This is a genomic window from Tellurirhabdus rosea (assembly GCF_026278345.1).
Classification (GTDB): domain Bacteria; phylum Bacteroidota; class Bacteroidia; order Cytophagales; family Spirosomataceae; genus Tellurirhabdus; species Tellurirhabdus rosea.
This window is the reverse complement of sequence record NZ_CP111085.1, coordinates 721,370-779,040: the sequence shown is the minus strand read 5'-3', so window position 1 is coordinate 779,040 and position 57,671 is coordinate 721,370. Positions and strand designations below refer to the sequence as shown.

Annotated in this window: 45 protein-coding genes (2 of these 45 running past the window's edge); 25 read left to right on the top strand and 20 right to left on the bottom strand. The window is 58.0% G+C overall.

The window, feature by feature from the left end; translation table 11 throughout:
• The 4 genes from ORG26_RS03090 to ORG26_RS03075 form a co-directional block, all read right to left on the bottom strand.
• Positions 1–641: the 5' portion of an alpha/beta fold hydrolase gene (locus ORG26_RS03090; RefSeq protein ID WP_266367058.1), read on the bottom strand. It extends 364 nt beyond the left edge of the window; 641 of the gene's 1,005 nt are visible here — the first part of the coding sequence; it begins with the start codon at positions 639–641; the stop codon falls past the left edge of the window.
• The gene (locus tag ORG26_RS03085; protein ID WP_266367057.1) at positions 638–1,201 is read right to left on the bottom strand and encodes a hypothetical protein; all 564 of its coding nucleotides are present in this window, start codon (positions 1,199–1,201) and stop codon (positions 638–640) included. The genes ORG26_RS03090 and ORG26_RS03085 overlap by 4 nt, the downstream gene beginning before the upstream one ends.
• 123 nt (positions 1,202–1,324) lie before the next feature.
• Positions 1,325–2,149, bottom strand: coding sequence for a LytR/AlgR family response regulator transcription factor (locus tag ORG26_RS03080; RefSeq protein ID WP_266367056.1), 825 nt, complete (start codon positions 2,147–2,149; stop codon positions 1,325–1,327).
• A gap of 75 nt (positions 2,150–2,224) precedes the next feature.
• The gene (locus tag ORG26_RS03075; RefSeq protein WP_266367055.1) at positions 2,225–2,800 is read right to left on the bottom strand and encodes a Riean_0653 family protein; all 576 of its coding nucleotides are present in this window, start codon (positions 2,798–2,800) and stop codon (positions 2,225–2,227) included.
• A gap of 111 nt (positions 2,801–2,911) precedes the next feature.
• Between ORG26_RS03075 and ORG26_RS03070 the strand changes: the two genes are divergently transcribed.
• Positions 2,912–3,148 carry a Kazal-type serine protease inhibitor domain-containing protein gene (locus ORG26_RS03070; RefSeq protein WP_266367054.1) on the top strand — a complete coding sequence of 79 codons (237 nt, stop codon included), beginning with the start codon at positions 2,912–2,914 and terminating at the stop codon, positions 3,146–3,148.
• A gap of 47 nt (positions 3,149–3,195) precedes the next feature.
• On the opposite strand, the gene ORG26_RS03065 is transcribed toward ORG26_RS03070, so the two are convergent.
• Positions 3,196–4,194 carry a 2-hydroxyacid dehydrogenase gene (locus ORG26_RS03065; protein WP_266367053.1) on the bottom strand — a complete coding sequence of 333 codons (999 nt, stop codon included), beginning with the start codon at positions 4,192–4,194 and terminating at the stop codon, positions 3,196–3,198.
• Between the two features lie 139 nt (positions 4,195–4,333).
• On the opposite strand from ORG26_RS03065, the gene treA reads away from it, so the two are divergent.
• Positions 4,334–5,980: an alpha,alpha-trehalase TreA gene (treA, locus tag ORG26_RS03060; protein ID WP_266367052.1), complete on the top strand. Its 1,647-nt coding sequence runs from the start codon at positions 4,334–4,336 to the stop codon at positions 5,978–5,980.
• Between the two features lie 99 nt (positions 5,981–6,079).
• On the opposite strand, the gene ORG26_RS03055 is transcribed toward treA, so the two are convergent.
• The gene (locus tag ORG26_RS03055; RefSeq protein ID WP_266367051.1) at positions 6,080–6,550 is read right to left on the bottom strand and encodes an FKBP-type peptidyl-prolyl cis-trans isomerase; all 471 of its coding nucleotides are present in this window, start codon (positions 6,548–6,550) and stop codon (positions 6,080–6,082) included.
• Between the two features lie 191 nt (positions 6,551–6,741).
• Between ORG26_RS03055 and ORG26_RS03050 the strand changes: the two genes are divergently transcribed.
• From ORG26_RS03050 to ORG26_RS03035, 4 genes are all read left to right on the top strand, one after another.
• Complete coding sequence (locus ORG26_RS03050) at positions 6,742–7,521, top strand: fasciclin domain-containing protein (RefSeq protein ID WP_266367050.1); 780 nt, start codon at positions 6,742–6,744, stop codon at positions 7,519–7,521.
• A gap of 236 nt (positions 7,522–7,757) precedes the next feature.
• Positions 7,758–10,904 (top strand): SusC/RagA family TonB-linked outer membrane protein, encoded by a 3,147-nt coding sequence (locus ORG26_RS03045; RefSeq protein WP_266367049.1) that lies wholly within the window; start codon positions 7,758–7,760, stop codon positions 10,902–10,904.
• Positions 10,905–11,020: 116 nt separating this feature from the next.
• Entirely contained in the window at positions 11,021–12,559 is a 1,539-nt protein-coding gene (locus tag ORG26_RS03040) for a RagB/SusD family nutrient uptake outer membrane protein (RefSeq protein WP_266367048.1), read from the top strand.
• Between the two features lie 114 nt (positions 12,560–12,673).
• Positions 12,674–16,012 (top strand): VCBS repeat-containing protein, encoded by a 3,339-nt coding sequence (locus ORG26_RS03035; RefSeq protein WP_266367047.1) that lies wholly within the window; start codon positions 12,674–12,676, stop codon positions 16,010–16,012.
• 18 nt (positions 16,013–16,030) lie between these two features.
• Here ORG26_RS03035 and ORG26_RS03030 read toward each other — a convergent pair whose 3' ends face one another.
• On the bottom strand, positions 16,031–16,858 hold the full coding sequence (locus tag ORG26_RS03030) for a lytic transglycosylase domain-containing protein (protein WP_266367046.1): 828 nt from the start codon (positions 16,856–16,858) through the stop codon (positions 16,031–16,033).
• A gap of 310 nt (positions 16,859–17,168) precedes the next feature.
• On the opposite strand from ORG26_RS03030, the gene dinB reads away from it, so the two are divergent.
• The 4 genes from dinB (at position 17,169) to ORG26_RS03010 (ending at position 21,968) form a co-directional block, all read left to right on the top strand.
• Positions 17,169–18,278, top strand: a complete 1,110-nt coding sequence (dinB, locus tag ORG26_RS03025) for a DNA polymerase IV (protein ID WP_266367045.1) — start codon at positions 17,169–17,171, stop codon at positions 18,276–18,278.
• Between the two features lie 206 nt (positions 18,279–18,484).
• On the top strand, positions 18,485–19,456 hold the full coding sequence (locus ORG26_RS03020; RefSeq protein WP_266367044.1) for a fasciclin domain-containing protein: 972 nt from the start codon (positions 18,485–18,487) through the stop codon (positions 19,454–19,456).
• 160 nt (positions 19,457–19,616) lie between these two features.
• Complete coding sequence (locus tag ORG26_RS03015) at positions 19,617–20,909, top strand: OmpA family protein (RefSeq protein ID WP_266367043.1); 1,293 nt, start codon at positions 19,617–19,619, stop codon at positions 20,907–20,909.
• Between the two features lie 153 nt (positions 20,910–21,062).
• Entirely contained in the window at positions 21,063–21,968 is a 906-nt protein-coding gene (locus tag ORG26_RS03010; protein ID WP_266367042.1) for an EamA/RhaT family transporter, read from the top strand.
• Here the strand turns inward: ORG26_RS03010 and ORG26_RS03005 are convergent.
• The 4 genes from ORG26_RS03005 to ORG26_RS02990 form a co-directional block, all read right to left on the bottom strand.
• Positions 21,913–22,506, bottom strand: a complete 594-nt coding sequence (locus ORG26_RS03005; RefSeq protein WP_266367041.1) for an HXXEE domain-containing protein — start codon at positions 22,504–22,506, stop codon at positions 21,913–21,915. The two genes, ORG26_RS03010 and ORG26_RS03005, sit on opposite strands and share 56 nt — an antisense overlap.
• Complete coding sequence (locus ORG26_RS03000) at positions 22,503–23,660, bottom strand: acyltransferase family protein (RefSeq protein ID WP_266367040.1); 1,158 nt, start codon at positions 23,658–23,660, stop codon at positions 22,503–22,505. Before ORG26_RS03000 ends, ORG26_RS03005 begins: the two co-directional genes overlap by 4 nt.
• Before the next feature lie 155 nt (positions 23,661–23,815).
• Positions 23,816–24,511 (bottom strand): DUF421 domain-containing protein, encoded by a 696-nt coding sequence (locus tag ORG26_RS02995; RefSeq protein WP_266367039.1) that lies wholly within the window; start codon positions 24,509–24,511, stop codon positions 23,816–23,818.
• A 9-nt stretch (positions 24,512–24,520) separates the two neighbouring features.
• Entirely contained in the window at positions 24,521–25,207 is a 687-nt protein-coding gene (locus tag ORG26_RS02990; protein ID WP_266367038.1) for a DUF421 domain-containing protein, read from the bottom strand.
• Positions 25,208–25,555: 348 nt separating this feature from the next.
• Between ORG26_RS02990 and ORG26_RS02985 the strand changes: the two genes are divergently transcribed.
• The 4 genes from ORG26_RS02985 to ORG26_RS02970 all read left to right on the top strand — a co-directional run bounded on the left by ORG26_RS02985 (position 25,556) and on the right by ORG26_RS02970 (position 29,974).
• The gene (locus ORG26_RS02985; RefSeq protein WP_266367037.1) at positions 25,556–26,413 is read left to right on the top strand and encodes a dienelactone hydrolase family protein; all 858 of its coding nucleotides are present in this window, start codon (positions 25,556–25,558) and stop codon (positions 26,411–26,413) included.
• Positions 26,414–26,609: 196 nt separating this feature from the next.
• A complete protein-coding gene (locus tag ORG26_RS02980) occupies positions 26,610–27,179 on the top strand; it encodes a hypothetical protein (RefSeq protein WP_266367036.1) in 570 nt (189 codons plus the stop codon).
• Positions 27,176–28,306 carry an aminoglycoside phosphotransferase family protein gene (locus ORG26_RS02975; protein ID WP_266367035.1) on the top strand — a complete coding sequence of 377 codons (1,131 nt, stop codon included), beginning with the start codon at positions 27,176–27,178 and terminating at the stop codon, positions 28,304–28,306. The genes ORG26_RS02980 and ORG26_RS02975 overlap by 4 nt, the downstream gene beginning before the upstream one ends.
• A 42-nt stretch (positions 28,307–28,348) precedes the next feature.
• Complete coding sequence (locus ORG26_RS02970) at positions 28,349–29,974, top strand: T3SS effector HopA1 family protein (protein ID WP_266367034.1); 1,626 nt, start codon at positions 28,349–28,351, stop codon at positions 29,972–29,974.
• Here the strand turns inward: ORG26_RS02970 and ORG26_RS02965 are convergent.
• The gene (locus ORG26_RS02965) at positions 29,963–31,933 is read right to left on the bottom strand and encodes a tetratricopeptide repeat-containing sensor histidine kinase (protein ID WP_266367033.1); all 1,971 of its coding nucleotides are present in this window, start codon (positions 31,931–31,933) and stop codon (positions 29,963–29,965) included. The genes ORG26_RS02970 and ORG26_RS02965 overlap by 12 nt on opposite strands.
• Before the next feature lie 402 nt (positions 31,934–32,335).
• On the opposite strand from ORG26_RS02965, the gene ORG26_RS02960 reads away from it, so the two are divergent.
• Both ORG26_RS02960 and ORG26_RS02955 read left to right on the top strand, forming a co-directional pair.
• Positions 32,336–32,764 (top strand): SRPBCC family protein, encoded by a 429-nt coding sequence (locus ORG26_RS02960; RefSeq protein ID WP_266367032.1) that lies wholly within the window; start codon positions 32,336–32,338, stop codon positions 32,762–32,764.
• Between the two features lie 212 nt (positions 32,765–32,976).
• On the top strand, positions 32,977–33,438 hold the full coding sequence (locus ORG26_RS02955; protein WP_266367031.1) for a DUF1569 domain-containing protein: 462 nt from the start codon (positions 32,977–32,979) through the stop codon (positions 33,436–33,438).
• On the opposite strand, the gene ORG26_RS02950 is transcribed toward ORG26_RS02955, so the two are convergent.
• Positions 33,435–34,463: an SDR family NAD(P)-dependent oxidoreductase gene (locus ORG26_RS02950; protein WP_266367030.1), complete on the bottom strand. Its 1,029-nt coding sequence runs from the start codon at positions 34,461–34,463 to the stop codon at positions 33,435–33,437. The genes ORG26_RS02955 and ORG26_RS02950 overlap by 4 nt on opposite strands.
• A 151-nt stretch (positions 34,464–34,614) precedes the next feature.
• Between ORG26_RS02950 and ORG26_RS02945 the strand changes: the two genes are divergently transcribed.
• The 3 genes from ORG26_RS02945 to ORG26_RS02935 all read left to right on the top strand — a co-directional run bounded on the left by ORG26_RS02945 (position 34,615) and on the right by ORG26_RS02935 (position 38,744).
• Positions 34,615–35,229, top strand: coding sequence for a PH domain-containing protein (locus ORG26_RS02945; protein ID WP_266367029.1), 615 nt, complete (start codon positions 34,615–34,617; stop codon positions 35,227–35,229).
• 248 nt (positions 35,230–35,477) lie between these two features.
• A complete protein-coding gene (locus ORG26_RS02940) occupies positions 35,478–37,178 on the top strand; it encodes a tetratricopeptide repeat protein (RefSeq protein ID WP_266367028.1) in 1,701 nt (566 codons plus the stop codon).
• An 81-nt stretch (positions 37,179–37,259) separates the two neighbouring features.
• On the top strand, positions 37,260–38,744 hold the full coding sequence (locus ORG26_RS02935) for a flavin-containing monooxygenase (protein WP_266367027.1): 1,485 nt from the start codon (positions 37,260–37,262) through the stop codon (positions 38,742–38,744).
• A gap of 14 nt (positions 38,745–38,758) precedes the next feature.
• Here the strand turns inward: ORG26_RS02935 and ORG26_RS02930 are convergent, their stop codons facing one another.
• The 4 genes from ORG26_RS02930 to ORG26_RS02915 all read right to left on the bottom strand — a co-directional run bounded on the left by ORG26_RS02930 (position 38,759) and on the right by ORG26_RS02915 (position 46,100).
• Positions 38,759–41,209, bottom strand: a complete 2,451-nt coding sequence (locus ORG26_RS02930; protein WP_266367026.1) for a TonB-dependent receptor — start codon at positions 41,207–41,209, stop codon at positions 38,759–38,761.
• Between the two features lie 317 nt (positions 41,210–41,526).
• The gene (gene arr, locus ORG26_RS02925; protein WP_266367025.1) at positions 41,527–41,967 is read right to left on the bottom strand and encodes an NAD(+)--rifampin ADP-ribosyltransferase; all 441 of its coding nucleotides are present in this window, start codon (positions 41,965–41,967) and stop codon (positions 41,527–41,529) included.
• A 311-nt stretch (positions 41,968–42,278) separates the two neighbouring features.
• Positions 42,279–44,585 (bottom strand): catalase/peroxidase HPI, encoded by a 2,307-nt coding sequence (gene katG / locus ORG26_RS02920; protein ID WP_266367024.1) that lies wholly within the window; start codon positions 44,583–44,585, stop codon positions 42,279–42,281.
• A 495-nt stretch (positions 44,586–45,080) separates the two neighbouring features.
• The gene (locus tag ORG26_RS02915; RefSeq protein WP_266367023.1) at positions 45,081–46,100 is read right to left on the bottom strand and encodes a sterol desaturase family protein; all 1,020 of its coding nucleotides are present in this window, start codon (positions 46,098–46,100) and stop codon (positions 45,081–45,083) included.
• Between the two features lie 326 nt (positions 46,101–46,426).
• Between ORG26_RS02915 and ORG26_RS02910 the strand changes: the two genes are divergently transcribed.
• From ORG26_RS02910 to ORG26_RS02900, 3 genes are all read left to right on the top strand, one after another.
• Complete coding sequence (locus ORG26_RS02910) at positions 46,427–48,136, top strand: IlvD/Edd family dehydratase (protein WP_266367022.1); 1,710 nt, start codon at positions 46,427–46,429, stop codon at positions 48,134–48,136.
• Between the two features lie 133 nt (positions 48,137–48,269).
• Positions 48,270–49,484, top strand: coding sequence for an ROK family transcriptional regulator (locus ORG26_RS02905; RefSeq protein ID WP_266367021.1), 1,215 nt, complete (start codon positions 48,270–48,272; stop codon positions 49,482–49,484).
• Positions 49,485–49,634: 150 nt separating this feature from the next.
• The gene (locus ORG26_RS02900; protein WP_266367020.1) at positions 49,635–50,705 is read left to right on the top strand and encodes a M42 family metallopeptidase; all 1,071 of its coding nucleotides are present in this window, start codon (positions 49,635–49,637) and stop codon (positions 50,703–50,705) included.
• Positions 50,706–50,800: 95 nt separating this feature from the next.
• Here the strand turns inward: ORG26_RS02900 and ORG26_RS02895 are convergent, their stop codons facing one another.
• The 3 genes from ORG26_RS02895 to ORG26_RS02885 all read right to left on the bottom strand — a co-directional run bounded on the left by ORG26_RS02895 (position 50,801) and on the right by ORG26_RS02885 (position 53,801).
• A complete protein-coding gene (locus ORG26_RS02895) occupies positions 50,801–51,253 on the bottom strand; it encodes a hypothetical protein (protein ID WP_266367019.1) in 453 nt (150 codons plus the stop codon).
• Between the two features lie 107 nt (positions 51,254–51,360).
• The gene (locus tag ORG26_RS02890; protein ID WP_266367018.1) at positions 51,361–51,756 is read right to left on the bottom strand and encodes a hypothetical protein; all 396 of its coding nucleotides are present in this window, start codon (positions 51,754–51,756) and stop codon (positions 51,361–51,363) included.
• 140 nt (positions 51,757–51,896) lie between these two features.
• On the bottom strand, positions 51,897–53,801 hold the full coding sequence (locus tag ORG26_RS02885) for a glycoside hydrolase family 2 protein (RefSeq protein WP_266367017.1): 1,905 nt from the start codon (positions 53,799–53,801) through the stop codon (positions 51,897–51,899).
• A gap of 247 nt (positions 53,802–54,048) precedes the next feature.
• On the opposite strand from ORG26_RS02885, the gene ORG26_RS02880 reads away from it, so the two are divergent.
• The 3 genes from ORG26_RS02880 to ORG26_RS02870 all read left to right on the top strand — a co-directional run.
• Complete coding sequence (locus tag ORG26_RS02880) at positions 54,049–54,420, top strand: hypothetical protein (protein WP_266367016.1); 372 nt, start codon at positions 54,049–54,051, stop codon at positions 54,418–54,420.
• A gap of 237 nt (positions 54,421–54,657) precedes the next feature.
• Positions 54,658–57,180 carry a YbcC family protein gene (locus ORG26_RS02875; RefSeq protein ID WP_266367015.1) on the top strand — a complete coding sequence of 841 codons (2,523 nt, stop codon included), beginning with the start codon at positions 54,658–54,660 and terminating at the stop codon, positions 57,178–57,180.
• A gap of 9 nt (positions 57,181–57,189) precedes the next feature.
• Positions 57,190–57,671, top strand: the 5' end (the start) of a protein-coding gene (locus ORG26_RS02870; protein ID WP_266367014.1) for a proton-conducting transporter transmembrane domain-containing protein. Its footprint extends 1,396 nt past the window's final position; the window shows 482 of its 1,878 coding nt (coding positions 1–482); the start codon lies at positions 57,190–57,192; its stop codon lies beyond the right edge, outside the window.

Sequence of the window (57,671 nt, the reverse complement as noted above, 5' to 3'; positions counted from 1 at the left end):
TACATCCAGCGGTAAATGCCCTCCCAGTCGATGGTGGCCGTGTTCTCGGGCGTGACGGGATGCGCCAGCAGGTACGTCTCCGCTTCGGTATGATTCTGCCGCCGGGCTTCGCGCAGGGCCCACTCCCGGACGTGGTACAGCCAGCGGTAGTACGAGTGCATGCCGTTGACCATCATCGCCCCGGCAACCTGCTGCTGGTTGGTGCCCGTGGTCAGAAACTGCCAGGCCAGCTCGACGCCGAAACTGTGGCCCAGCAGGTAAATCCGGGCGTTTGGGTACTGCCTGCGGAGCAGTTTGACAACCAGTTCAAGGTCTTCGCCAAACTGGGCGTACCGCAGCGTCGCCGGGTCCACCTTGCCCGACGACGACCCGGCCACCCGCTGGTCCCAGTAGGCCATCATGACGTCTTTTTCGAGGTCCTGGAGGTAGTAGCGGTAACACATCGAGCAGTCGCCGGGGCCGCCGTGCAGAAAAAGCACGATTTTGTCCGAAGCCCGGTTGCCTTTGACCCAGATAGGCATGTTGGCGCCTTTGTGGCGCAGAAAAAGCGTCGTGTCTTCGCCGGGCCGGATGTCCTTTTCGCCGCAGGAAAAAAGCAGGGCGAGGAGGCCGCAGAGTAAAAATTGGAATAGCTTTTTCATGATTTCTTCAGCGGGATCAGGGTTCCGAACTCGATTCCAAAACGCATCAGGGCGGAGGTGTTGTAGGGCCGCTGCTGCATGAGGTTCAGGCGGGTGTAGAGGCTCAGGGGCAGGCGGTGCCGCACGGACAAATCGCGCCCGATACCCACCGAAACGGTCGGCATGAAGGCCTGCCCGCCCGCCAGCCGGACCCGCCGGAAGTCGCCGGACTCGGTGGGTTCGTAGGTTTGTCCGTCCAGAAAATACCGGAAGAAGGCCGGGGAAACGGCCAGTTCGAAGAGGCCGCCGCGCCGACCCGTCCGGCGGTAACCGATTTCGGGCGAAACGATCAGGCCCACGTGGTTTTGCGGGTGCCGGTACAGGGCAATGCCCAGGGAAAGATAGAACGACTTGAGGGCCGCGTTGCGCTCTTTGGTGTAGCTAGCGAAGGGCCGCTCGTAGGCCGCCCGGAGGCCGTAGTGCGTCACGGTTTCGCCGTAATAACCCAGTCGCAGCGTCTGGGCCCGCACGGTCGTCAGGCTGGCGATGACCAGTCCTAACCAGAGAAGATGTCGTTTCATGATGTAGTTGTTGTTTACAGAGGTAAAACTACAGCAGGAAAGGGGTAAACTGTTGTCTTGCAGGGGTTTGAATTTGGCGAAACAGGAGAAAAAGCGGGTGAATCAGGAGAAATAGGCGCTGAATCAGTGGGCTTCTTCGAGCCATTTTTTGAACTCCGGGGCCTTTTGCTGGCTCACGATGATTTCCCGGCGAACCGTCGGCTGTACTTCGAGCTTCAGTTTTCCGTAGCTGTCGTTCAGGTAGGAGCTACAGGCCCGGCGGTGGATGAGAAACTGCCGGTTCACGCGGAAAAACTGGGTCGTCGGCAGGTCGCGGGCGAGGTCGTCGAGCGTGGCCCCGACCACGTATTTTTCGCCCGTGAAAGTGGTGACAAAAACGGCGCCTTCGTCGATGTAAAAGTAGGCGACATCGGCCGTAGCCAGGGGAATGTTCCGCTGGCCGCTGGCGACGATGAGCGTTTTCCGGACAACCGGCTGCGCTGTTCCCGGCGCTTCAATCAGCACGGGCGGCGTCCCGGTCGCGCGTTTGTACAGGTAAAGCCCCACGTAGAACAGGTTGATGAACAGAATGACCAGCACGCTGATCGGAAATTCGTAGACCGGAAAAGTAGACTCCGTGATGGGCTGGCCCACCACGAACCGGAAGTAAAGCAGCGCCATCAGAAACGAAACCACCACCGGCCCCCCAAAGCCCAGCAGCGACTGCCCGGCGATGCGGCGGAGCGGTTGTTCGAACCAGTCGTAGCGGCGGTCCAGCGTCACCGTCGCCGCCCGGACCAGCAGCCAGACGATGCCCGACATCAGCGTGGCGCCGAACAGGTCGCGGATGTAGGTCGGCTTTTGCAGCAGCGCAAAAAGGCTTTCGTCAAGACCGATGGTCACGAAAAAATAGCCCAGCAGCAGGCAGCCGATCAGAATAAACCAGCGGTCGGGGTAGGAGGAGTTCATCGGACAGAGCCTGATTTTTGACAAAAATAAAAATTCAGGCACCAGTTTCACCAGCGGAGCCGGTTGCCGCCGGTTTTACCGCACGTACTTCAACCGGCAATCGAAGCGACCTTCGGTGATCTCGGCCACTTCGCCCGGATTCCAGTAGTAGTTGTCGAGTCGTCCTTTGAATTGTCCCGACACGATGTTGTTGACCGTATCGAAACGGGTGATGACCAGTTCGGCCTCGTAATTGTCTCCGTTCCGGAACATCTTCTCGCTGAGGCTGGAGTTGGCAAAAAGCATCCATTCTTCTTTTTTCGGGTCCAGTTTGTAGGTCCGGGCTCCCGCGACATCTTCCACTTTCACCGAAAATTCCTGAGCAACTTTATGGTTTACACTGGCGTAGCGGCCTTCCAGCACAAAGAGGAACGGAGTTTTGTCGTATTCCCGATACAGCGTGGCCGTCGGAACGTTGTCTTCGCAGGTAAACCAGTTGCAACTTTCGCCGCCGGTGGTCCAGGGCTTGTCGTCTACCTTGAAACCGAGCGTGTTGCGTCCTTCCTGGGTGATGGGCGGCAGTTTGGGTTTGCGGTCAATTTCCAGCGTACAGGCCAGAAGGGCGAGGGGCAGGAGGGTATGGAGCAGTCGGGTTGAAAAACGGGAGCGCATGCAGTTTTTGATCATAAATAAAAGACTGAACGAGCAAAAAAAGGACCATTAATTCAAGGACAAGTTTTCAACCGTTGGACCGGAGCGGGTGTCATGGACAAAAACACGTCAATGAAACCAGTTCTTTGTTTAAGCCTCCTTCTGCTGGCAAGTGCCTGCGAAAATAGCTTTCATGCTCCCGCTGACCCGGTCAGTCCGCCCTGTGTCGAGCAGCCGTACAAAGGGGGCGGTTGTTACGCGCTGTACAAACCTGTCTGCGGCTGTAACGGGAAGACCTATCCGAATGCCTGCGAGGCGGAAAACTACGGTATCAAAAGCTACACAGAAGGCGAGTGCGCCAAGAAGTGAGGCGAGGGGCACGACCGCCGGGCGGACCTGTCGCCCTCGTGCCCGCCTTACAACCCCGCCTTTACTTCATTCTTCAAGTCGGCCCCATCGGCAAAGTCCCGTATGTTCTCAAACGTCGTCTGGGCGATGGCCTGGAGGGCGTTGCGGGTAAAAAACGCCTGATGACCCGTAATGAGCACGTTCGGGAAAGTCAGCAGGCGCATAAACGCATCGTCTTTGATGATCTGGGCCGAGAGGTCCTCGAAAAACAGATCGGCTTCCTCTTCGTACACGTCCAGCCCGACGTAGCCGATGTGCTCGGCCTTCAGCGCCTCGATCAGGGCGGGCGTATCGATAAGCGCCCCCCGGCCCGTGTTGATGATCATCACGCCCGGTTTCATCTGCCGCATCGTGGTCTCGTTGATGACATGGTACGTCTCGGGCGTCAGCGGGCAGTGCAGGGAAATAATGTCCGACTGGGCCAGCAGTTCGTCGCGGCTCACGTACTCCAGACCGAGCCGGACCGCCTCTTCGTCGTGGAACGGGTCGTAGGCCAGCACCCGGCAGCCGAAGCCTTTCAGAATCTGCCCCGTCACTTTCCCGATTTTTCCGAGCCCGAGCAGCCCGACGGTTTTGCCGTGCAGGTCGAAGCCCATTAGCCCGTCGAGCGAAAAATTACCTTCCTTGACGCGGTTGTAAGCCCGGTGCGTTTTGCGGTTCAGCGTCAGAATAAGGGCGATGGTGTGCTCGGCCACCGAATAGGGCGAGTAGGCCGGAACCCGTACCACCCGGATGCCGTGTTCGCGGCAGGCCGCCAGATCAACGTTGTTGAAGCCCGCGCAGCGCAGGGCCAGTAGTTTGACGCCCCGCCCGGCCAGCTGACCGATGACGGCCGCGTTGGCGTTGTCGTTGACGAATAAACAGACGACCTCCGAATCCGTCACCAGTCCGGCGGTGGTTTCGTCGAGGTGGACTTTCAGAAAGCGAAGGTCGTGGCCGAACTGCTGGTTGACTTCTTCAAAAAAACGGATGTCGTACGGCTTGGTGGAGAATACAGTAATTTTCATTTGGAAAAGACGAAACGCTACCCCGCCCGGTTTGAAACAGGGCGTAGCTGCCCGGAAGCGAAGATTAAACGTTGGTTAGTTTTTGGCAAAGCTACGGCCATTCGCGCGTCCGGTTTCATGACTTACCTTATCTTGCGGCATGATTTTCAAGAAAGTACTTTCCGTGCTGGCGATGCTTATTCCTTTCGCCGACGGAGAAGCCCAGACCAAAGCGCCCCGGTCCAAAGTCGAGCCCGGCAGTTCCGCCGACAGACCCGCCGCCGCGCAGTCACCCGTCTCAGCGGTCCCGGCGACGCCGCCCGACAAACTCTACGGTGAGCTGTTCCGGGACGTGCAGATGAACCGGATTTTTCCCGATAACAAAACCTTCGTGGACTGCGTACCCCGGCGAAGCCCCGCGGCCATCGTGAAGGATTATCTCGCCGCCAGAAATAATCCGAACCTGCGCTTTTCGCTGAAACTCTTTGTGGAGGAGAACTTCACCATCCCGGCGGCCCCGCAGGAAGCTTACCGGGCGCAGGAAGACCAGGACGTGGTGACCCATATCGAAAAGCTCTGGACCGTTCTCAAACGGAACCGCGACCAGCCGATGACCGGAAGTTCGCGGCTGCCGCTGCCGCATCCGTACCTGGTGCCGGGCGGCCGTTTCCGCGAGATTTATTACTGGGACAGCTATTTCACGATGCTGGGCCTGGAAGAAAGCGGCGAATGGGACGTGATTCGCCACATGATCGACAATTTTGCCTTTCTCATCCGCACCTACGGGCACATCCCAAACGGCAACCGGACGTATTACCTGTCGCGCTCGCAGCCGCCGTTTTTTGCCCTGATGGTCGGGTTGCTGGCCCAAAAAGACGGGGAGAAGGTGTTTGTCCGGTACGGGAAAGAACTGCAGCGCGAATACGATTACTGGATGGACAAAACGGCGCCCACGCAGCACGTCGTCCGGATGCCCGACGGCAGTGTGCTCAACCGCTACTACGACCGGGACGACATTGCCCGGCAGGAGTCGTTCTACGAGGATTCGACGCTCGCCCGGGAATCGAAGCGGGACCGCAGGACGCTGTACCGGCACCTCCGCAGCGGAGCCGAAAGCGGCTGGGATTTCAGCAGCCGCTGGTTTGCCGACGGCAAAACGATGGCGACCATCCGCACGACTGACCTGGTGCCGGTAGACCTCAATGGCCTGCTTTATCAGCTGGAACTTGCGCTGGCGCGTTCGTACGCCCTGTCGCAGAATCAGGGCCGGGCGGCGCAGTTCCGGCAGGCGGCCGAAAAACGGAAAGCGGCGATTGAAAAATACTGCTGGAACGCGCAGGAAGGCTGGTACTTTGATTACGATCTGGTCGGCAAACGGCAGTCGGCGGAGAAGACCCTGGCCGGATTCACGCCCTTCTTCTTCGGGGTGGCCCCCAAAACGCATATCGATGCGGCGGCCGCCGTGCTGCAACGGGATTTTCTGAAGCCGGGCGGCGTGGTCACGACCCTGAAGGTTACCGGCCAGCAATGGGATGCGCCCAACGGCTGGGCCCCGCTGCAATGGATGACCATCGACGGACTGGAACGCTACGGCAAGTCCGGACAGGCCCGCGAACTGGCCCGGCGCTGGGCCGACCTGAACATCCGGGTCTATAAATCGACGGGAAAACTAACGGAGAAATACAACGTGGTGGACACCACCCTCGAAACCGGCGGCGGCGAGTACCCCAACCAGGACGGCTTCGGCTGGACGAACGGGGTGCTGCTGAAGATCATCAAACGGTATGAATTAGGGAAAAAGAGTTAAGAGTTAAAAATTAAAAGTTAAAAGTAGAGCTCCGCTGATTCAGATTTCTGGCCTAGCGGAGCTCTACTTTTAACTTTTAATTTTTAACTCTTAACTGAATTAGTGTTCCGCTCCGCCCGGGCCGTGGACGTGCCCGTGGGCTACTTCTTCGGCGGTGGCTTCCCGGACTTCAACGACTTCGACATCGAAGTTGAGCTGCTGACCGGCCAGCGGGTGGTTGGCATCGATGGTAACGGTATCGCCGCTGACGCCGGTAACGGTCACCACCTGGCCATGGTTGGCGTGAAACTGCATGCCCGGCTCGACCTTCTGGCCACCAAACGCGCTCATCGGCACTTCCTGAATCATTTCGGGGTCACGTTCACCATATCCTTTATCCGGAGAAACCGTCAGTTGGAAGTGGTCGCCGGTTGAGCGGCCTTCCAGCCCTTCCTCCATGCCCGGGATCAGGTTGCCTTCGCCGTGCAGATAGTACAGCGGCTCGCGACCTGCGCTTGAATCCAACACCCGGCCCGAATCATCACGCAGGGTATAGTGGATAGCTGCCACTTTGTGTTTTGTGATTTGCATAACTGGTAGAAAAAAGTTTCGGCAAAGGTGGGGGGATTTCGGCAGGGTTACAAATTCGGCTCAGACTCTACGATAAGTTTATGGATAGGTTCCGGCGCTGCGGACGAAATAATCAGAGTCAACAAGGCGTTACCCACGAGTCCGGGAATGTCCCGGACGGGTTTCATTCCTTATTTAACCTCGACGTGCTTATGAAAAAGCAGGCATTGTGCGGACTGGCGCTGGCAGCGACGCTGCTGTTTTCTCTTCCTTCTCTGGCCCAGACAACGGGCACCGGCACCCAGCCCGGCACCTCTACGCAGACCCCCACAACCGGGCAGCCGAATACCAATGTTTCGGGGGGCATGACCGACACGACCCAGAAGTCGACCACGACCGAATCCGGCGTTCAGCAGCCGGGCGCGGTGTCGGGCACGGGAACGTCCGTTTCGACCCAGACCAACGCGGCGGGCAGTACTACCGGAACCATCGACCCGACGGGCGGCACCTTCTACGGCCGCGAACGCCGCGGCGGCTCCACCAGCCGGGACCTTTCGCTGAGCGCCGCCCGCTCGCGCGAACACACCATCCTGTTCCGGGCTCTCCGGGTAGCGGGCCTGACCGACCAGGCTTCGGGCAAGGGACCGTTTACGGTATTTGCCCCGACCGATGCGGCTTTCCAGCAGCTGCCCGCCGGGACGCTCGACGAACTGATGAAACCGGCCGCCAAGCAGCGGCTGATGCGGCTGCTAGCCGGACACGTGGTGAAAGGCCGCCTGACCTCGGACCAGCTGGAAGACGGCCAGAAGCTGAAGACCGTCACCGGCCAGACGCTGACCGTCAGCAAACAGGGTGAGGCCGTGACCATTACGGACGCCGCCGGCAACACGGCCACGGTCAACTGGCCGGACATCGAGGCCACCAACGGCATCGTTCACTCGGTTGATACCGTACTGGTGCCCGCCACCACCGTTTCGGCGAAAGGAAAGTAATCACCGAATAGTAAATTTTGAGAGCCCACCGCTACAACGCAGTGGGCTTTTTTATTGATTTTATCATGGAATATTACAATTAAGTCTTTAATGGAGAAAAATGTATGCGACAAGACTTTGAATAATCCTGTATTTTGTGAGTATATTTCCTCACCGAATGGAGTGGTTGGAGCGAAAATTCTCCTCTGACAACTGCTTTCGTCAGATTACCCTTATCATTTCTAACCCCTAATTTTATGAAACATTTTACTTTTGCCCGGCGGCTTGTCGGAGGGCTGATGAAGCCAATCCGCATACCGTTGATTATCTGGCTGATGACCCTGACCGGGGCGGCGCTGGCCCAGCAACAGATTTCTGGTACGGTTACTAACGAAACCGGCGAGGCGCTGCCCGGTGTCAACGTCGTGGAGAAGGGAACTACCCGGGGCACAACGACCGACAAAAACGGGAAATACCAGCTGGCAGCCGGCCGGAATGTAACGCTGGTGTTCAGTTATATCGGCTTCGTTCGGCAGGAAGTTCCGGTCAACAATCGTTCGGTGATCGACATTCAGCTGACGGCCGATCAGCAGGCACTGAGCGAAGTCATCGTCGTCGGTTACGGTACCCAAAAGAAGTCCTCCCTCACCGGGGCGGTTTCATCGGTGACGCCGAAAGAGCTGAAGGCCCTGCCGGTCATCAGTGCCACGCAGGCCCTCCAGGGCCGGGTGCCGGGGGTATCGGTGACCAACAACAGCAGCCCGGGCAGCGAGCCGGTGATCCGGATTCGCGGCGTGGGCTCCATCAGCCTGAACCCCAATCCGCTGTACGTCATCGACGGCATTCCGGCGGGTGGCCTCAACAACATCGACCCCAAGGACATCGAATCGCTGGAAGTGCTCAAGGACGCCAGCGCGGCGGCCATCTACGGCTCCCGGGCGGCCAACGGCGTTATCCTGATTACGACCAAAAAAGGCAGCACCAACGGGAAGCTGAGCCTTAATTTTGATTCCTACTACGGCTCTCAGTCGGCCTGGCGCAAGCTCGACCTGCTGAACCGCGACGAGTACATCCGCTACGGAACGGCCCTGCTGACGGCCTCCGGCCAGCCGGTGCCGGGTCGCTTTACAGCCCTGAATACGCCGATTTATGACGGAGCCACGCAGACCTTCGCCCAGACCGATACCGACTGGCAGGACGTGATGTTCCGGGCGGCCCCGATCCAGGACCACCAGGTTTCGCTGTCGGGCGGCAATGCGGTGTCGCGTTTCTACACCTCGTTCGGCTATTTCCAGCAGGACGGAATTCTGCCCTTTACCGATTACAAACGGTACAGCTTCCGGGTTAACTCCGACCATAAGTTCAACAAGTTCCTGACCATCGGGCAGACGTTCCTGGCGTCCACGGACCGGCGGCGTCTGGAGCGCGACGGCGGCGGCCGTAGCCTCGTGATGAACATCATGCGGATGATTCCGTATTGGCCCGACCGCGACCCGACGAAGCTCGGCGGATTCAGCACCACGGCCCAGGGTCTGGACGCCACCGACCCCGAAAACCCGCTGCGCGTAGCCGAACAGGAGCAGCAGTTTCAGGTCGATCGCGGTTTTAAGCTGCTGGGTTCGGTGTTTGCCGAAGTGCGCTTCACCGACTTCCTGCGCTACCGCTTCCAGTACGGGGCTGACTATGCCAGCGGCCGCTTTAACGGTTTCCTGCCAATATATAACGATGGTAACCGCAGCCGCCCCCTCGCCACCGTCACCGACAACCGGAGCGACTATTTCTCGACGGTGATGACCAACCAGCTGAGCTTCGACAAGACCTTCGGCAAGCACTACGTCAATGCCGTGGCCGTAGCCGAGCAGCAGCGGAGTATCTCTACCAACGTTAACTCCAACGGCCAGCGCCCCGACAACAACATCCAGGTGCTCCAGGGGATTTCGAACCCGGCGACCAACAGCGGCCGTTCCGAAAACGTGCTTATTTCGTACGTGGGCCGCGTCAACTACGAGTTCGCCAGCCGCTACCTGCTGAGCGCCTCCATCCGCCGCGACGGTTCGTCCCGCTTTGCGCCGGATCGCAAATGGGGAACCTTCCCGGCCGTATCGGCGGGCTGGCGCATCAGCGAAGAGCGCTTCCTGAAGAGCGTACCGGTTATTACGGAGCTGAAACTGCGCGGCAGCTACGGACAGACGGGCTACAATGCCATCGGCGACTACGACTGGCAGCCGCTGGTGCAGGCCAACAACACCATTTATCCGTTTGGAAACACCACGCAGCTTGGTTCGTACTTCAACCAGTTGGGAAACAGCGACCTGAGCTGGGAGGTGACGACCATGTCCAACATCGGTCTGGATGCTTCGCTGCTGAGCAACAAGATTACGCTGAGCGCCGAGGTATATAACCGGGAGACGGACGGCCTGCTGCTACGCGTGCCCCTGCCCGAATCGATGGGCTTTTCAGTAAGCCCGCTGGCCAACGTGGGCAGCATGCGCAACCGGGGCTTTGAACTGACGGCGGGTTACAACCGCAGTGGCAAGAAGTTCAACTGGAGCCTGCTCGGTACGTTCGACATGACACGCAACCAGGTGCTGAGCCTGGCTACGCCGAACGCCAACATCAACGCGGGCAACAACAGCGACTTCGGTGGCTTCGATATCACCCGCACGGAGGCCGGACGGCCCATTCAGTCGTTCTACGGCTGGGTGGTGGACGGAATCTTCCAGAGCAAAGAAGAAGTGGACCGGTTCAACGCCATCGACGGCAACGCGGCTTCTTTCTACCAGAACGCCCAGACCGCCGCGGGCGACATCCGGTTTAAGGATATCAGCGGCCCGGATGGCAAACCGGACGGGAAAGTCGATGCCTTCGACCGGACGTTCCTCGGCAGCTTTATTCCCAAATTCAGCTACGGCCTCAACTGGACCGGAAACTACGGTAACTTCGACTTTACGCTGTTCCTGCAGGGCGTATCGGGCAACAAGATTTACAACGGCACAAAGGTCATTGGGCAGGGACAGCTGCGCCTGTTCAATGCCACGACGGACGTGCTGAACGCCTGGACACCGACTAACACGAACACCGACGTACCGCGCTCTATCAGCGGCGACCCGAACCAGAACTCGCGTACTTCCGACCGGTTCCTGGAGGATGGCTCGTATCTCCGCGTGAAGAACCTGAGCGTAGGCTACACGATTCCGGCGACGGTCCTCAGCAAGGCGACCCGCAACACGGTGAGCCGCCTGCGTATCTACGTGTCGAGCCAGAACCTGCTGACCTTCACCCGCTACACGGGCTACGATCCGGAAGTGGCCTCGCGGAACTACGGTCTGCTGACCAACGGCATCGACTTCGCGCAGTACCCGCAGGCGCGGACAATCATGATGGGAATTAACCTGGGATTTTAATTCATTGAGCGATTGAGTGAACGGGTGATGGAGCGGCGGTGCCGCAACGCCAAATGTGCCTGGTAAATCACTCAATTCCTCAATCGCTCATCCACTCAATTATACCTGCTAAGCATATGAAAAAGTCGATCCTCTGCGGAGCCCTGTTGCTTGGACTGGCAATCAGTTGCAACGAAGACGGCCTGAATCAGATCAACCCCAACGGGGTAACCTTTGATACCTATTTTAATAACGCCGCTGAACTGACGGCGGGCGTCAATTCCATATACGCTCTGGTGCAATCCAATAGCCTCGTTTCGCGGGAGTGGTTCTTTACCCACGACCTGCGCGGCGACGAGATGGCCTCGGGCGGCGGTCAGCTCGAAACGCCCCGCAACCAGCTGCTGATCGGTGTACACGATACCGGAAACGCGCTGGCCTCGAGCATCTGGCGCGGCTGGTATCGAACCATTCACCGAGCCAACGTGGTGCTGGAGAAGGGCCCTACGGTCCAGAGCATTACGCCCGCCCTGCGCGACCGGCTGCTGGGCGAGGCCCGTTTTCTGCGCGCCTGGGCTTATTACGAACTGGCTACGTTCTTCGGCGGTGTGCCCTTGTATAAGGAGTTTGCCAAATCGGTGGACGGAGCCAAGGCGCGCTCACCCCAGCGCGAAGTTTACGATTTTGTCATCGCCGACCTGAAAGCCGCCGAGCCGGGCCTGCCTACGACCTACGATGCCGCCAACCAGGGCCGGGCTTCCAAAGCCGCTGCCCAGATGCTGCTGGCCCGTACGTACCTGCAACTGGGCGACTACGCCAATGCCCGCACCGAACTGCGAAAAATCGTCGACTCGGGCGTGTACCGGCTGGTAGACAACTACGCCGACCTCACCAATGAAGAAGGCGAATTCAACGCGGAATCCATTCTGGAGGTGGTTTACATGCCGTCGGGCGGGGCTTTTAACTGGGGTGGCGACGGCGACGGGAACGCCGTTCAGGAGGAAACGGTGCGGTCGCAGGAGTATTCGGCCATCGCGTGGCGAAACGTCATTCCGTCCAACCGGATTCTGAACGAGTACGAGACGGTCGCCAAAGGCGATGCCAAAGACGACCCGCGCTACGCCTTGTCTTACTGGACGGAGGGCGACCGGTTCAACAACGGCAACACGATGCTCACCTCGACCATGGTGCAGGGCAATTCTTCGGTCGTGGCCGGCAGAACGCTGAAAGTGAGCTGGCGTAAATATTCCATCATGTACAAATCCAACGCCAGCAACCAGCAAAGCGGGATCAACATGCGGATCATGCGTTACGCCGACGTGCTGCTGATGCTCGCCGAATGCGAAAACGAACTCGGAAACTCCGCCGCCGCCCTCACGCTGATGAACCAGGTGCGCGCCCGGGCATCGGTAGCCATGCCGGCTTACCCGACCCGCAACTATCCGTGCCGCAACAAGGATGAGGTCTTCGACGCCATCGTGCACGAACGGATGGTCGAGCTGGCCGCCGAGCAGGTTCGCAACTTCGACATCATCCGCTGGCGGAAGAACAAGAAGCTGAAGACGGAGCCGCTGACGTATTTCCAGGCCAACAAACACGAACTGCTTCCGATTCCGCAGGTTGAAATCGATAACAATCCTATGATTGATATCAAAGACCAGAACCCGGGTTATTAAGTTGTTTAACCGCCGAGGGCGCAGAGGAATGCCGCAGGAAACGCGGGGTTCTCTTTGCGCCCTTCGCGTAATCTTTTGCTTCCCTTGCGGTTTATTTATCTTTTCCTCCTCTTTTTGGCCGGGTGCAAAAACCGCCCGGAGCCGCTTTTTACCAAAGTTTCCGCGGACGATTCCGGTATTCAATTTGCCAACAACCTGACCCCCACCGACTCGCTGAACGCCTTTACGTTTACGAATTTCTACAACGGCGGCGGGGTTGGAGTGGGCGATTTCAACCGCGACGGCCGACCGGACCTGTTTTTTACGGGCAATCAGGAAAGCTGCCGGCTGTACCTCAACGAAACGCCCGCCGGAACGTCCGACTTCCGCTTTACCGACGTGACGGAAGCGGCCGGGGTGCAGACGGACCGCTGGTGCTCGGGCGTCTCGGTGGCGGATGTCAACGGCGACGGCTGGGATGACATTTACGTGAGCGTAGCGGCGCATCAGGCCCTGAAAAAGAGCCAAAACCTGCTTTTTATCAACCAGAAAACAAAAACGCCGACGTTCCGGGAGGAGGCCGCCGCCTACGGACTGGATTATGCGGGATTCACGACCCAGACTGCTTTCTTCGACTACGACCTTGACGGCGACCTCGACGCCTTTCTGCTCAATTCAGCTCCCGATCTTCAGAATCCCAATTACCTCCGCCCGGCCATCAACGACGGTACTTACCCCTCCACCGACCGACTTTTCCGGAATATGACGCAGGAAAAGCGGCGAGAAGGAGCGAAGAAGCCCGAAACCGCTTCGGCCCCCCTTTTTCTCGACGTTTCCAGCGAGGCGGGTATCCGGTACGAAGGGCTGGGCCTGGGACTGGCTATCTCCGACATCAACGGGGACGGCTACCCGGATATCTATTGCTCCAACGACTTCATCAGCAGCGATGTATTTTACCTGAGCAACGGCCGGGACGCCTCCGGAAAAGTTACCTTCCGCAACGCCACGCGGGAGGCGCTGGCCCACACCAGCCTCTACGGCATGGGCGTGGACGCCGCCGACCTTAACAACGACGGCCGCATTGACCTGATGCAGCTGGACATGCTGCCGCAGGACAACGCCCGGCAAAAGCAGATGCTGGGCGCGCCCGATTATGACAAAAAAGAACTGAGTCAGACGCCGCAATATGGCTACCAGCTTCAGTACATGCGGAATACGTTCCAGCTCAACGGCGGCAACGAAGGTCCGGTCCCAACGTTCAGCGAACTCGGTCTGCTGGCCGGAATCGCCCAGACCGACTGGAGCTGGGCAACGCTGCTGACGGACCTGGATGGCGACGGCCAGAAAGACATTTTCGTGACGAACGGCTACCGGAAAAACGTCACGGACCGCGATTTTATCAGCTTCAACGAAGAATTTGGCCTGTTCGGCACCGATGCCGCCCGCGAGCAGCGCCGCCAGCGGATGCTCGACAAAGTCCCGGAAATAAAACTGAAAAATTACGCCTTTCGGAATGCCAGCCGGAACCCGGCCGACGCCCCGGCTTTCGAAGATGTTTCCGAACAATGGGGCCTGAACGAGCTTTCGTACGCCAACGGGGCCGCTTACGCCGATCTGGATGGCGACGGCGATCAGGATTTGATTGTCAACAATATTGATGAGGAAGCATCGCTGTTCCGGAACAACAGCCGGGCGCAGACCAAAAATGCGTATCTGACGGTTTCGTTCGCCGGTCCGGCTTCCAATCCCGCGGGCATCGGCGCTACCCTGACGGTCTGGTCCGGCGGACGGATGCAGGTGCTGGAACAGTTTCCCGTGCGGGGCTACCTCTCCTCGGTGCAGCAGGCGCTGGTGGTGGGTCTGGGCAACGCGACGGCAATCGATTCCGTGCGGATGGTCTGGCCCGGCGGCCTGACCGAAACCCGCTACCGGATTCCGGTAAACCAGCGGCTGACCTTCCGGATTTCCGACGCAAAGCCCGTCGCGCCGCCGCGCTTGCAGTCAACCCCAAAGCTCTTTACGCCGCAACCGGCCGTTCCCGGCTATGTCCATCAGGAATCCGATTTTGTCGATTTCAAAACGACCCCGGCTTTACATAAAATGCTGTCGAGGCCGGGTGCGGCGATAGCCGTGGGAGACCTCAACGGCGATGGGTTCGACGATCTGGCCGTCGGTCCCTCGTACCGGGGGAGTGCGGGCTACCTTTTTTTCGGCGGGGCAAACGGGCAGTTTCGGCAAAAAGACTGGATGCCCAACACGGCGATGGAAGCGGGCGCCATCCTGCTTTTCGACGCCGATAACGACCGCGACAACGACCTGCTGGTGGTCGGCGGCGGCAACGAACGGCCGCTGCACGTGGCCGAAGCGTTCGGTCCGGTGCTGTACCGAAACGACGGACGCGGTAATTTTTCCCCCGCGGCCTTTTTGCCCAATCTAACCGTCAGCAGCCAGTCGGTGCGGGCGCTGGATTACGACCGCGACGGGGATGCCGACGTGCTGATCGCCGGTCGGCAGGTACCCGGACAATATCCGCTGCCCGCCCGGAGTTACCTGCTCCGCAATGACGGGGGCCGCTTCACCGATGTCACCGAACAGGTGGCTCCCGCTCTGATGAACCTCGGTCTGGTATGCGACGCCCTGCCCGTCGACCTCGACAATGACCACGACGAAGACCTGGTACTCGTCGGTGAGTGGATGCCGCCTACCATCCTGACCAATCAGAACGGCCAGTTTCAGCAATCGGCCAATCCGTCGCTCGCTCGCGCTTCCGGCTGGTGGAACTGCGTGGCGGCGGGGGATTTCGACGGAGACGGGGACGCCGATTTGCTGCTAGGGAATGAAGGTCTGAATACTTTTTACCGGGCTTCCGAAAAGGAACCGATGCTGATTTACGGAAAAGACTTTAATGAAGACGGGCAGTTCGACCCGATCATGGGCTATTTTATCGGCGGCACCCGTTACCCGGCTCTACCCCGCGAATCGCTTATCCAGCAGGTGATTCAGTTTCGGAGAAAGTATTTGCACTACGCCGATTATGCCGAAGCCGACTTCAGCGGGCTGTTTTCGGAACAGGAGCGGCAGGGCGCGTACGAAAGGCAGGTGACCGAACTGCGGAGCTGTTACGCCGAGAATCGGGGGAAAGGAGTTTTTACGCTTCGGCCGCTGCCCGGGCTGGCCCAGCAATCGCCCATTTTCGGGTTTCTGATCGACGATTTTGACCACGACGGCAAACCGGACGCGCTGGCAACGGGCAATTTCTTCCCGAACGAAGCCAACATGGGTCGGCAGGATGCGTCAAAAGGCGTGCTGCTGAAAGGCGACGGCCGCGGAGGCTTTGTGGCGCTCGGACCGGACAGAACCGGATTCCGCGTGCCGGGCGACGCCCGCCGGTCCTACCGGCTGCGCAACCCGACACGCATCCTCACGGCGACCAGCAACGGACCGCTGCTGATGCATTCCTGGAAAGAACGTTGAGTAACGGTACTGGGAAATTCAGGCGGCCTGGAGTTCGTCCTCCCGGCTCAGGCGCCCCACACTGCGGCGCATAACGGCCGTCATCCGGGGCGATTGCGTACGCCCCTGTTTAGTTTTTACCTTGGAAGGCCGCGCCTTCACCGCTTTCTTTTTGCTCATCAGCCGCGCCAGCCGGAAATCCGTCTCCTGGTCTTCTACCGGCGTGGCAAAAAGAGTGATGGCTTCTTCCAGCGCCTCGTCGGCCCCCGGCTCCTGCGGCAGCAGACCGGGCAGCGGGCTGGTCAGCACTTCCATGTTCAGGTGGGGCAGAATCGGCGAATATGATTCGGCATTCTCAAACATTTCCTTGAAAAATAGAATCCGGTAGAGGTAAGCCCCGGTTTCGGGATTGAACCGTGTCTTGTAATAGCCTGCATTCGTAACCTTGGTGCGTGACCGGACGTAGCCGAGGCCGCCGTTGTAGGCCGCCGCCACCAGGGACCAGGACCCGAGGTGAGAATACAGTTTCTGCAGCAGCCGACAGGCCGCTTCGGTGGATTTGACGAGGTGGAACCGCTCATCGGTTCGGCCCGACACGCGCAGGCCCAGTTCGCGGGCCGTGGCGGGCATCAGTTGCCAGTAACCGGCGGCTCCTCTGGGCGAAACGGCCCGCTGGTTCAGGCGACTTTCGACAATGGCGACATACCGAAAGTCGCTCGGAATGCCGTGTTTCTGGAGAATGGGATCAATTTTGGGAAAAAACGCCGCGGCTTTCTGCCGGAGCGTGTAGAGTTCAGCCGGTTGACGGCTGTTGGTGCGGAGGGTCTGCATCCATCGTTTCGTCACGGCGGCTTCGTCGAGCGGCATACATTCACCACAAAAATCGACGGGAGCCAGCGTGGAACGGGTCAGGAAAGAAGAACCATGATCAACGGACTTTAATGCGGAACTTGATATCGAGTTAGCCGGCATGGCGGGGCTGGTGTGGGCGGCCGGAATTAACTTAACTGCGCCTAGAACAACAGGTCTGACCGTTGCCATCAGCAGGGATAAACCTACTTTTTTAATCAAAACATTAGACCGATTGGTGATATAGAATAACGCAGTAGATTGTAAATCAGTGCCTTTGTTTTTCTTTGTATGTTGATGCGTCGGCAGGAATCGTCGTTTATTGGCGATGAAGCGTTATTTTTGTTTCAAAAAAAATGTGCCGGTGCAGCCCGTTCGCAAGATCATTCACATCGATATGGACGCGTTTTATGCCTCTGTGGAGCAACGGGACAACCCCGATCTGCGGGGCAAACCCGTGGCCGTGGGCGGGTCGCGGGCGAGGGGCGTGGTGGCGGCGGCGAGCTACGAAGCCCGGAAGTTCGGCGTCCGGTCGGCCATGCCTTCGGTGACGGCCCTGCGCCAGTGCCCGGACCTGATTTTTGTTCGGCCCCGCTTCGAGGTGTACAAAGCGGTATCGGGCCAGATCCGGACGATTTTTGAAGAATACACCGACCTGATCGAACCGCTTTCGCTGGATGAAGCCTATCTGGACGTTACCGAAAATTTTCCGGGAATGCCTTCCGCTACCCAGCTCGCGCAGGAAATCAAAGCCAAAATCCGCGAACGGACCGGGCTGACGGCTTCGGCGGGCGTTTCCTACAACAAGTTTCTGGCGAAGCTCGCTTCCGATTTCCGCAAGCCCGATGGGCTGTACGTCATCAAACCGGCCGACGGCCCCGGTTTTGTCGAAACGCTCGAAGTGGGGCAGTTTCACGGTATCGGCAAGGTGACGGCCCGCCGCCTGAACGAACTGGGCATCCGGACCGGGCTCGACCTCCGGGCGCAAACTGAAGATTTTCTGCGGACGCATTTCGGGAAAGCGGGCAGCTATTATTTCCACATTGCCCGCGCCGTGGACAACCGGCCCGTCAACCCCGAACGCATCCGCAAATCGGTCGGCTCGGAAAACACGTTCGAACAGGACCTCTTCGAGCGGGACGACCTGCTGACCGGCCTGGAGCCGTTGCTGGACGATGTCTGGCAGTACTGCGAATCGAAACGGATTCGGGGGCGGACGGTGACCCTCAAGATCAAGTACGCCGACTTTCAGCAGATCACCCGCAGCCGGACGCTGCTGTCGCCCGTGGCGGACCGGGATTTGCTGGGCCGCCTGACCGCCGAACTGCTGTCCCAGACCCTGCCCGTGCCGAAAGGCGTGCGGTTGCTGGGCGTTTCGCTGTCCAATCTGGAGACCCTCGACGAGGCCGAAGGGAAGCAGTTGCGCCTGTTTTTTTAGCCGCCGCGGCCGTCCGGACCGTTCCCTAATCCGTAGACCGGCCAAATAGCCCTTCCCGGCAGCTTGAAGCGGACCCGCCAGACTTTCGCCCCCAAACAAATATGCCAGCAGGATAACAATCCCTTTCAGCGTCACGTTGGGAAAGTGGTTCTTAACCGGGCCGATTAGCTATCCAAATCATGTTTAACCAATCCTGTGGTAACGTTATGAAAAACCTGAAATCACTTCGTTGGGCAAAAGGCCTGTCGATGATGTTGTTAGTGGCGGGGGCTCCTTTGCTGACAAGTTGTGATAATGACGACGACGATGCAACGCCGACGCCGACCTATTCGAATTTCTCCGATGTCCTGAGCGGCAATACGGATTATTCGCTGATGAGAGCGGCCGTCACCCGTGCCGGGCTTACCGACTCGCTGAACCGTTCAAACGTTACGATCTTCCTTCCGAATGATGCGGCTTTCCGCGCTGCGGGCTTTGCCGATGCGGCCGCCGTCAACAATGCTTCGGTTTCTGATCTCCAGCGCATTCTGCGGTACCATGTAGTGGGCAGCCGCGTATTGCCCTCGGCTTTCGAAACGACCGGCAGTGCGTCGCCGGCTTCGCTGGGTGGACAGAACCTCTACATCACCCGTAACTCCGGTGGTCAGGTATTTGTCAACAACGCCCGTGTCCAGCAGACGGGCATCGAGGGCTTCGAAAACGGGCAGGTGTACGTCATCGACCGCGTTCTGATGCCGGCAACGGGTAACCTGCTGCAGGTGGCTCAGGCCGATACGAGCCTTTCGTTCCTGGTAGCGGCAGCGCGCCGGGCCGGGGGTACGGTCTTTAACAGCCTGTCGAGCACGACGACGCCGGTAACGGTTTTTGCGCCGACCAACGCCGCTTTCCGGGCCGCTGGTTTCCGCGACACGACGGCCATCGGGGCGGCCAACCGCGATACGCTGACCCGTATCCTGACCTACCACGTGGTGCCGGGCCGGGTTTTCGCGCCGACGCTGACCAACAACCAGAGCGTGACAACGGCCCAGTCGGGTGCGTTTAACGTGACGGTCGGAACCAACAATGCCGTCAGCATTACCGGACGCGGCAACAACAACCAGGCGGCCAACGTAACCCGTCCGGACATCATGGCGACCAACGGCGTTGTGCATGTCATCGACCGGGTTTTGAGACCCTAGTTAGTTAAAAATTAAAAATTAAGAGTTAAAAGTAAGGCTCCGCTCATTCAGGGTTCTGACAAGCGGAGCCTACTTTTAACTCTTAACTTTTAATTTTTAACTCCATTAAGCTTTTTTTCGGTTGGGTGGTCTAATCGCTGAAAATTAGAGCGTTAGAGCAATGAAGCGACTTACCTATCTGGTCCTGCTGGCGTTTATGGCGTCGGGCTGCATGTTTGGTTCGTATCCTTCGGGGGGGCCGTATCCGCCGGATGATTCCTATCCCGATTCCCGCGTGCCGGACAGTCGCCAGCCGTACCCCCGCGGACGCTACGAAGACCCGGCCGACCGGCCGACGTATTCCGGGCGTTCGCCGCGCAGCCTCGGCCGACCGGTGACCAGCGGCGTGAGCGTGACGGACATCCGGCTGACGGACCGGTACACTGTGCTGTACATGACCTACCAGGACCGCAGCCGTCCCCGCTACGACCAGATGGGCCGACCGTACTCGACCGGGACCATTGCTTTCCATCCGTCGGCGCGCCTGATTGCGGCCAACGGGGCCCGGACCTTCCGGTTTGTGCGGGCAGAAGGCATTCCCACCGACCCGAATCGCCAGCGTACTTTCCCCGGCGACGAAGTTTCGTTTGTCGTTTATTTTGAACGGCTGGATAAAGGACTGGAGCAATTCGACCTGTACGAATGCACCAACAACGACCAGTACACCTGCTGGAACGTCTACGACCTGGAAGTCGACAACCCGCTGGACCCCGTCTATACGCCGCGGCCGCAGAGCCGGGAGACGGCACCCCGCCGGGTAGAAACGGCCCCGGTGGAAGCTCCGGTGGACGCGCCGCTGCTGGTGACGGGCGTGGTGCGGGACGCCAAAACGAAGCGGCCGCTCTCGGCCACGATTGATTACCGCCTTTCGGGGAGCCGCACCTCGGTCGATTCGGTGCAAAGCTTTGCTTCTACGGGCAATTACCGGCTGAGTCTGGGCCGCGGGCAGGTGTACACCTACACGGCTTCGGCCCGGGGGTATCTGGCCGCCAACGGCGTGCTGGACGTGTCCAGAGCCGCTTCGGGCGAACGCATCAGTCGCGATATTCTGCTTACGCCGCTGGCGGTGGGTGATAAGGTGACGCTCGAAAATGTGTACTTCGACATGTCGAAGGCGGAACTGCTGACGGCTTCTTTTGCCGAACTGAACCGCGTGGTGACCATGATGCAGGATAATCCGAACATGACCATCCGACTCGAAGGCCATACCGACATCATCGGCGACCACGACAAAAACCTGCAGCTCTCCCGCGACCGGGTGAATGCCTGCCGACGCTACCTCGTAAACCAGGGCATCAGCGGCGACCGCATCCAGACGGTCGGTTACGGCGACACAAGACCGATCAAAACGAAGGGAACCGATGAGGAGCGGAAAGTCAACCGGCGGGTGGAATTTGTGATTCTGACGCTGTAAAGGGGTTCTCGCAGATGCTCGCAGATTTTGAGCGCAGATTTTCACAGATTTCAGTAATGTTTTCTGCGAAAATCTGCGTTTTAAAATCCGCGGTAATCTGCGCGAACAAAGTCTCAATCCACAAAATTCGCCGGCAATCTATACATTTGCCGCATGATTTATCTTCTTCTGAGCATCGGGCTGTCGGTGCTGCTGCTGCTGAACTTCCGGCTTTTTCCGCGCTACGGCGTCAATACCTTTCAGGCGATTGTCTTCAATTATCCGGTCTGCTTCCTGACGGGACTGGCGCTGCTGCCCGCCGGGCAGTCCTTCGCCGTGGAGTTCTCGCAGGACTGGACCTGGCTGGCGCTGGGACTGGGCGTGGGTTTCATCCTGACGTTTCTGCTTTCCGGCGCTTCCACCCAGCGAACGGGCATTACGGCGACCTCGCTGGCCAACAACCTCTCGCTGGTCATTCCGGTCACCATCAGCCTGTTTGTCTTCAAAACGGGCGGCAAGGCCTTTGACGGCTTCAACTATCTGGGTCTGGTGCTGGCCGTGGTGGCCGTTGGACTCAGCACGTTCAAAAAGGAAGAGAGCGGGGCCGTTCGGTCGCGGGGGCTGGCGGCGCTGCTGCCGGTAGCGGTGTTTCTGATGTACGGCCTGACCAACACGCTCATCAACTACATGAACATCCACTTTATTCCGTCGCCCGACCAGACCGCCCGCGTCACGCTGACGATGGTCATGGGAGCCATTGCGGCGGGGTTGCTGATGCTGCTGATCCGGCTTTTGCAGGGAAAGGAAAAGCTGGAAGCGCGCAATCTGGCCGGGGCGCTCACGCTTGGCGTGCCCAACTACCTCAGTTTTTACACCCTGCTGCTGGCCCTGTCGGCCTTTGGCGGCAACGGCGCGTTTGTGTACCCGCTTTATAACATCGGCGTCATAGTGCTGGCGGCGGGCGTGGCGGCCTTGTTTTTCCGGGAAAAATTATCGCTGCTCAACCGCGCGGGGCTGGTCCTCGCTATCGTAGCGATTGGTTTGATTTCCTGGCAGGAACTGGCCGGGGCGCTGCGGTGACCGATAGCCAGGCATCCAGACGAGTGCCGAGCCGGTGGGCCAGAAACAGATTAAGCACCATCAGGATGAGCCCACCGGCCGACCACAGCAGCCCTTCCGCCGGTCCAATCCGACTTTCCCGGCAAAACAGATAAAGGGTGTAGAGGCAGTAAGGCAGCGATAGCAGCGAGGTGACAATGGCCGGAATGTACCTCCTCAGCACCAGCCATTGCCCGATATGTACCAGCAGGTGAACCGTAAAAGCCACAAGCGCCGCAAACCAGACGTAATAATACTCGAAAAGGACGGCCGTGTATGTAATGACACTCAGGAGGATAAACTCTTCCGCTACGGCCAGCGCAAAGGCATTTGTAGACAGCCTGTCCAGATGCGGCAGAATCTTCCGCGCTAATGTCGGGAAACGCTGGTAAAGCATTTCCCGGTTTCGGCCAAGCCAGGGCTTCAGAAAGATAAGCTCTTCAAAATCATGCATCATGAAGACAATGGGCAGCAGGGTAATATAAACGGTAAAGTCCATGCCGAACAGGTACAGTTTCAAACCCGCAGAAACACCTTCTTTTTGTAGAGCACATACAGAAACGCCCACTCCACCGCCAGCAGGCCGATGGTCATGCCCACTTCCTGAACCGCCCGGGAATCCGACAGATGCAGCAGGCCGCCGAAAAAGAACCGCGCCGAGTACTCGAAGTCGATCACCTCACCGGCCAGGTAGATCAGGATGGAGTTCATGCCGATGACCGTAAACAGAAGGGTCCAGCGGGTAAAGCCCTTCACGTCGATGATCCAGTAAAACAGCGCCAGCAGCAGCAGGCTCAGTCCGCCCGTCACGAGGACGAACGAGCTGGTCCACAGGTTTTTGTTGACCGGAAAAACGAAGTTCCAGAGCCAGCCCGCGAGCAGACAGCCCAGCCCGGCCACCACCAGCCGAAGGACTTTTCCGTTCTGGGTGAGCAGGTGGCCGTTGGTGCGAAGCAGGTTTCCGGCAAAAATGCCCAGCAGCGCGTTGCAGACCGCCGGCAGCGTGGACAGAATGCCTTCCGGGTCGTGAATGACTTTGTGCAGGTGGCCGGGCAGCAGCTGGCGATCGAGGTAACTGGCCGGATTGCATTCCATCGTCAGCAGACCCGCGCCGCAGCCGGGCACCGGGACCAGCATCAGCACGGCCCAGTAGGCCAGCAAAATTCCGGCAAACCAGCCGTATTGCGTCCGTCGGCCACTGTAGACGTAGATCAGTTGCGCCAGCATGCCCGCCAGCCCGATACGCCCCAGCACACTCGGAAAGCGGGTTTCGGCCAGCGACTTCACCAACAGGCCGTTGTTGTAGACGATTCCCAGCAGCACCAGAAGCAGCCCGCGACTGATGATCTTCCGCACCAGCTCCGACCGGGATGCTCCTTTTTCCAGCCGGCTGCCCAGCGAAAAAGGCGTGGAAACGCCCGCCATAAAAATGAACAAGGGGAAAATCAGGTCGTAGGCCCGGAAGCCGTGCCAGTCCGGATGGGTAAACTGGTCGGCGAGAAACAGGGCGGCGGCCCAGCCGGTCGTTTTGGCCAGTGCGTGAAAGATTTCCTCCCCGCCGATAATCCAGAACATGTCGAAGCCCCGCAGGGTGTCCAGGGAAAGCAGACGTTTGACGGGCGCCGGCTGGGCGAGGGTGGGTTCGGGCGTTGGGAGGGTAGACGATGCCTGCATAGGTTCGGAAGTGTCGGACGGATCAAGAATAGGGAAAGCAACCTGAATTCCCTGAAAAATAAGCAGAAAGCCGCTCTAAATAAAAAAGCGGTCCGGGGAAATCAAAACTATTCTGCTGTCTTTTGCCGCTTCGGGGCAGATTCCGGGGTGTTGCCCTACCTGTTGATCAAACCCGGCACCCATTCCTGCTGCCCGCAGTTGACACATTCTTCGGCCTGGTCGGCGGCGTAGGTTTTCTGACTTCCGCAGTGGTGGCAGACCTGGGTGGGGGTCTGCTGCAGGCGTTCGTTCATAAACGCTTCATCCCATTCGGGCAGAATGGAAATGCCCGGTTGGGGCTGCTTTCGCGTGACGAGCGTAAATACACCGTTCGGCTCCATGTAGAAGCGCTCCACTTCGCCAAGCTGACTAAGGCCTTCGTTCCGGAGCTGGGCCATGAGCTGCTGCCGGGAAACCGTCGTTTTTTCCAGATTCTGCCAGAGAATAGCCCCGTTCTCGACGAGCGTGTGCAGTTTGTCCTGCGTCTGCGCTTCAAATTTTTCGTCTTTGGCGGCCCGGCCCGAAATGTACCGCTGCCCCAGAACCACGACCAGGGCGATGATACAGACCGGCAGCACCCCCCGCTGAACGTCCAGAATGGGCACCCCGATGGCGGCGGCCAGCGAAACCAGCGCCGCCAGATCATTCCGGCTCATCTGTCCGGCCATCCGCTGGCCCATCAGCCGCATGGCGACCAGCAGCACCAGGTAGATGAACCCCACCCGAATCAGCAATTCAAAATAAAACTCGGCGGGCACTTCCCCGATCAGCATCCGCTGCCAGTCTCCAAATTTGATTTCCTCCTTTTTCATACGGCTCGATTACAGGTAAGCTCCATCCCAGTTCTGCTGGTGGCAATTGGGGCAGGGCACCTTTTTGTCCTGACCCGAAATCGTCGTCCCGCAATTGCAGCACGACATTTTTCCCTCAACCCGTTCCTGAATGCGGTGCACCTCCTGGTCGGTTTGCGGGAGGGTCGACAGACCGGGCTTTTTTTCGTCCGTGGTGTAAATGCTGAAATCGCCGGAGGGTTCCAGGTACACGCGGCTTACCTGGCCGAGGTTGTAAACGGTTTTGTTGCGCAGGGCCGAAAGAACCTGCTGGTGCGAAACGCGGGCTCGCCGGAGCTCATCCAGCTGAAGGACGCCGTCCTTGACGAGCAGGCTTTCCATGCCGTGGGTCAACTGCTCCACTTCCGGACGCCGGACGCCCAGCAGATTGACGTAGCGAAACAGCACCAGGATCAGCCCCAGCGTCAGAATACTGGCCAGCACGCCCCGATCGGGGAGCTGCATGGCCGGGGAGACAATGGCCCCGAGCGTGACCATCACGGCCATTTCGGTCTGGGTTAGCTGGCCGCTCATGCGTTTGCCGAGCAGCCGCACAATCACCAGAAGGACGATATAAATCAAAACGGTCCGGATCAGGACCTCCAGCATAAAGGCCGCCGGAGCCTCCCCAAACAGAATCCGGTGCCAGTCCGAAAGGTTGATTTCGTCTTTTTTCATAAAATTGAGTAAATGAATCGGTTGCAAACCTTGTCAATACAAGTATTTCGGAGGACTTTAGGTTATGGTATTTTTTGCCGATAAAATTGAAGTCATGCCGGTGCGGCTCACAGAAAAAGGCTTTACAGGCGGTTTCCCGCCTGACCTGGCCCGAAGAATTTCCAGCAAGGAAAGCGTTTCGGACGGACGGCCTGGAGAGGGTCGGTTAGGATTTGGCCTTGTCACTTTTCGGTTCAGTCGGGCTGCTTACGGCGCGAAGCCGAATTGCCAGAGCTTTCCCTGATTTTGCAGGACTTAATGTGCCGTAAATAGTCTATTATTGTTCGTTCACCCTTCAACCATTTTCCCATGAACCAGGACATTATAAACCTCTACGACGAGTACACCCACAAACCGCTGAAGCGCGAAGAATTTCTGAAGCGGCTGGCGCGGCTGACCGGCAGTACGGCGGCGGCGCTGGCGGTGCTGCCCCTGCTGGAAGTGAATTATGCCAAAGCCGAAACGGTATCCGGCCAGGACGATCGCCTGCGGACCGAGCGCATCGAGTATCCGGGCGAGGAGGGAAAAATGAAGGGGTATCTGGCCATGCCCAAAAACAAAGGAAAATACCCGGCCGTCGTCGTTATTCACGAGAACCGGGGCCTGAATCCGCATATCGAAGACGTCACCCGGCGGCTGGCGCTGGCGGGCTTTGTGGCGCTGGCTCCGGACGCGCTGTCGCCGTTTGGCGGCACTCCCTCGGGCGATGCCGACGTGCGGGAGCAGTTCGGTAAGCTGGATGCGGCCAAAACCCGGGGCAGCTTCGTCAAGGCGGTGGACTTTCTGAAAGCCCATTCCGAAAGCAACGGGAAGGTCGGCAGCGTTGGTTTCTGCTGGGGCGGGGCCATGGCAAACCAACTGGCGGTGCACTCGCCGGACATGAAGGCGGCGGTGGCCTTTTACGGTCGCCAGCCCGAAGCGGCGGATGTTGCCAAAATCAAAGGAGCCGTGCAGCTGCATTACGGCGGCATGGACGAACGGGTCAACGCGGGCATTCCGGCCTACGAGGAAGCCCTGAAAAAAGCTAATGTCCCGTACGAACTATACGTCTACGAAGGCGCGCAGCATGCTTTCCACAACGACACGGCCCCCACGCGTTACAACGAAGCCGCCGCCAAACTCGCCTGGGGCCGGACGCTGGAGTTTCTGCGAAAGCGGCTGGGGTAACTGGCCGTTGCCGGTGAGAGCTGGCCATTCGATAGACCGCTCACTCAGGATTCCCTTCTCTTGTCCCTGTCGGCAGGAGAAGGGAATTTTCTTTTTATAAAGGGGAAATTTCCGGTTGTAGCGCCAGAGCAAAGGCAGGTACTTAGGGGAAGGTTTTCTAGACAGACCCTATCCTAATCTAACGTCACCCAAAGCCATGCCTGACCAACCCTTCCCATCTCTCCAGGATATTAACAACGCCCGGGCTCGCGCCGCCACAGACAACCTGCCAGCAATGACGCAGGCTGAATTTGATGCCCTAAACGGGAAGTTCATCATTCTGCGCTGTTACGTGGCGCATTCCAAACTGAAGCCTTGTTTTCGGGCGGGTCAGAAAATAGATGGTTGTAACCCTGCCGGAAGTGTCATCAAACCAGACACAGTATACAAAACGCTGTTTTACATCTACGAGGTGACGCCACCTACCGGCATGGACCCCCTCAAGCCCTTTTTCGAGCGAAAAGAAGCTTTTGTCGAATGGAATCCGGATCGGGTTATTCATTGTCCCGTACCCGCGGATACCGGTTCGGGTGCATCCGGAAGGCCGGATAGCCATACGGAAAATTATTTTGTCAAAGACAAACCGTTCATCTACTGGAGTGAGCAGGAAAACAACTGGAAGGAGGCCGCTTTTTCCGATATCGAAAGGACGCTCCAAATGAGTGTTAATGGAAAAGAGTCCTCCACGGACCACGACCGGCGGTCGTTTATTCTGCCGAAATCATGAAAGCACTGACCGGTCATAGCGTTTTGCCTTATCTGCGGGACTGGGATCTGCTGGACGAAACCGGGCTGGCACAAAGCCAGTACACGGTAGCCGACAATCCGCATGGCTCTACCCGCAATACCCACCTGATCGTAACGCGGGCGCAGGAAACCGGGTTCTTCGTCAAACAGGCCCGGCTCATTCCCCTGGGCGAGGAGATTGACGAGCTGACGGATACGCTGCAGTTGGAGGGGGTATTCTACCAGCGCGCCCGCGAGCTACCCGACCTGGCGGCTCATCTTCCGCGGCCGTACCCGATTCCCCGCAACAACAGCGACCCGTATATCGCCACGGATCACGTGCTGCTGACCGAGTACATCCCCGACAGTACCCCGCTGATGGAATACCTCCGGCAGCTTCCTCATTTTGTGACGACTTCGCCCCCGCCCCGTCTGGCCCTGGCCAGACGGCTGGGTGAGGTTCTGGCTTTGTTTCACCAGCGTCTGGAGGCCAACGGCGGCCCGATGAGGACCAACGAATGGCCTGTCTTCCGGCCGCCGTTGCTGGACATCGACGAGCGCCACCTGAACGTCCTCAAACAATCAGACAACCGGTTGCTGAGTTTTCTGGGCAACCGGCTGGAACAAAGCAATTCGCTGGCGAGTCTGCACCAACTGCGGGAACTCTGGACGCCCTCACAGCTTATTCATACCGACGCCCGGCTGGCCAACTTTCTCGTCCAGCAGAAGCCAGGCACTGAGCCGCCCGAAATCACTCTTTATCTGACCGACTGGGAGTACGCCGCGCAGGGCGACCCGGTTTTTGATGTGGCTTCCTTAATCGCGTCCTACCTGCGGCTGTCGCTTGGCATGAGCGGTTTTTTTTCGCAACAGGAGATTCATGAAAGCATTTTTCAGCTGGGTAGAGGCTATCTGCTGACCCATCCGGCCGACCCATTGAAGAGTAAATGGCTGCTCCTTGTGATTCAGCATGCAGGCGTCCAACTGATTCAACAATTTTATTCCCTGGCCTCCAGAGTGCCTGATGAACCATTCAGGAACGAAGCCGAGGTGTCGCTGGAACTCCTGACTCTGGGGATTGAATACCTGAACCGGCCCATTGATATTTTAGCCAAAATTATTCCCTGACATCCCGCCATGTTTAGTCAGAGTAAAAGAAATCAGGAGGACTTGCAGAACCTTGTCGAAAGCCTGACCATCGACCCGCACACGCACCTCATTACCGACCGAATGCTGCCGGCGGCAACGGGAAGCGAAGCCGGGCTGTCGCATACGGAGCGCATTCTGAAACGCCTGTACCGTTCGTCGGCGGTTGCCTTTGACCCCGACAACGTGACCCAGTACCTGCAATTCTGGATTTATGATACCTATTACTGCCGGAATTTTGGCAGCCGAAGGACTACGTTTGCGACCGGGTTCAATCAGTTAACCTTCGATGATTTTGGCATCACCACGACGACGCCCATTCAGAATTTTCATGTTGATCCGTTCTGGAAATACCTGACCAATCCGAGAAACGTACGGCACCAGGCCGGTTTTTTTACGGCCATCAAAGGCAGTGAAGCCCGGTTTGTCCGGCCCGAGGAGTTTGTCGAAAGCGGTTTCAGCGAGCAGGAACAGAAACATTTTCTGACGCTGTTTCATCCCAGCAATTCGTTTGGAAAATCCCGCTACAAATGGTTGTATGGCCGGTGGTCCGTTGATGATGCTTATCCCGGCGGGGTGCGTTTCTACATCAGTCTGGACCTGCCGTCCGAAGCCGATGCGCTGGACGATGGATTTATGGTGCTGCTTCGGAAGATACAGGAAACCTTCGACCGACAGCAGGTGCCCTTTTCGGCCAAATTCCAGGCTTCGGCGGCGGATATGCTGCGCGCCGACGGAATTATTCTTTACATCGAAAGGCGCCATTTCCGGGTCGCCGCCCGACTGCTCCTGGACATTGCGGCTAGTACCAGCCACGTTCAGTACCGCGACGACCTGCCTTTGTTTGTCTTCAGACTGGGCACGGGAATCGGCTTCGCCGAAACGCCGCCTGGAGTCCTGAGTTTTGGAATGAACCGGTCGAAACTACTGGCCGAGGCGATTGTGGACGCGAAAGGGGCCGACCATCCGGTCGATAAAGCGATAGCGTACCTGAAAAATCAGCATTTAACGCTGGATACCCTGCACCTCAACCCGGGATCGTCCCCTGATTTTTACGCGGTTGATTTCGTTCCGAGCGCTTTCGGGATGTATGCGGGGTGGGGTACGGGCCTGAAGGACGAGCGGGCGAGCGAGGACCGGAAGCGTACCCCCAACAACTTTGTCTCCGCCGCCCTAGTTATTGCCCGGGCTATATGCCGGGAGGTCATTTGGCTGAACAACGGGCAGTGTAACTGGCTGTCTTATCAAAAGCCTGAAAACGAGCAGGTGGTTTACCGGCTGCTGGACGGCTCGCGGGGCGAGGGTCTTGAGGGCGTCTATCTTTTTCTGAATCAACTCACGGCTTTATACCCCTGCCAGAATGTGGAGCTGGTGCTGGATGGCCTGAAGTTAAACGCCCCATCCGTCGAGGAAACATTGACGAAGGATGAATTCGACTTGCTGACCGAACGGGTCCGCCGCCTCCTGAAAGACAACCAGAGTCCGGCGGCCGGGTTGGCCGAGGAACTGATCAGGCGGTACGTAGACCCGGACCGACCCATTCCCAACGACTATGACGGAAGTGATTATTTCTGCCCCAATCTGAAATTTGGCCTGGCCGGAATCGGGTTGTTTCTACTGAACGCCGCCGGTAAAAATTCAGGGGGATGAATTGGCATTCAGTGGAATGGGCGTGAAGAGCGGAACCGTGATCGCCAGACGGGTGCCCTGTCCCGCTTCGGTCTGGGTATCCAGTCGGCCATGAATCCGTTCGACCCGGGATTTTATGTTGTTCATGCCCATCCCGCGATGCGAAGGCTCCCGGCTGGGCATGCCCACGCCATTGTCACTGATTTCCAGCGTGAGGGCCACGGGTAACCGGTGCAATTTGAGAACCGCTTCGGTGGCCCGGGCGTGTTTCAGGACGTTGTTGACCAGTTCGAGTCCAATGCTGTACAACTCAATCTCGATGCTGCGCTCAAACCGTTCGTCTTCGCAGTTGGTAAGAAAGACAAAGGAAAGGCGGCGGGTACGGTTCAGGTCGTCAACGAGCTTCTGCAGGGCTCCGGCCAGGCCCGCCTTTTCCAGTTCTTCGGGCATCATGTTGTGCGAGATGAGCCGCACTTCCGTGTAGGCGCTTTCCAGGTTGGCGAGCAGGTTGCCGTAGACGCGCTGTTCGGGCGGACTCAGGTGTTCGGAGTCGATCGACTCCAACTGCCATTTCAGGGCGGCCAGTGTGCCGCCGAGCGTATCGTGCAGTTCCGACGCTACCCGTCTCCGTTCCTGCGACTGACCCCGGTAGAACGCTTCGCTGATCTCCCGATTTTTCCGGATCAGTTCTTCATTGGCACGGGTAAGCTCCCGGGTGCGCTGCCTGACCCGTTCTTCCAGGGTCTGGTTCAGTTCAGACAGGCTTTCGTTGGAGGAGGCCAGTGCCTGCTGCATCACTTCCAGGTCCAGTTTCTGTTCTTCAACCTGCTTTTTCTTTCGTTTAAGCAGCCAGTTGGTATAATAGAGGGTGAACGTCAGCAGCAAAACGAGGGCCAGGCCGGTGGCCAGCCCGTTGCGTTGAAGTTCTTTCTGCCGGATAACGCTGCGCTGCAAGGTGATGTAAGCCTTGTGTCGCTCATTCTCATACCGAACCCGAAGGGCATCAATCTGCTTTTTCTGCATATCCCTGACATCCTGTTCCTGGAGCTTTTCGTATTCCTGATAATAGTACAGGGACTGCCGATACGCTCCGAGCTCCTGGTAGATCTGCCAGAGGTTGTTGGTTATCTTCATTTTTGTGACCCGGAGCGCACTCTGCCGCAGCGCATAGGCCTCCTGGGCATACCGGAGCGCCGCCCGGAAGTTGGCCTGGCGCATCAGCACCGTTGCCATTTCATTCCGGGACCAGGCGATGTCATCCGGATGTTTCTGGCGAAGCTTTTCAAACCGGTTAAGGTACAGAATCGCTTTCGTGTAATCTTCTGTTTCCCGGTAGCTGGCGCTCAGATTCAGAAAGCAGTAACCGGCTACATCCTCAAAGTAGGCCGGGGGTTTGTTTTCCAAAAGGCACTGATTGAAGAAACGAATGGCTACCGCGTAGTTTCGCTGCTGAAAATAACTTAGCCCTATGTTGTTGAGGCAAACCAGGTAAATGCGCTGCTCGCCGGCCTGTTTCAGGAAAGGGCGGGCTTTCTGATAATAGTAAAGGGCTTTGGGGTAGTCTTCAAAATGATGATAACGGTCTCCCAGATAGCGCATGGAAAGTCCCATGTACCGACCGTCCCTGAGCTTTTCGGCCAGCCGGAGCGCGTCGAACAAAAAAGCCATGGCCTGATAATAGGCGCCTCGTCTGGCTTTGTAAAACCCCAGCCAGCACGTGGCCCACATCTGACCCCGCTCCCAGTTCCGCTTTTGCGAAAGGGTCAGGGCTTGCTGAAAAAGTCGGATAGCCGTGTCGTCTTTGGCCTGCAGCTTGCCCAGCTCGCACAGAACCGAAACGCGTAGCGTGTCATCCTTAACTGAACTACCCGATGGGGGCAGGCTGGTCAACACCTGCCGCAGACTGTCGGTCAGGACGCTTTGTCCGTTGACAATGCCTGCAAACCCAAAAAGCATCATTAGAAGTAGCCATCGAATCATAAGCAGGACCGGCTGTAACGGGCATAAATTAAGAAAAGTATCTCATAGTTACGGATTAAATAGTTGGTAGACAAAGGCTAAGCCTGTCGAACAGTCAGTCGTTCGGCGAAAAGCTTTTCCGCCCGCTGCCAGTAGCTTCTAGACTCCGCCTGGGGCCGGACGCTGGAGTTTCTGAAAAAACACCTCCGTTGAAGGGAATGATTGAATGATTGATTAGTTGAATGACTGAATGACTGATTGCGGGGGCTTATCGAATCATCCGCCACTTAGTCTAATCCAATTGTATAGCATTCCGTTAATCAAGACGATAGTAACTCAGTCATTCAGTCATTCCCTCAATCAGTCATTCCCTCAATCAGTCATTCAACCAATCAATCATTCAACCAATCAATCATTCAACCCATGAACACACCAGCCAAAGAAACCGTATCGGTCGAGGTGACCATTCAGGCCCCTGTTGAAAAAGTCTGGGAACGGTGGACTTCCCCCGAGCATATTGTCAACTGGAACCACGCCTCGGACGACTGGCATACGCCCAGAGCCGAAAACGACCTTCGGGAAGGCGGCAAGTTCATCTACCGGATGGAGGCCAAGGACGGCAGCGTCGCCTTCGATTTCGTCGGAACGTACGAGGCCGTTCGGCCGCAGGAATCGCTGGTCTATATCCTGGAGGACGACCGGAGAGTGACCGTGACCTTTGCAGGCGAAGGCGAAACGACGCGGGTGACGGAAGCTTTTGAGGCCGACAGCTCGCACCCCGTGGAAATGCAGCAGACGGGTTGGCAGGCGATTCTGGATAATTTTAAAAAATACGTGGAGTCCCAGTCTTGAATCGTTTTTTCCTCCCGCTGCCTCAGCGGGAGGGCCCTTGCTAAAACACCGGGCTGTAACGGCCCCACCGTTTCTACTTCATGCCTCCCACATTCTCCTTCTTCCCGCGATTTTGCTGCTTCGGCAAACTTGGGTAGACATTTGCCAAGGGTTGGCCTAGTTTTGTCGTATTCATTTCCGGTTCGAAGCAACCGACTAACCCAACAGATACGATGAAACAGTCAAAAAAAAACCTGTTAGACCTCCCGGCGGCAGAGGAAATTGTTGCCCGCGTCAAAAACCTGAAGGTGACTAATGCACCGCACTGGGGCCGAATGAACGCCTCGGAAATGCTGCTTCACTGTAACCTTTGTATGACCCAGATTCTGGAAGGGGACATGCCTTTCGCGCCAACCACCCTGAAGCAGCGAGTCATTCGGTTTCTGTCTTTCAACGTAGTGCCGCAGTTTCCCAAAAATCTCAAAACGCATCACCGCAACGACACCAAAGGCCTCGTTTCGGAGGCTGAATTTGAAGCGCAGAAAAAGCGGTTTATCAACGTTATAGAAACGTTCGGAAGGCATCAGCAACCCATTGCCCTCACGCATCCGGCTTTTGGTACCCTCAACACCCGGCAGTGGGGCCTGGCCGCCTGGATGCACATGGACCACCATCTGCGGCAGTTTGGCGTTTAAGGAGTTTTGTTTTCCTGTTTCCGTGCCCGGCGTTCTTCTTTCATTTTCTTTTTGACCCCGTCGTCTACCCCGCGGCCTTCGGGCATGGGCTGGAAGGCCGAGCCGGACGTGGGGGATAGCGGCGGCGCGTTGCGCATCTGGTAGCGGTGCACGAGGTTGGCCGAAATGCGCTCCGTCAGACGCGGGAAAATCCGGTGCGAAAACCACGCCCCGGTCGCCTTCCAGCCGACGGGCATCTCGTGCCGGCCGTGCAGCGACGCCCGGATCACGGCGTTCACTACCTTCTGCGGCGGGTCCATGGCCGCCATGCGCCCCTCGCGGCCGCTGTAGTTGGCCGCGTGGCGCCAGAACGGCGTGTCGACCGCCCAGGGTTCGACGTTGATGACCCGGATGTTGCCCTTGCCGTCGAGGCGCAGCTCGTGGTTGAGGGCCTGCGTCAGGTTGAGCAGGCCCGCTTTGGTGGCGGCGTAGGAGGCGTGGTAGGCCAGCGGACTGAAGCTCTCGACCGAACCCATGTTGATCAGCGTGCCGTAGCCCTGCGTCCGGAACTGCCGGATCGCCGCGTGACTGCCGTAAATCACGCCTTTCAGGTTCACGTCCACAATCCGCGCCTGGTCTTCCACCGGAATCTCCCAGAACCGGCCGATGGCTCCGACGCCCGCCATGTTGACCCAGACGTCGATGTCGCCGAACTGCCGGAGGGTCTCGGTGGCCAGCCGCTGGACATCCTCCGGTTTGCTGATATCCAGCGGTACCACCAGCGCGTTTCCGCCCGCCGCCCTGATGTTTCGGGCGATTTCTTCCAGCAGGTCCGTCCGCCGGGCGGCTAGCACGACGTTGGCTTTATACCCGCCCAGTTGCTCGGCCACGCCCCGGCCGAAGCCGCTCGACGCCCCGACGATGACAAACGTTTTACCCGCCGTTTTGCGCTGGTCGGAGCGGCTGAGCCGGGAAGTGGAACAGGATGAAAGGAACAGACACAGACCCGTCAGCAGCAGGCTAGCGTTCCAGCTTAAGTTTTTCATAGTTCGTTGCGTAATCGAAATGCTAGCTGGTCAACCGGGCAAGGCGGAGGATGTTTGAGAGCAGTTCACGAGCGGACCGCGAGGGGTGTGCAGGGAAAAACAATTTTGTTAGATTTGACGGAATAACTAAACGTAAACCTTTTAAAACGGCATGTTTAAGAAATTAGCGACCGAGGCGCTAGGACTGAGCGATATCGGTAAAATCATCGCACCCCGTGATTATGACAAAGTTGACTCCGACGATTACATCCTGCACGAAGACAACGAGAAGATTTTCTTCCTCATCAAATCCAAAAGGGACGAATACTGTTTCACCAACCGCGCCCTGATCCACGTCGACGGAGCCAGCGCGCTGGACAAAAAGCGGACGCTGCGCCGTTACGAGTATTACAAAAATCCGTTCGCCAATGTGTCGCTCCAGACGGCGGGCACGATCGATCTGGACGTCGAGATTATTTTCAACATTGGGCAGCAGCATTTCAACATCAGCGTCGACAAGGGCCAGATCGACCGGCTTCGGGACCTCTACAAGGCCATTCTGGCGATCTCGGAGCAGGTGTACAGCAACCAGACTTACCTGAGCTTTACGCAGAATAGCCTGGCGCAGGCGGCGGCCATCGTCACCTCCGGCCGGCAGGAGGCCGTTTCGAAAGCGGAGGAACTGGAAAAACTGAACGACTACATCTTCAACTGGAGCAAGGAATCGTACAACAGCTACAACCAGAAGGATTTCTCGGCCATTTTTGAACGGTATATCAATAACTAACCGGCCGTAACCGGATTGCCGCGAAGCCGCGGGTGGGGGCCACGGTCTCCGCCCGCGGCTTCGCGGCGCTTTGGCCGGTCTGTCAGGAAGACAACGCTCGTTAATTGCACCGGCATCACCGTATACTAAAAGGCTGGATTCGTGGTCCAGGCGGACAGGACATTATTGGGTAGTAAGGTGTACCTTTCTAAAGATCAAAGGTTTGTGCGCCCGCTTTCGGGGTTGCTTTTTAGAAGGGTACAAGACGTATGAAAAAACCGGAACCTAAGCGGACCCTGCTGGCGGGCTTTTGCCTGCTGGTGCTCCTGTCCTGCCAGAAGAAAAACGACGCGCCGACCCACGACGCCATCGAGGCCATAAACCTCAAACGGGGCGAAGTCGTCATTTGCGGAACCCAGCAGCCCCAATTCGGTTCGGTTCGATTTGCCGTTTCGGCTCCCGGTAAGACCCGGGAGGACTTCAATCTGGCCATGGCGCTCCTGCACTCGTTCGAGTACGACGAGGCCGAAAAGGTCTTCGCCGGAATCATCGACAAATCGCCGGATTTTGCGATGGCCTACTGGGGCGTTGCGATGTGTAATTACCACCCGCTATGGGCTCCGCCGACGCCCGCTGAACTGGAAAAAGGCACCAAAGCCGTGACCCTGGCCCAGAAACTGGCGGACCAAGCGGCCCCGGAATCCGCCTATATCGACGCCATTGCCCGGTTCTACCAGGACTACCCAACGGTCGATCACCGGACGCGGAGCCGCCGCTTCGAAACTGCGATGGAGCAGATTCACCGGCAGCATCCGGCGGACCACGAAGCCGTTGTGTTCTACGCGCTGGCGCTGGTCGCCACGGCCGACCCGGCCGACAAAACATTGGCCCGCCAGAAAAAAGCCGGGGCGCTGCTCAACGGCCTTTACCAGCGCCAGCCGGATCATCCGGGCATCGTGCACTACCTCATTCACGCCTTTGATTCCCCGCAGCTGGCTCCGCTGGCCCTGCCCGCCGCCCGGCGGTACGCGTCCCTGGCCCCTTCGTCGGCCCACGCCCTGCACATGCCTTCGCACATTTTTGTCCGGCTCGGTCTCTGGACAGAATGCATTGCATCGAATCAGGAATCGGTATCGGCGGCCCGCTGTTATGCCCAGTCTACCGGCATACGGGGGCATTGGGACGAAGAGCTGCACGGACTGGATTACCTGATGTACGCCCACCTCCAGCGGGGCGACAATGCGCAGGCCCGAAAGCAATGGGCGTACTTGCAAACGATCCGCGAAGTCCATCCGGCGAGCTTCAAGGTGGCCTATGCGTTTGCGGCGATTCCGGGCCGGTACGTCCTGGAAAACAGGTTGTGGCCGGAAGCCGCCCGGTTGAAAGTGCCTTCCGCCAATTTTTCCTGGAACGACTTTCCGTGGCAGAACGCCCTGATTCATTACACCCGCCTGCTGGGATGGGTGCATACCGACCGGCTGGATTCGGCCCGGGCAGAACTGAAAACCCTGTACCGGCTCCGGCAGACGCTTTTGGGACAGAAGGATGATTATAAGGCCAACCAGATCCAGATTCAGATTCTGTCGGGCGAAGCGTGGATTCTGCATAAAGAAGGCAAATCCGGGCAGGCTTTGCGGCAGATGCAGGCCGCGGCCAACCTGGAAGACAAAACGGCGAAGCATCCCGTGACTCCCGGCGAACTCCTTCCGGCCCGGGAACTTCTGGGCGATATGCTGCTGGAGATGAACAAGCCCCGGGAGGCCCTCAGGGCGTACGAAGCCGATCTCCAAAATCAGCCTAACCGGTTCAACGGGCTGTATGGAGCCAGCATGGCCGCCAAACAGGCGGGCGACGACCCCAAAGCGACGCATTACGCCCGGCTTCTGGTCCGCCTCGCCGACGCCGGCAGGTCCGACCGGGCCGAAGTGAAAGCGGTTCGGGGCTGGCTGCCGCCGGACGGGCCGCTTTGAAACGGAGTTGGCCTCGGGCAAAATCCAGTTGGAATAACAAAGACAATTTTCTGCTCGTTATCAGGTCGATTAATTTGCTTCATGCCTACTACTGCCTATTCCCGCCCTGAATTACTTGATGTGTTAATAGTCGGGGCCGGTCTGTCGGGCATCGGCACGGCTTACTGGCTGCAAAAACACTGCCCCGACAAACGCTATGCTATCTTTGAAGGGCGGGATGCCCTGGGCGGAACCTGGGATCTGTTCCGCTACCCCGGCATCCGCTCCGATTCGGATATGTACACGCTCGGCTATGCCTTCAAGCCCTGGGCCAATCCCCAGGCCATTGCCGACGGAGCCTCCATCCGGCAGCACATCGAGGAAACAGCGCGGGAAAACGGGATCGATCAGCATATTTATTTCGGCCACAAGGTCGTCGGGGCGGCCTGGTCGAGCGGGGATGCCTGCTGGACGGTGGAAATCCGGCACGGCGCGACGGATACGCAGATAGCGGTGCGCACCCGGTTTCTGTACATGTGCAGCGGGTATTACAGCTACGAAGAGGCCTATCGCCCCCAATTTGCCGGGGAAAGTGAGTTTGGGGGACCAATCATTCTGCCCCAGTTCTGGCCCCACGAACTGGACTATGCGGGGAAACGGGTCGTGGTGGTCGGCAGCGGAGCTACCGCCATGACGTTAGTGCCTGCCCTGGCGCGTTCGGCCGCGCATGTGACCATGCTGCAACGCTCGCCGACCTACGTGGTGTCGCTGCCCGGACAGGATGCGGTGGCCCTGCGCCTGCGCCGACACCTGCCCGAGCGAGTGGCCTACGACCTGATCCGCTGGAAGAACGTTCTGCAACGGATTTTTTTGTACTGGGTGGCCCGCGCCCGTCCCCAGATGGCCAAAAAACAGATCGTCGGGTTGGTGACCGAGGCGCTCGGGCCGGACTACGACGTGGCGACCCATTTCACCCCGCGCTACAATCCCTGGGACCAGCGCGTTTGTCTGGTGCCCGACGGCGACCTGTTCGTTGCCATCCGGGCAGGAAAAGCGTCGGTGGTGACCGACGAAATCGACCGTTTTACCCCCGACGGGCTGCGGCTTAAATCGGGCCAAGAACTCCCGGCGGATGTGGTTGTGATGGCTACGGGCCTGACCATCAAATTGTTCGGCGGCATGCAGCTGACGGTGGACGGAAAGGTTTGCCCGCCGAATGAAGGGATGGTGTACAAAGGCATGATGATGAGCGATGTACCGAACTTTGCCATCGCCTTCGGCTATACCAACGCTTCCTGGACGCTGAAAACGGACCTGACGGCCAATTACGTCTGTCGGCTGCTGCGTTACATGGACCGCCGGGGCCACGCCATTGTGGTGCCTCGGCGCGAGGCCGATGTGCAGCCGGTGCCCTTTCTGGATTTTACGTCCGGCTACGTCCAGCGCGCCCAACAGGTGCTTCCCCAGCAGGGTTCTCGCCGCCCGTGGCAGGTGTACCAGAACTACCTCAAAGACCTGCTCTCCATCCGTTATGGCCGACTGGCCGACGGCGTGCTGCGCTTCGGACCCAAAGGCAGCATGCCCTGACCGCCGCGGGGCGATTAAAATTCCTTCTCTCCGAACTCATTCCCCGGCAGTTTGGCCCGTTTGCTGACCTGCCGGAGCGAATAGCTCACGTTAAGGAGCAGAATGTCTTTTTCCTGAATGTAATTCGTCGTGGTGAAAAAGTTCCGGCCGCGGGTGGTGATGCGCTGTTCATTGGTCGGCAGAAAGCCGAGTCCGATGTTCTGCCATTGGAGCGCCACCGTCATTCGGTCGGCCATCAGGCTTTGTTTGACCAGCAGGTTCGGAATCAGGAAGCGCGAATCCTCGCCCTGGGCCGTGATGCGCCGAGACAGGTAGTTGACGTTGGCCTGGAACTGTAATTTTGGAGCCAGCTGCACACTGGTATTGGCGTTGACTGAATACACCCAGGCCGCCCGGTTGAACGTCACCTGATTGTTGAAGAGATCGCCCGTCAGGGTGTATCGGTACAGATTGCCGCCTACGTACAGTTTCCAGCGGGAGGACAGCTTCAGATCACCGGCCATTTCCAGCCCCACGCGCTGCGCCAGCCCCGCATTGGTGAAAATCCGGCTTACAATCGTATCGGAATAGACCCGGTTTACGCGGTTGATGATGTTTTCGACGCCCTGATAATACACGGTTGCAATCAGCGTACTCCGCCCAACTTCTTTGGTCATGCCGACTTCGGCCAGATTCACGAACTCAGGCAGCAGGTTCGGATCGCCTTGTTCGAGGGTTTCGGAGTGTTCGCGTTCGGGCAGGGGATTGAGGGCAAAATTGCTGCTTCGCTGCACCCGGCGGCTGAATCCGGCTTTCAGTGCGAGGCCCTTGCCGGGTTTGTAAAGCATGTTGAACGACGGAAACAGGTTGTTCAGCCGCAGCACGTAGGTCTGGTTGCCGGGCGCTTCGAGCACCCGTTCGGCAGTTTCGTAGCGAAGCCCGACGCTTCCCTCCAGCTTTTTGCCCCCGACCGAATACTGGCTGTAAACGCTGTGAATCCGGTTTGTAAGCGTGATGCGGCCGGTAAAAGCCGGAATCAGCCGCAACGGCTGGCCCCGGCCGTCCTGCTCCCGGTAGCGATAATTGCCGAGGTCTTCCTGATTCCGGTACTGGTAGCCCGCTTCCAGTTTGCCGCGTCCGAGCGGGCGCGAGCCGTCGAGGTTGAAGCGGTAGTTCTGGATGGGTCGGTCGGTGGTGCTCAGGGTGTACTGCAACGTATCGCGGGAATCGCGGCGGGTCAGGTTCAGGTTCCGTGTAAAGCCGTCGAGAAAGTCGTATTCGTACAGCGCCCCGGCCGACAGCGTCGCTTTGTTCCGGAAGGTATGCGTGTAATCGAGGTTGCCCGTAAAAAACTGTCCCCGTTTGCGCACGAGGTTAGCATTGAAGTAGTTAATCTGCCCGATAACCCGGCCGGTGGTCAGGTCCGTTTTGGTGTTCTGATAAAAAATATCGGCAATCCGGTCTTCCGTACGTTGGCTATGGAACAGACCAAGGTTCCAGCTGTGGCGTGCAGACGGCACGTAGGCCACGGCCAGCCGGTTGGTCAGCGTAAAGCGGTCGAAACTGCGCTCACCGGCGGACGGAAAGCGGGTGTAGCGATTCCCGATCGTCGTACTGACGTCACCGATCCGCCGTCCGGCAATGTCGTTGCGGAGGTAGGCCGAGCTGAGCAGCACATCCCAGCGGGCGGCGCGGTAGTTCAGCGTCAGGTCGCCGCTGTACCGGCTGGGCGCTTTGTCGTTGCCAAACGAGTTGACGCTCGGCAGACCGAGCAGCCCGTTGACCGTGGCCGACCAGCCCGATTCCGCACCTTTTTTGGTAATGATGGAAATAATGCCCGCTTTGCCGTCGGGGTCAAACCGGGCGTTGGGCGTCGTGATGACTTCGACGGATTCGATGCTGTTGGCCGGGAGTTGGTTGAGGAGCATTGTGAGGTTGGCCTGCACGGGCTTGCCGTTGAGCAGCACCAGAAAACCGTTGGCACCCCGCAGGCTGAGTTCGCCTTCGGCGTTCAGCGTAATGCCCGGCAGGTTGCGGACGAGATCGGTCGCCGTGCCGCCCGCCGCCGACCCGAACTGACCGGCGCGGTACGTCTGCCGGTCCGCCTTCACCTGAATGTCTGACCGCTGGCCCGACACGCGCACTTCGTTGAGCAGCCGGGTGTCGGCTTCGAGCAGCAGCGTGCCCACGTCCTGCGCCTTTCCCGCCGAGACGGACAACGGCACTGCGACCGGTTTGAAACCGACAAAGAAGGTTTTGAGCACGTGCCGCCCGTTTTTGAGATTACTGATCAGAAACCCGCCCGTCGAATCCGTGACGGCACCTGCCACCGCCGCCGAATCAGGCAGCCGGTAGAGGGCCACGCTCACGAACGGAATGGGCTGCCGGGTCTGCTGGTCGAACACCCGTCCGGTGATCTGCGCCTGGGCGTACGTCTGACAAAAGGCGAGCAGGCCCGTCAGCAGGGCGGTAAAACGTTTTATCATAAGCTGAATAGGAGAGGGCATTCTATGAGCGGAAGAAAACAAGGCGGTTTTCTACTCACAAACAATAAAGTAAGTGAGCGTAAAGCGGCGCCGGAAGGCCAACAGGTTATTTTTTTGTGAACTGCAACGGTTTTTGTCGGCTGGATGCCCTAATCGTTCAGGGATTTAATACCTTGTTTCTTAAGTCGTTCGAGGTGGGCTTTCTGCCCTTTAATAGGGTGTTTCTCGCTGATTTTACTCGAAGATTATCCTGTGCGAATCTGCGGCAAAAATCTGCGAAAATCAGCGAGAAACATCAATCGGCGAGAATTTTCCCCTTAGTCGTTCAAGGAGTCAATACCCTCCTGTTTTAGCCGCTCCAAGTGTTCTTTCATCACGCTGACCTGTTCGGCCGGGTGGCCCTGCCAGGCTGTTACTTCGCCCACGACTCTGAATGGGTGGGTGGAGCGATACGATTTTGTGGGATTGCCGGGGAATTTTTTGTCCGTCAGGTCAGGGTCGTCTTCAATGGGGCCGGTAGGTTCGACCAGATAAATCCGTTCACGGCCTTCTCCAAAAGCCAGTTCAGCGCCCCAGATTGCCGCATCCAGGGTGGCGGACAGAAAGATGTATTTCGCGTTTTTTCGCTGGCCGTAGTTCGAATTGAATCCCACCTCAATCAGGTCGCCGACTCTTAAGTCCGCTTTGGTGCCGTGAAAATACGTCTGGGCGAAAGGAGCGGGGGCGGCTCCGGTTGGCTGGGGTTTGGGCTGTTCCATTTGGGATGGGGTGGTTTAGGCCAGTTAACGACAGGACTGCGTGCTTTTATTTCTAATTCGATTGGTCAGAGAGCTTGTCATTGGTTACAAATGTTTCTCGCAGATTTTTACCGCAGATGTTCGCAGAAAATCAGCGGCGAACCGATAATCGGCGAGAACGCTTTTTTTACAAAAGTAAGGCCCTCCCGTTCGCCCACAACCCGTTCAGTCTTTACAAAGTTTGCATTAGGCGTCATCAAATCTACTCCAACCGGCACAAAAAAGCCCGGCATCCGCAGACGCCGGGCTTCGGTTTATTCCGTTAAACCGGATTACTTCAGGTCAAAGCGGTCCAGGTTCATGACTTTGTCCCAGGCGGCGACGAAATCACGGACGAATTTCTCGCCGGAATCCGCGCAGCCGTATACTTCGGCAATCGCCCGCAGTTCGGAGTTGGAACCAAAAATCAGGTCCACGCGCGTGGCCGCCCACTTGGTCTCGCCGGTGATCCGGTCGCGGCCTACGAACTGGTCCTGCGCGTCGGAGGTGGCGGTCCAGGTGGTGCGCAGATCGAGCAGGTTCACGAAGAAATCGTTCGTCAGTGTTTCCAGACGGGTCGTGAACACGCCGTGCCGTGAGCCGTTGAAGTTGGTGTTCAGCACCCGCAGGCCACCCAGCAGAACGGTCATTTCGGGAGCCGTCAGCGTCAGCAGCTGCGCCTTATCGACCAGCAGTGTTTCGGTCGGGATGTTCCGGTAGCGGCTTTTCACGTAGTTGCGGAAACCGTCGGCAATCGGCTCCAGCACGGAGAACGATTCCACGTCGGTCTGCTCCGGCAGGGCGTCGGCCCGGCCCGGCGTAAAGGGAACCGTCACCTCGATACCGGCCTTCCGCGCAGCCTCTTCCACCGCCGCGCCGCCGCCGAGGACGATCAGGTCCGCCAGCGACACCTGCTTGCCGTCGGTCTGGGCCTCGTTGAAGACCTCCTGAATGCTTTCCAGTTTGTCGAGCACGGTAGTCAGTTGAGCCGGGTTGTTTACTTCCCAATATCTCTGCGGCGAAAGCCGAATGCGGGCGCCGTTGGCTCCGCCCCGTTTGTCGGAACCGCGGAAGGTCGAGGCCGAAGCCCAGGCCACCGACACCAGCTGCCCGATGGTCAGGCCCGAAGCGAGGATGCTGGCTTTCAGGGCGGCAATGTCGCTTTCGTCGATCAGCTTGTGCGTCACGGCCGGAATCGGGTCCTGCCAGATCAGCTCTTCGGCGGGCACTTCCGGACCGAGGTAACGGGCGCGCGGACCCATATCGCGGTGCGTCAGTTTGAACCAGGCGCGGGCAAAAGCGTCGGCGAACTCATCCGGATTTTCGAGGAAGCGCCGGGAAATTTTCTCGTACGCCGGGTCCACGCGGAGAGCAAGGTCAGTCGTCAGCATCGTCGGGGCGTGGCTCAGGGCCGGGTCGTGGGCGTCGGGCACCGTACCGGCACCGGCTCCGTTTTTCGGCTTCCACTGGTGCGCTCCGGCGGGGCTTTTGGTCAGTTCCCACTCAAAACCGAAGAGGTTTTCGAAGAAGTTATTGCTCCAGCGGGTCGGCGTGGTGGTCCAGGCCCCTTCCAGACCGCTGGTTATGGTATGAACGCCGTGGCCTTTGCCGTAGGTGTTCTTCCAGCCGAGGCTCTGCTCTTCGAGGCTGGCCGCGGCCGGTTCCCGACCGACGAACTCGCCCGGGTTGGCGGCGCCGTGGGTCTTGCCGAACGAGTGACCACCCGCGATGAGGGCCACCGTTTCTGCGTCGTCCATCGCCATCCGGCCAAACGTCTCGCGGATGTCGCGGGCGGCGGCCAGCGGGTCGGGGTTGCCGTTGGGACCTTCGGGATTGACGTAGATGAGGCCCATCTGCACGGCACCCAGCGGGTTTTCGAGTTCGCGGTCGCCGGTGTAACGCTTGTCGCCGAGCCATTCGGTTTCAGCGCCCCAGTACACATCTTCCTGCGGCTCCCAGAGGTCTTCGCGGCCCCCGGCAAAGCCAAAGGTCTTGAAGCCCATCGACTCCAGCGCGCAGTTTCCGGCCAGAATCATCAGGTCCGCCCACGACAGTTTGCGGCCGTATTTCTGTTTCACCGGCCACAGCAGGAGGCGGGCCTTGTCGAGGTTGGCGTTGTCGGGCCAGCTGTTGAGGGGCGCAAACCGCTGCATTCCGGCTCCGGCTCCGCCGCGCCCGTCGGCGATGCGGTACGTGCCCGCGCTATGCCACGCCATCCGGATAAAGAACGGGCCGTAGTGGCCCCAGTCGGCGGGCCACCATTCCTGCGAGGTGGTCATCAGGCTGTAAATGTCTTCCTTGACGGCCTTGAGGTCGAGGCTCTGGAACTCCTCGGCGTAGTTGAACGACGGGTCCATCGGGTTGGACAGGGAGGAGTGCTGGCGCAGGATGCCCAGATTGAGCTGGTTGGGCCACCAGTCGCGGTTGCGGGTGCCGCCGCCAGCCACGTGGTTGAGCTGGCCGTTGAGGAAAGGGCATTTGGCCGCGCTGGAATCGTTGACATCGAGGGCGTCGTGGTGAGGCTGGCCGGGGTGGCCGTATTCCTGGGGCGCATTGGTCCCGTTCACCTGGTAACTGTTGGAGGTTTCGGATGAGGTCATACGTGTAGGTTATTAAGTGTTATGAACAAGCGACTGGAGGATGCCGGAGCGGGGCGTCCGGACTTGCATGGTGCAAATCTGTCGATTCGCTTTCAATAGAACAAGGCAATCGTCTCTGTATTTATATTGAAAAAATCTATGAGTCATATGCGGGGAGTCCGGGTGTGGGCTACCCGTCGCATGGGTTGAACCGCTGGCAGCTTTGCGGTATTTGGCTACTAGCCCCGGCGTTTTGTTAGGGCGGGTAGGTCGTGGAGAAGCGGGAACGAAGCGGTGGTTTTAGCTACACCGGCTTGAGAAATTCAGAGAAAGTTGTTAGCGAGTCTTTCTTTCGTTTGCGGAAATTCTGGGATTGGGAAGGGAATAGCCGCTAACGAACCGCGTATGGCCGAAAGCAGTTTCTACTGGAAATAAAGACCAAAAAAAGGGAGTAATCTCCTTCCGGTTTGCCAATGCCGGAGGAAATCACTCCCTTTTTTGGAATTACGTCTTTTGTTACTTGTTCAGGCTATTCGCCACCGCCGCATCTTCTTTTTGCTGCCGGATAAATTCGGTCCGCAGATATTTGGCCGTGTCCTGCGGGTGAACCGGATTCCAGCCGGGAGGCATGAAGATGTATTTGAGTTTGGTAATTAGTCCATCGGCCGATTTTACGTCCTTCCACAACAGAATGATTTCGCCAAAATAAACATCCCAGAAATTGTTGGAATCGTATTCTCTCGTGATTCCGTATTCGACCGGAACCTGCTTATCTTCTTCCTGATACGTTCTGAAAATATGGTCCCAGATGTTGAGCATGGAACTGTAATTGGTATCCAGGTATAACGGATTGCGGGCATGGTGCACCCGGTGATGCGAAGGCGTCAGAACCAGTTTGTTCAGAATGCCCAGTCGCCCGTTCTTCATCACTTTCTCGCTCACGTGGACGAAGGCGCCCCAGATGCTGTCGATGATCATAATCAGGAAATACATCATCAGCGGAGCGCCTGAAAGCACCATGATCGTGGTTCTGACAAATTCGGTGTACAGATTTTCCAGGTAAAACGTCCGCAGGGTAACCACCGCGTTCAGGTCTTCCGGCGAGTGGTGAATCGAATGAAAACACCATAACAACCGGATATTGTGAGCCGTATAATGATAAACAAACGTGCCGAGTTCGTAAAATAGATAACAGAAGATAAACCAGTACCAGGTCATCGAAGCGTGGACAATGGCAAACCTGCTGAACGCTCCGTAACAAAACATAATCACCGAGAAACCAAGCAGATGTGATAAAATCCGGTTGGTCAGGATAATCAATAAGGTTACTTTATATTCTTTGATTTTCCCCTTGCTCAATACCAGCACAAAGAGCATTTCGCCAAAAAAAACAACGGGCGCCAACGGGGCCAGAACCGCCAGAATTCCATCGATGCTTCGTAAAGAAGAATAATTTCCGGACATCAGGATGCCATAAAGGCCACCCAGCCGGAAAAAATCGAGGAACTCGTTCAATGCCACTTCCAGAAAATTCATTACGTCGAGAGTTACAAGTTAGTTAAGTACGTTCTCGGTGGTGCAAAACATGTGCCCCATTCCGCGGTCTCTCCCTGTTTGGGGAATTATATTTTCTGTGCCTGCGGTCTCCGTAATTCTTCAATAAATTTACATCCGGGCCGTTGTCCAGAAAATGAGGGGCAAACCGGCGGCGCAACCCGTGTACGCCACCGGTTTTGCGGCCTCCCGCTTTTTGCCCGGTTATTCGGCCCCGGCATAAGGAGGTATCTGCCTCCGGCTTCTTTTACGGTATATTCCAGTTGCCCTGCTCGGCGGGGCGCAGTCACATTTTTCAATTACCCATCATGCCCCTCCGTTCCCAAGAATGGTTTGGCCGCACCGGCAAAGACGGCTTTATTTACCGCGCCTGGATGAAAAACCAGGGATTTCCGCACCACCTCTTCACGGGCGAAAAACCCGTTATCGGCATCTGCAACACCTGGTCGGAACTCACGCCCTGCAACGCTCACTTTCGCGATCTGGCCGAGGCCGTCAAGCGCGGCATCTGGGAGGCGGGCGGCTTCCCGCTCGAATTTCCGGTGATGTCGCTGGGCGAATGCCAGATCAAACCGACCGCCATGCTGTTCCGGAATCTGGCGAGCATGGACGTGGAAGAAAGCATCCGGGCCAACTCGCTCGACGGCGTGATTCTGATGTGCGGCTGTGACAAAACCACGCCCTCGCTGGTGATGGGGGCCGCTTCCGTGGACATTCCGGCGCTGGTGCTCTCGGGCGGACCGATGCTCGCCGGGCGCTACAAAGGCAAGAAAATAGGCACCTCCGACCTCTGGCGTTTTGCCGAAGACTTCAAGACCGGGCAGATGTCGCAGGAGGAGTTTGTGGCCGCCGAAGCCTGCATGGCCCGATCCATCGGGCACTGCGCCCCGATGGGGACGGCCTCCACGATGGCCGCGATGGTGGAAGCCCTCGGCCTTGCTTTGCCCGACAACGCGACCATCCCCGCCGCCGACTCGCGCCGCAAGGTGCTGGCCCACATGGCCGGTATCGAAATTGTGAACCTTGTCCGCAAAGGCGTCAAACCGTCGGATATCCTGACCCGGCAGGCGTTTGAAAATGCCATCATGGTCAACGCGGCCCTCGGCGGCTCGACCAACTTTATCATCCACCTGCTGGCCATTGCCGGACGGGTAGGCGTGGACCTGACGATTGACGATTTCGATAAATTATCGGCTCAGATTCCGCTGCTGGCCAACGTACAGCCTTCCGGGGAGCATTTTGTGGAAGACCTGTTCTACGCGGGCGGGCTTCCGGCCGTGATCCGCGAGCTGCGGGGCTTTCTGCACAACGACGCCATGACGATCAACGGCAAAACGCTGGGCGAAAACTGCGCCAGCGCCGAATGCTACGACCCGGACGTGATCGGCTCGGTTGAAAAGCCCTTCAAACCCGAATCGGGCATCGCGGTGCTGAAAGGCAACCTCTCGCCCTACGGGGCCGTGCTGAAACCGTCGGCGGCCTCGCCCCACCTGATGCAGCATACGGGCCGGGCGGTGGTGTTCGAAAACATTGACGATTACAAAACCCGCGTCGACGACCCCGATCTGGACATTGACCCGAGCTGTGTCATGGTGCTCAAAAACGTCGGGCCGCGCGGCTATCCCGGCATGCCGGAAGTGGGCAACATGACGCTGCCAAAGAAGATTCTCGATCAGGGCGTGCACGACATGGTCCGGATTTCGGACGGGCGCATGAGCGGTACGGGCTTCGGCACGGTCGTGCTGCACGTTTCGCCGGAAGCCGCCGTCGGCGGCCCGCTCGCGCTGGTGCAGAACGGCGACCTGATTACCCTCGACGTGGAACAGCGGCTGCTGCACCTGCACGTGGACGAAGAGGAACTGGCCCGCCGACTGGCGAGTTTCCAGCCCCTGAACCTGGGCTACGACCGCGGGTACGTCAACCTGTACATCCGCCACGTCACGCAGGCCCACGAAGGCGCCGACCTCGATTTTCTGCGCGGCGGCAGCGGCCCGGTAGTGCGGCGGGACAGCCACTAAAGGTTGAATGATGAATGACTGAATGACTGATTGGCTGAATGATCACGGGGTTGGCAGTTATTCAGTCATTCAGTCACTCATTCATTCAGTCATTCAGTCTATTTTCTACCTTTGCGGGAATCTGAATACTTCCATGGAGACAGAAATTGCCATACGCGAGTCGGTTGTTGACATCAAGAAGAGTCGGCTGCGGAAAAAGATCATTCGGGAACTCTACGACACCGGCAACTGCACCATCGCGCACCTGGCCCGGCTGGTTCACGCCAGCGTGCCGTCGGTGACGGCGCTGATCGATGAATTGATTGTGGAAAAGTGGCTGCTTGAACTCGGAACCGGCGAAGCCCAGTTTGGCCGGAAACCCGTGCTGTACGGACTCAATCCTTATCGCCACCTGACGCTGGTGCTCGACATCAGCACCCACGATACCCAACTGGTGATCTTCAACCTGGGGAACCAGATCGTCGCGCAGCAGGAAACGGGCCTTCCGCTGGAAGATGCCTCCGCTTATGTGGACAACCTGTTTTCGCTGATCGACTCGTTTCTGCTTAAATCCAAAGTGAGCCGGTCCGACCTGCTCGGCGTGGGCGTTTCGCTTCCGGGGCTGATCAATCCGGCCACGGGCATGAATTACACCTACCAGCACCTGAACGATGCCGACCACTCGTTCGGCGAACGGATTCAGGGCCACCTCCAGAACCCGGTTTTTCTCATCAACGATACCAAGGCTACGGTGCTGGGCGAACAGCGTTTCGGGCTGGCGCAGGGCAAGAATTTCGTGCTTTCCATCAACATCGACTGGGGCGTCGGGCTGGGCATTCTGCTGAACGGCGAGGTCTTCAGCGGCGCGTCCGGTTTTGCGGGCGAACTGGGGCACATCCAGGTCCGGCGCGATGGCGCACCCTGCCACTGCGGCAAAAAAGGCTGCCTCGATACGGTGGCTTCGGCCTCGGCGCTGGTGAAGCGGGTCCGGACGGATCTGCTCAACGGGCAGGAAACGGAACTGGCCCAGTACCGGAACGAACTCGAACGGGTGGATGTCGAGAAGGTCATCGAAGCCGCCAAACAGGGCGATACGTATTCAATCGACATGCTGGAAGACATCAGCCAGGAACTGGGCCGGGGGCTGGCGATGGCCGTCCAGCTTTTCAATCCCGAAATGATCATCGTGGACGGTGTGCTGGCCAAGGCCGGGGCGTTTATCACCAACCCGCTCGAACAGGCCATCCGCACGTTCTGCCTGAGCGATTTTAACCGCAATCTGACTATCGAAGTCTCCCAACTGGGCGGTCTGGCCAAGCTCTACGGAGCGCAGGTATGCATTGTGGAGCAGGTTCTGGAAAATCAATGAAAAGTTTAGAGTTTATAGTTTAAAGTTTAGGGTTTAGCGTTCAGAGTTGCTCGTTTATTGCCGTTTGGCAGACAACTATAAACCTTAAACCATAAACCCTAAACTTTAAACTTTTTTCCCATATTCGCAGATTACCTGCATTTAAGCCGTATGAACGAGCAAAGCAAAGCGTTTTTATACCAATACCTCAATAACGCCTCTCCGACGGGCTTTGAGTCGTCGGGGCAGCAGATTTGGCTGGATTACCTCAAGCCTTACATCGATGAGTATATCGTCGATACCTACGGTACGGCGGTCGGCGTCGTCGGACCCGGAAAAGACTACAAGGTTGTTATCGAAGCGCACTCCGACGAAATTTCCTGGTTTGTCAATTACATCGACGACAACGGCTATATCTACGTGCGCCGGAACGGCGGTTCGGATGCGGTCATTGCGCCCTCGATGCGGGTCAATCTGCACACCAAGAAAGGAACCGTGCAGGGCGTGTTCGGCTGGCCGGCCATCCACGTGCGCGACCTGTCGAAGGATACCGCTCCGAAAGTGACGGACCTGTTTATCGACGTGGGGGCCGCCACCAAGCAGGAGGTGCTGGAAATGGGCATTCATGTGGGCACCGTCGCGACGTTCTCGGACGGGCTTTTCGAGATGAACAGCCGCTACTACGTCGGTCGGGCGCTCGATAACCGGATGGGCGGCTACATGATCGCCGAAGTGGCCCGGCAGTTGAAGGAAAACAACATCGAACTGCCGTTTACGCTGTACATCGTCAACTCGGTGCAGGAGGAAATCGGGCTGCGCGGGGCCGAGATGATCGCCCGGCGGCTGCGCCCGGACCTGGCCATCTGTACGGACGTGACGCACGACACCCAGTCGCCCAAATACGACAAGAAGGAGCAGGGCGACCTCAAAGCGGGCGGCGGGCCGGTGCTGTGCTACGGTCCGGCGGTGCAGAACAACGTGCTGGACTTCATCATCGGCGTGGCCGAACAAAAGGAAATTCCGTTCCAGCGCCAGGCCGTCAGCCGCTCGACGGGCACCGATACGGATTCATTCGCCTACGCGACCGAAGGCATCGCCTCCGCCCTGATTTCCCTGCCGCTCAAATACATGCACACCACGGTCGAAACCGTCCACATGGACGATGTCCAGTCCGTCATCCGCCTCATGTACGAAACCCTGCTGGCACTGAAGGGAAACGAAGACTTTCGATATATTAAATGATTGAATGTTGAATGACTGAATGATTGAATAGCTTCGCAAATTCTTACCCTGCGAAGCTATTCAATCATTCAGTCATTCGATCATTCAGCATTCAATCATTTCGACGCCAGTATCAGCGCGAGGATCAGGTTTGTGCCCAGTCCGATGCCCCAGTTTGTCCAGACTTTGCGGGATTTGATTTTTTTGGCCTGGCGGTTGTAGCCCATGCGGTAATCGGCGTGTTCGTAGGTGGTGCTGTTGGGGTAGCCGAGGCTCATTTCCCGGGGCGGCGTAGTCGAGCAGGCGATGGCCGGAATCAGGCCCGCCAGCGGCGAAATCAGGCTGGCAATCAGGGTGCCGGTGCCCGCTCCCTTGTAGCCCGTGTAATACTGGTCGGCATCCCGCGTTCCCCGGTAATACTCGACGGCATAATCGGTTTTCCGGACAACGGGTGCTGCATTTTCCCGGTCAACCACCACCGTGGTATCCCGTTTCACGGAAGCGGCTTCTGCACTGCTATTCCGAACCGCTACTTCCTGAGAAAAGGCGAACGTTGAGTACAGGCTCAAAATCAATACGGTAAATAAACGCATGTTTATATTAAAGCTGAGTGTTCGCGTTTACTTACAGGAAAAACCGTGCCGATTTTGAGCGTTTCTAAAAGTTTACAGACGAATTACCGGACGAGTGCCCCGCGCAGCGAAACCCGCCGGAAGGTAGCCAGACAATCCCTCAGATAGAAGAGCCAGGTGCCCTGCGAACTGACCACACTTTCGGGCAGACTCCGGTGCCGGACGGGCGTTTCGGTGAGCTGAACGACCTCCGGGGTTTTCTGCGATTTTTCGAAAAGCAATTCTTCGATAATGTCCCCGTACGTCAGTTCGGCCACGTCGCGGCGGGAAACAAAGTACGTCGGGCCCGCCATGTCGTCGAAGCGTTTGAATTTTACTTCGTGGCGGTTGACGGATAGAACCTGGGCGGTGACTTTTTCGCCGTCCTTGAGACGAATCACGTCCTGACCGAAAGCCAGCGTGGAACCCAGACAAAAGAGCAGAGTAACAAAGTGTTTCATACGCGTTACGGTGTAAGTGCTTCAATTCCAAAGCTAAAATTGTGCTAAACTTTCGGGGAAATCAAGATTAAGGCCGCTATCGCCTATAATTTTAATAGACAATAGCGGCCTTGTGTACCGTTTGTGATTCGTCGGTGACTTTAACTCAGCCCTCTGACGGTCTGAACCCGGTCCGGGGTTTCCTTGTCGCTCTGCCCGTTGGTTGCCGGGGCGGATTTATGGGAGCGGAGCAGCCCTTCGGGAACGGTCAGCTCGCCGGTATGAAAGTCGATAATCCCGTTGCGTTCGTCCTCGATGTTGGTCGCCTGGGTGTAGACGTCTCCGGCGATGGCCCGGTCGCGGAGTTCCTGTTTGAAGAGGCGGATGCGCTCGGTGCGCGCCTCCGAATCATTGGGTCCGCCGTAATCGGCAAAGCCGAACCCGCCCCATTCGCTGACCACCAGCGGCACCTGGCCCCGATAGAAAAACGGGTCGCCCACCACCAGCGGATTCACGGCCACGCCGTTCATCTGCCCGGCCACGAGGCGGTCGAGCAGTTCGCGCCAGTGGGTCGGGTCGGGGGTGTAGAGGTGCGCCGTCAGCAGGTCCGATTTCAGGCGGCCTTCGCACGAAACGTGGTGCCAGCCGTCGTTGTCCACCACCAGAAACTGCGGGTGGTGAATCTGCAGGTAATGATACATTTCGACGATGTACTTCCGGGTGTCGGCATTGGTCGCAATGTCCTGCGCGCCCCAGTCTTCGTTGTACAGGCTCCAGATCACCACCGACGGGTGCGATTCGATCAGGTTCAGCATCCGGAGCAGCTCGGCCCGGTGGTTTTCGCGGCTGCGGTGCGTGGAACTGTGCGGGCTTGGCACTTCGACCCAGACCAGCAGCCCGATCTCGTCGGCCAGGTTCAGGATGCGCGGGTCCACCCCGGCGATGTGCACCCGGACGAGGTTACAGCCCAGCCGCTTGATGGCGTACATATGCCGCCGCATTTCCTCGTAGGAGGCCGTTCCGGGCTGGTACAGAATTCCGTCGAGGTACACGGCCTGGTCGTTGAGGTAGAAATACCGGCCGCGCGTTTCTACCTGCCGGAGACCAAACAGGGTTTCAATCGTTGACGGATAGCCTTCGGGATCGATGAGCTGGGCAACCAGCCGGTACAGCTGCGGGTGGTCGGGCGACCAGAGGTTGGCGTTGGGCAGTTCGAGCACCACCCGTTGTTTGCGCTGCCCGGCTTCGAGGGTAATGTCGTATTCGGAGGAGGCCAGCGGCGGTCCGTTGCGTTTGTCCCGTTCGAAAACCTGCAGCACCAGTTTGTACGCCCCGGGGTCGTGAATCCGGAAGGTGAGGTTGAAGCGGATGAGGTCGTCTTCGGTTTCGTTCATAATGCCGACCCGCGAGCGCAGGCGGTTGCGTTCGACCGTTTCGACCCAGACGCTCCGGACCGCTCCGGTATACGTCTGGTACCAGATGCCGCCCCGTTTGTAGACGTGCGATTCCTGCTTGCCGCGCGGAATTTCGGCGTCCATCGTATCCGAAATCCGGACCGTAAGGCGGTTGATGGGCCGCAGATGCTCTTCGAGCAGTTCGTAGGAAAACGAGGTGTATTCGCCCAGGTGCACTTCGTCGCCTTCGATGGTCAGCAGCGGGTGGCCGTTGAGCCAGACCCGGGTTTCGTAGCCGCAGGCCCCAAACGTGAGCTGGAACATGGAGCGGTTGCGGGGTTCGCCGCGTTTGGGCAGCACAAAGTCGCGTTCGTACCAGGCAATGACCTTGTCCTGCCACGGAGTAGGCTGTTTCTGTTCCTTGGCATTGGCCATGTGGGATTCGATGGAGCCGGGCCACTGCGCGGAGTAGGGGTAGTTATGGGCGACATACCAGTTTTCGCTCACGCCGCGGTCGTCGGGGTCCAGGTCAAATCGCCAGTCGCCGTCCAGCAGCAGGTGCTCGTTGGGCCGCAGCACGGCGCGGGGCAGCGGATTTTCAAGATCATGGGCAAGGGCGCGGTTTTCTTCCCGGCAGGTACTACTGTTATAATTCAGATGCTGAGGTTTCATTCTGAACGTTTGTTTGGGCCCGTTAGGGCGGTTGTGGATATCAAACTATAAACGAGTACACATGCAGGGTGGTTTGGGAAAACAGTTTGGTGGCGCCGGAGTTATGCTGTTTCAAAAGTGAGTTGCAGAATAATCAGGACGTTTTTTTCTTTCCGAAGAATTTTTCGGGGACCTAAAAGTTTAAGTGGGATTTAATTGCTCCGATAAAGATTAAAAGTACATTTGTGCTACGTAAGACACGTTCTGAATGAATAAGCGGATCAAACAGGCCAGTTTCGGGAGTTTGTTTGTGCTGATGTGGTTGATGCTTTTCTCAACCGCAACAGGGCAGGCCTCTTCGCTTCTGCACACCAAGTCCGCCATTCAGAAAAACACCCCCGTTCAGAAAGGTCCTTCTTTTGTTTTAGAACTGAAAGAAAACCTGGAAGAAGAATCGGAGGATTCGGTTTCCGACCGCAGCCTTGCGCAGAGCGTTTTGCGCCTATTCTCGCTGCTGCTGCCGGCAGAGGTAGCCGCCCAATGGCTCCAGGTGGATCACCGCAGTAAAGGCGCTCCGGACGTTGGCCTCTTCATTCTTTATTGCTCCCTGCGCATTCCATCTTCCCAGTTGATCGGCTGATTCGGTTCCGTACGGATCGAGCCCTCATCCCTTCAGCCCGTTTCTCCGGCTGAACCCATGCTGATTATTGCCCATTCCCATCGTCGCTGATTCCTCCCGCTGTCGGGCAGAAACAGGTTTGATCCTCCGATTTTTGCCGGTTTGATCCCTGTCATTCTGTGCCCTGTCCGGGCGGGAGTAAGCTACCGGGCCGTGTTCACGATCAGTCATTGTTCCAGACTATCTAACCAAAATCTTATGATTCAGGAACATCATAAAACGGCTCAAACGGCTAAAAAAACGGCCTTTGACGAGCACGAAGTGCTGCATGCGCTAAAGCACTACCTGCCGTCCCAGGCTCCCCTCAAAGACTTTGTTCACCACAATACCCTGCACGCGTTTCAGCACCTGAAGTTCCACGAGGGACTCCGGACGGCCTCGACCATCTTTGGTTACTCCGTCTATCTGTCGCTGAACGAGTTCCGGGAACGCTACCGGGCCGGCACGATCAGTCCGGCTATTCTCGACAAAATAATCATTGAGAAGAAAGGTAAAGCCCGTCTTCAGCACTGGAAGACCAAACTGCTCGATACCGAGTTCGCTCCGGCCCCGGAAGCGCGGATTGGCCGCCTGCGGGGACTCTGGAAGAAAGCCTACAAGGTCAATCCCGACAAGGAAGTACACGCCCTGCTGTTCCGGCTCATCGGCAGCTACCTCGACCAGGGCATTTCGATCTGGAAATTTCCGGCGACGGGCAAAGGCTTTCTGGGTTCCATCCGGGATCTAGAGCGCAACAGCTTCGTGAGCCTGTTCCGGACGCGCCGGGCCCGGACGCTGCTGCTGGAAACGGCCTGTCACCTGCCCGACCTGCTGGCTTTGCTCGTGGGTGACCCCCAACGCTACAGCCAGTACCTGTTCGACCAGCAGTTTGCTCATCCCGGCTGGTCGGGCATGGTGGCGGTGCTGGAAGACAATCCCCAGACGCTGCTCGACCGGCGCAAGGTATCACTTCGGGATTTTATCGCGCTGGAACTGCTGATGGAAATTGACGCGCTGGACCGCCGCAACGGGGAAAACTGGCTGCCGCTGGCCCAGTGCGTACTGCCCGAGTCCATCGACATTCTGGCTCCGGTTCAGGAGCAGGAAGTTTTTGAGGTGTACGCGCTCTGGCAGGAAGCCTTTGAATGGACGTATTACGACCAGGTGCTGCGCGGACTGCAACTGGGCCGAAAAAGCCCCGCCGCGCCCGCGACGCCGAGCTTTCAGGCCCTGTTCTGCATCGACGACCGCGAATGTTCGTTCCGCCGCTACGTGGAGCAGTTCGATCCCGAATGCCGCACCTTCGGAACGCCGGGTTTTTTCGGAACGGAATTTTATTTCCAGCCCGAGCACGGCAAGTTCTACACCAAAGTCTGCCCGGCTCCGGTGACACCGGGCTACCTCATCCGGGAGTCCGAAGCCGATCTGCGCCACCGGAAAGATGCCCACTTTGCGAGGCACCCGCACGGCCTGCTGAGCGGCTGGGCCCTGTCGCAGACGATGGGTTTCTGGTCGGCCATCAAGCTGGCCATCAGTATCTTCAAGCCGACCGAAACCCCGGCAATGGTGTCGTCTTTCCGGCATATGGACCGGAAGGGAAAGCTGGCAATCGAGGCGACGCAAACGGCCGAGAAAATAGACGATCTCCAGCTCGGCTTCACCGTCGAAGAGATGGCCAACCGCCTGGAAGGACTGCTCAAGAGCATTGGGCTGGTCGACAACTTTGCCCCGCTGGTCTACATCGTGGGGCATGGCGCGTCGAGCGTCAACAACACGCACTACGCCGGTTACGACTGCGGGGCGTGCAGCGGCCGGTCGGGTTCGGTCAACGCGCGGGTGGCGGCCTTTATGGGCAATCATCCCGGCGTTCGGGAGGTGCTGAAAGGGCGCGGCCTGTTCATTCCGGAAAGCACCCGCTTCGTCGGTGCCCTGCACGACACGACCCGCGACGAAATGGAGTACTACGACGAGGAGACGCTGCCGGACGGGCATAAAAAGCGGCACGGGCAGCACATGGCTACGTTTGAAAAGGCGCTGAGCGACAACGCCAAAGAGCGTTCGCGGCGGTTTCTGCTGATCGATACGAAAGAGGAAGCCGACAAAATCCACGAGCAGGTGAAGCTGCGGGCGCTGTCCCTCTTCGAGCCGCGTCCGGAGTGGAACCACGCCACCAACGCGCTCTGCATCGTGGGGCGGCGGGAGTCCAACCAGCACCTGTTCCTCGACCGGCGCTCGTTCCTCAATTCCTACGATTACCGCGTCGATCCGGAAGGCAGATACCTGCTCGGGATTCTGCGGGCGGCGGCTCCGGTTTGCGGCGGCATCAACCTGGAGTATTATTTCTCGCGGGTGGACAACTACCGGCTCGGAGCGGGCACCAAGCTGCCGCATAACGTCATGGGCCTCATCGGCGTGGCCAACGGCATGGACGGCGACCTGCGCCCCGGCCTGCCGCGGCAGATGATCAACATCCACGATCCGGTGCGGCTGATGCTGATCGTGGAGCATTTTCCGGAGGTGGTTCTGAAAACTATTCAGGAGCAGGCCGCTACCTACGAATGGTTCATCCACGAATGGGTGCATCTGGCCGTCGTACATCCCGAAACGAAAGACATTTACCACTTCCGCGACGGCTCTTTCCGGCAGATCCATCCGCTGACGACCGAACTGCCGAAAATCGACGCCGTGGAATCCCTCATCGAATCAACCGAAGAGAACCTGCCGGTTTTCTTAGTCGCCTGAGCACGCTTTATGGAACCGAATTATGTCATCGCCAGCTTTGTGCTGATTCCCTTTCTGGGTTTTCTGCTCACGCTGCTCGTTAATCGTACAAACGAAAACCTCATTTCCCGGCTGGCCCTGCTGACGGTCGGGCTGCAGTTTGGCACGGCCCTGGGTTTTTTGGGCTTCTGGATTGCGAAAGGAATGCCGGTGTACAACATCCGGGAAATCGCCCTGTACCAGACGGCCGGGTACGAATTTGTCATCGATTTTTATTTCGATGCCGTCACGGCCGTTTACCTGTTTGCCGGCGCATTCGTCACCCTGCTGATTACGCGCTACAGCCGGTACTACATGCACCTCGAAGAAGGCTACAAGCGGTTTTTTGCGACCATTCTGTTCTTCTATCTGGGTTACAATTTTACCGTTCTGGCGGGCAATTTCGAATCGCTGTTCATCGGCTGGGAAATGCTCGGCGTGTCGTCCTTCCTGCTGATCGGCTTTTACCGGGA

Bases quoted from the DNA above. Each gene is read 5' to 3' on its own strand.
- ORG26_RS02945 (WP_266367029.1), top strand. From the start codon at position 34,615: ATGTTTAAGAAATTAGCGACCGAGGCGCTAGGACTGAGCGATATCGGT.
- ORG26_RS02900 (WP_266367020.1), top strand. From the start codon at position 49,635: ATGAACGAGCAAAGCAAAGCGTTTTTATACCAATACCTCAATAACGCC.
- ORG26_RS02930 (WP_266367026.1), bottom strand. From the start codon at position 41,209: ATGATAAAACGTTTTACCGCCCTGCTGACGGGCCTGCTCGCCTTTTGT.
- ORG26_RS03065 (WP_266367053.1), bottom strand. From the start codon at position 4,194: ATGAAAATTACTGTATTCTCCACCAAGCCGTACGACATCCGTTTTTTT.
- ORG26_RS02915 (WP_266367023.1), bottom strand. From the start codon at position 46,100: ATGAATTTTCTGGAAGTGGCATTGAACGAGTTCCTCGATTTTTTCCGG.
- ORG26_RS03055 (WP_266367051.1), bottom strand. From the start codon at position 6,550: ATGCAAATCACAAAACACAAAGTGGCAGCTATCCACTATACCCTGCGT.
- ORG26_RS03075 (WP_266367055.1), bottom strand. From the start codon at position 2,800: ATGCGCTCCCGTTTTTCAACCCGACTGCTCCATACCCTCCTGCCCCTC.
- ORG26_RS03015 (WP_266367043.1), top strand. From the start codon at position 19,617: ATGAAGCGACTTACCTATCTGGTCCTGCTGGCGTTTATGGCGTCGGGC.
- ORG26_RS03050 (WP_266367050.1), top strand. From the start codon at position 6,742: ATGAAAAAGCAGGCATTGTGCGGACTGGCGCTGGCAGCGACGCTGCTG.
- ORG26_RS02910 (WP_266367022.1), top strand. From the start codon at position 46,427: ATGCCCCTCCGTTCCCAAGAATGGTTTGGCCGCACCGGCAAAGACGGC.
- ORG26_RS02905 (WP_266367021.1), top strand. From the start codon at position 48,270: ATGGAGACAGAAATTGCCATACGCGAGTCGGTTGTTGACATCAAGAAG.
- ORG26_RS02875 (WP_266367015.1), top strand. From the start codon at position 54,658: ATGATTCAGGAACATCATAAAACGGCTCAAACGGCTAAAAAAACGGCC.
- ORG26_RS02880 (WP_266367016.1), top strand. From the start codon at position 54,049: ATGAATAAGCGGATCAAACAGGCCAGTTTCGGGAGTTTGTTTGTGCTG.
- ORG26_RS02980 (WP_266367036.1), top strand. From the start codon at position 26,610: ATGCCTGACCAACCCTTCCCATCTCTCCAGGATATTAACAACGCCCGG.
- ORG26_RS02935 (WP_266367027.1), top strand. From the start codon at position 37,260: ATGCCTACTACTGCCTATTCCCGCCCTGAATTACTTGATGTGTTAATA.
- ORG26_RS02990 (WP_266367038.1), bottom strand. From the start codon at position 25,207: ATGAAAAAAGACGAAATCAACCTTTCGGACTGGCACCGGATTCTGTTT.
- ORG26_RS03030 (WP_266367046.1), bottom strand. From the start codon at position 16,858: ATGCCGCTCGACGAAGCCGCCGTGACGAAACGATGGATGCAGACCCTC.
- ORG26_RS03080 (WP_266367056.1), bottom strand. From the start codon at position 2,149: ATGAACTCCTCCTACCCCGACCGCTGGTTTATTCTGATCGGCTGCCTG.
- ORG26_RS02960 (WP_266367032.1), top strand. From the start codon at position 32,336: ATGAACACACCAGCCAAAGAAACCGTATCGGTCGAGGTGACCATTCAG.
- ORG26_RS02940 (WP_266367028.1), top strand. From the start codon at position 35,478: ATGAAAAAACCGGAACCTAAGCGGACCCTGCTGGCGGGCTTTTGCCTG.
- ORG26_RS02955 (WP_266367031.1), top strand. From the start codon at position 32,977: ATGAAACAGTCAAAAAAAAACCTGTTAGACCTCCCGGCGGCAGAGGAA.
- katG (WP_266367024.1), bottom strand. From the start codon at position 44,585: ATGACCTCATCCGAAACCTCCAACAGTTACCAGGTGAACGGGACCAAT.
- arr (WP_266367025.1), bottom strand. From the start codon at position 41,967: ATGGAACAGCCCAAACCCCAGCCAACCGGAGCCGCCCCCGCTCCTTTC.
- ORG26_RS02965 (WP_266367033.1), bottom strand. From the start codon at position 31,933: ATGATTCGATGGCTACTTCTAATGATGCTTTTTGGGTTTGCAGGCATT.
- treA (WP_266367052.1), top strand. From the start codon at position 4,334: ATGATTTTCAAGAAAGTACTTTCCGTGCTGGCGATGCTTATTCCTTTC.
- ORG26_RS02890 (WP_266367018.1), bottom strand. From the start codon at position 51,756: ATGAAACACTTTGTTACTCTGCTCTTTTGTCTGGGTTCCACGCTGGCT.
- ORG26_RS03045 (WP_266367049.1), top strand. From the start codon at position 7,758: ATGAAACATTTTACTTTTGCCCGGCGGCTTGTCGGAGGGCTGATGAAG.
- ORG26_RS03000 (WP_266367040.1), bottom strand. From the start codon at position 23,660: ATGCAGGCATCGTCTACCCTCCCAACGCCCGAACCCACCCTCGCCCAG.
- ORG26_RS03085 (WP_266367057.1), bottom strand. From the start codon at position 1,201: ATGAAACGACATCTTCTCTGGTTAGGACTGGTCATCGCCAGCCTGACG.
- ORG26_RS03040 (WP_266367048.1), top strand. From the start codon at position 11,021: ATGAAAAAGTCGATCCTCTGCGGAGCCCTGTTGCTTGGACTGGCAATC.
- ORG26_RS02995 (WP_266367039.1), bottom strand. From the start codon at position 24,511: ATGAAAAAGGAGGAAATCAAATTTGGAGACTGGCAGCGGATGCTGATC.
- ORG26_RS02975 (WP_266367035.1), top strand. From the start codon at position 27,176: ATGAAAGCACTGACCGGTCATAGCGTTTTGCCTTATCTGCGGGACTGG.
- ORG26_RS03010 (WP_266367042.1), top strand. From the start codon at position 21,063: ATGATTTATCTTCTTCTGAGCATCGGGCTGTCGGTGCTGCTGCTGCTG.
- dinB (WP_266367045.1), top strand. From the start codon at position 17,169: ATGAAGCGTTATTTTTGTTTCAAAAAAAATGTGCCGGTGCAGCCCGTT.
- ORG26_RS03020 (WP_266367044.1), top strand. From the start codon at position 18,485: ATGAAAAACCTGAAATCACTTCGTTGGGCAAAAGGCCTGTCGATGATG.
- ORG26_RS02950 (WP_266367030.1), bottom strand. From the start codon at position 34,463: ATGAAAAACTTAAGCTGGAACGCTAGCCTGCTGCTGACGGGTCTGTGT.
- ORG26_RS02985 (WP_266367037.1), top strand. From the start codon at position 25,556: ATGAACCAGGACATTATAAACCTCTACGACGAGTACACCCACAAACCG.
- ORG26_RS03070 (WP_266367054.1), top strand. From the start codon at position 2,912: ATGAAACCAGTTCTTTGTTTAAGCCTCCTTCTGCTGGCAAGTGCCTGC.
- ORG26_RS02885 (WP_266367017.1), bottom strand. From the start codon at position 53,801: ATGAAACCTCAGCATCTGAATTATAACAGTAGTACCTGCCGGGAAGAA.